Source organism: Pseudoclavibacter chungangensis (genome assembly GCF_013410545.1).
GTDB lineage: Bacteria > Actinomycetota > Actinomycetes > Actinomycetales > Microbacteriaceae > Pseudoclavibacter > Pseudoclavibacter chungangensis.
Map to the genome: position 1 here is coordinate 3,273,964 of NZ_JACCFV010000001.1, position 57,671 is coordinate 3,331,634.

Below are 57,671 nucleotides of genomic sequence, written 5' to 3' on the forward strand. Positions count from 1 at the left end.
TGTCGCGGGGAATGCTGACGACGGAGATGCTCGACTGGTCCTCGGCGATGTGCACGAGCATGTTCACGTCGTTGAGGACGCCCTCCGCGTCGACCTGCCCCTCACCGAACTCGGCCCCCTGCCCCGTCCGGTCGTCGCTGCCGACGACGAGGATGTTCGCGCCACCCTCGATCGAGACGGGGTCCGCGGGCGCCGCGACGGGATCGTCGATCCTCGGGATGCTGCCGATCGTTCGCGCGTAGACGATCGCCCCGATCGTCGTCACCGCGACGAGCGACACGACGACGCAGAACGTCAGCGCGCCGAACACGCTCCGGGCCCGCGTGGTCTCCGGTAGGCGTCCGTGTCGTGCGATCCCGTGCCCGGCGACGTCCTCGAGCTCGGCCGCGTGCGCGGCCGTGTCGTGCTCGTCCGTCGGTGGGACGAGCATCTCGTCTCCCGTCATGCGCGCCCGTGCTGCCGATCGAGCGGCAGGAGCGTCCGATCAGGCGTTCGCGCAGCCCGTCTGGCTCGCCTCCTGGCCGACGAGCGTCGGCTGTGGTGTGGCCACCTCGGTCGCGCCGGTTCCGTCGGTCGTGCCATCCCCACCCGTCTCGTCCGTCGACGTGTCGGTGCCGTCCGTCGTTCCCCCGCTCGGGTCGGTCGCTTCGACCGTCGACGTCGGCCCCACCACGTTCAGCGGCTGGTCGTTCCGCAGCGACGCCCACATCGTGTCGGCGTCGGGCTCGAGCGGCTCGACCTTGCCCTCGTAGGACGAGGATGCAACAGGAAGCTGAGCGAACACGATCTGCTCGAGCGGGATCTTCGAGATCGCGCCGGCCATCGCCATGAGGGTGTCGAGGTTGTTGAGCGAGTTCGAGAGCACCATGTTGTTCGTGACGGCGACCGCGAGGCCGTAGAGCTTCGCCGGGTTCGTCAGCGTGTCGCTACTCTTGACCTGTTGCAGGAGCGCCGAGAGGAACAGCTGCTGGTTCGCGATGCGCGACAGGTCGGAACCGTCGCCGACACCGTGCCTCGTGCGCAAGAACTTGAGCGCGTCCTCGCCCTGGATCGTGTGCTCGCCGGCCGTCAGGTTGAGTCCCACGTAGGGATCGTCGATGTCGTTCGCGACACACACCTTGACGCCGCCGATCGCGTTCGACAGCTCGATGACGCCGCGGAACTTCACGAGGCCCGCGTACTGGATGTCGAGACCCGAGAGCTGCTCGGCGGCCGCCACGATGCAGGACAGGCCGCCCTCGCCGAGGATGCTGTTAAACGGGACGCCGTACTGCTCGTCGATCGCCACACCGTCGTCGCTCGTGCAGGAGGGCGTGTTGACGATCGTGTCGCGCGGGATGCTGACGACCGTCGCCGAGCTGTGGTCCTCGGCGATGTGCACGACCATGTTCACGTCGTTCAGGACGCCGGACGCCTCGTCGGTGCCCTCACCGAACTCCTCGCCCTGGCCCGTGCGGTCGTCGCTGCCGACGATGAGGATGTTGGCGCCGCCCTGGAGGGTCGGGAACGACGGCGCCTCCTCGTCCTGGCCGTTGCCGATGTCGACCGCCTGCACGTTGTTCGTGATCTTGAGATAGGCCGCGGCGCCGATGCCCACGACGCTCACGACCGCGACGACGAGGAGGATCGAGAACAGCTTGCCGAGGCTGCGGGCGGCCGTCATGACGGGGAGCTGCCCGTGCCGTGCGATGCTGCGTCCCGCGAGCCGCCTGCTCGGCGGCAGGGACGCGCTCCCGACGGCCGCGCGCGCCGACGCAGGCTCCACCCCGCCCTGAGGCGGATGGAATCCGCTCCGGGATCGACGGGGTCCGAGTTCGCTCACGCTTGTTCCTCTGCTCGTGCACGTTGGGGGACGTGTTGACGCGGGTGCGTCACGCGGAGGGCGTGGGATTCGAACCCACGAGGCATTGCTGCCCACTGGTTTTCAAGACCAGCTCCATCGGCCGCTCGGACAGCCCTCCTGACGAAATCACAACGATTCGGTATCATTCTGATCTCATCGCACGATTCATCCTAAACGACGATGGCCGAGCAGATGACCATCGCGTCGCACGGTGCGAACCGACGGCCCGTCAGCGCGCGACGCGCGAACCGCCCAGCATCGCGAGCGCGCCGCCCAGACCGTCCTCGTCGAACGGGCCGGCGAGCCGGTTCGCGGCGTCGATGACCTCCTGCGGGGCCTCGTTCATCGCGACGCCGATGCCCTCCTCGGACGCCCAGCGGAGCATCTCGATGTCGTTGCGACCGTCGCCGATCGCGACGACGCGGCTGCGCGGGATGTCGAGCGCGGCGCGAACCCGTTCGAGCGCGCTGCCCTTGTCGACGCCCTCGGGCGCGATGTCGAGCCACGAGGTCCAGCCGACGGAATAGCTCACGTGATGCAGACCGACGGACTCGATCGCGCTCGCGAACTCCTCCGTGGTCCGATCGGGCGCCACGACCACGAGGCGCTGCGCGAGCCGTCCGAGCAACTCGTCGAACTCGACGTGCTCACCGCGCGACTCGAACGCGCCGTCCGGGAACCGACCCGAGAACAGGAACACGCCCTCGGGGCTCTCGACCGCGTACCGCGCACCGGGCAGCCCGTCGTGGAGCCGGACGAGCACATCGCTCGGATCGAAGGTCTGCACCCACTTGCGGATGTACGTTCCCGTGAGGTCCGACCGCTCCTGCACGGTCGCGCCGTTCGCGCTCACGACGAAGCGCGAGTCGAGGCCGAGCCGGTCGTGGATCGGCATCGTGTCGGCGACCGAGCGGCCGGTCGCGAGCATCACCTCGTGTCCCTCCGCGCGCAAGCGGTCGACCTGATCGTGCGTCGCCTGCGGGATCGAGCCGTCGACCTCCAGGATCGTCCCGTCGATGTCGAGCGCGACGAGCAGGCGGTCGTCGATGCTCACGCGACCGGCTCCAGCGTCTCCAACCCGCCGAGGTACGGCCGCAGCGGCTCGGGGACGACGACCGAGCCGTCGGCGCGCTGGTGCGTCTCGAGGATCGCGACGAGCCAGCGCGTCGTCGCGAGCGTGCCGTTGAGCGTCGCGACGGGCGAGGTCTTGCCGTCCTCGCCGCGGAACCGCGTCGAGAGCCGGCGTGCCTGGTAGCTCGTGCAGTTCGAGGTCGAGGTGAGTTCGCGGTACGCGTCCTGCGTCGGGATCCACGCCTCGATGTCGTACTTGCGCGCGGCGCTCGAGCCGAGGTCGCCCGCGGCCGTGTCGATGACGCGGTAGCTCAGGCCGAGCGCGTGCATCATCTCCTCCTGCCAGCCGAGCAGCCGCTCGTGCTCGGCGGCGGCCTCGGCGGGATCGGCGTACACGAACATCTCGAGCTTGTTGAACTGGTGCACGCGGATGATGCCGCGGGTGTCCTTGCCGTGCGAGCCGGCCTCGGAGCGGTAGCACGTCGACCAGCCGGCGTAGCGGACGGGCTCGTGCACGTCGATGATCTCGTCGGCGTGGTAGCCCGCGAGCGCGACCTCGCTCGTGCCCGTGAGGTAGAGCTCCTGCTCGGGCAGGTAGTAGACCTCGTCGGCGTGCTCGCCGAGGAACCCGGTGCCGGCCATGATCTCGGGCTTCACGAGCGTCGGTGTCGTGAGCATCGTGAAGCCGTTCGCGAGCGCCTTGTCGAGCGCGTACGTCATGAGGGCGAGTTCGAGGCGGGCGCCGACGCCGCGCAGGTAGTAGAAGCGCGCGCCCGAGACCTTCGCGCCGCGCTGCATGTCGATGGCCGCGAGCAGTTCACCGAGCTCGAGGTGGTCGCGCGGGGTGAAGTCGAAGGCGGGGCGCTCGCCCACTTCGCGCAGCACCGTGTAGTCGTCCTCGCCACCGGCGGGCACGCCGTCCTCGATGACGTTCTCGATGCGCGTGATCGCGTCCGTGTAGCCCGTCTCGGCCTCGCTCGCTGCGGCCGACGCCGCCTTGACGCGGGCCGCGAGGTCCTTCACCTCGGCGAGCAGTGCGGGCTTGTCCTCCTTCGGTGCCGCAGCGACGCGCTTCGAGAACGCGTTCTGCTGGGCACGCAGCTCCTCGAAGGCGGTGATCGCGGCGCGACGTGCCGCGTCGGCGTCGAGCGCCGCGTCGACGGTCGCCGGGTCGTTGCCGCGGGCGATCTGGGAGCGTCGCAGCCGGTCGGGGTCGTCACGGAGAAGCTGGGCGTCGATCACACCGTTCATGCTAGCCCGCCGCCTGCCCGCGCGCTCCGGACGCGAGGCGCATGGGCGCACGGCGGTTCGGGGGATCAGCAGCCCGGGGCCCTAGTCTTGGCGCGTGACCGACAATTCCGCCGCCACGCCCACCGAGCCGACGACCGGCCGTCGGGCCGCCGTCATCGTGCACCCGGTGAAAGCGGACGTCGCCGCGCTGCGCGTGCAGGTCGAGGCCGCGGAGCACGAGTTCGGCTGGGAGCCGAGCGAGTGGTTCGAGACGACGCCCGAGCGCCTCGGCGACGAGCTCGCCGAGGACGCGATCGCGAACGGCGCCTCGCTCGTCATCGCCTCGGGCGGTGACGGCACCGTCCGCGCCGTCGCCTCGACGCTCGCGGGGACCGACGTCCCGCTCGCGATCGTGCCCGCGGGGACGGGCAACCTCCTCGCGCGCAATCTCGACATCGACGTGCTCGACCTGCGGTCCGCCGTGTGGATCGCGTTCGGCGGTATCACCCGGCACATCGACATCGGCCGCGCCCGGGTCGAGCGTCCGGACGGCTCGCGAGAGAGCTACGTGTTCACGGTGCTCGGCGGCATCGGTGTCGATGCGGGCATGATCGCGAACACGTCGGACGCGCTGAAGAAGCGTGTCGGCTGGGTCGCGTACCTCGACGGGATCCGCAAGACCGTCCTCGGCGGGGCGGCATTCCACGTGCGGCTCAAGTTCGACGAGGGTGCGCCGCGCTCGACGCGCGCGCAGAGCGTCATGATCGGCAATTGCGGCGTCATGCCGGGCGGCATCCTGCTGCTCCCGGACGCGCGCGTCGACGACGGCGCGCTCGACACCGCGGTCATGCGGCCGCGCGGCTTCATCGGGTGGCTGCAGATCCTGCACGCCATGTCGATCCAGTCCGGCCTCCTGCGCCACTCCGAGTTCGGCCGCAAGCTCGTGTCCGAGAACCGCAAGCGCGTGCGCGCGCTCTCCTACGTCCAGTCGCGCACCGTGACGTTCCGGGTGACCTCCGATCCGGAGGAGTTCGAGATCGACGGCGAGGCGGTCGGCGAGGTCGTCGCGGGGCGCGTCGAGGTCGTGCCCGCGGCGCTCCCCGTCAAGGTCCGCGATCCGGAGGCGCCGCAGGAACACGTCTTCAGCCGGGTCACGCGGCTCGTGACGACCGACATCGAGGGTCGCGTCAACCGCGCGATCCAGCAGGCGCAGGGGCTCGTGGCACCCGTGCAGCTCGGCATCCGCGGGGCGGCCGGCGCGGTGACGGGTGCACAGACGACAGACGCGTCGGACACGGGCGTGTCGGCGGCGGACGACGACACGACGGTCGCCGGCGCGACGTCGGCGACCGTCGCCGAGCCGATCGCGCCCGACGCAGCGCCCACCCCGCTAGCTGGCGACGCCGCCGGTCCCGACGAGGTCGCAGTGGGCACGGACGCCGACGAAGCGGGTGACGGCGCCTCAGCGCGGGCCTGAGGCGGGGCACCGCATCCGGCCTCCCGGTCGCTCGCGTCCGAGCGACGGGGTCACTCGTCGTGCGCGGCCTCGGCGTCCTGCCACGCCCAGCGCGTATCGCGCCCGCCGAGCCCCGTCTGGTCGGCGGCACGTTCGATGCGTGGATGCTGCACGAACCAGCGGCGCAGGTTGCTCGGATCGGTCGGCGGGTGCCCGCCGATGTCGGCCGCGAGCCGCGCGGTCTCGCGCGTGCTGAACGTCGGCCCGGTGAGCGCCCGCGTGAGCGGTTCGTCGGCCCACAGCCGGGTCGCGATCGCCTCGAACGCGCCCTCGACGATCGATGCGTGGTCGAACGGCAGCGTCGCCGCGCGCGCCACGAGCGCGCTCGACGGCACCCACTCGGCGGTCGCGGGCGTGCCGGGCGCGACGATCGCGAGGTAGGCGATCGAGATCGTCGGGCCGCGGGGGTCGCGCATCGTCTCGTCGAACACGCCGAACTGCACGATCGCGCGCGTCTCGTCGATGCCCGCCTTGTCGCGGAGGGCTCGGGCGGCGGCGGCGCGCACCTGCTCGCCGCCGTTGAGGAGCACCCCCGGGAGCGCCATCTCGCCGCGGAACGGCTCGTAGGGACGCTCGTGGAGCGCGAACTCGATCGTGCCCTCGTCGGTCACCCGGACGGGGACCACGTCGATGCTCACGAGCGGCTGCTGCCGTTCGATGCCCGCCTCGTCCACGCCGCCGTCCTCCCGATCATCCGCCCGCTCGTCCGTCCGCACACGGTACCGGCTGCGGGCGACGCGAACCCGTCGGCGCGCGACGACGCGACGCGCGACGCGATCATGCTCCACGCGGACACCCTGACGCCGAACGCGGATCGCTGGACCGCTCGGGGTTCAGCGTCGTTCGAGGCGCGACCGGTCCTGTGCCCCGTGCAAGACGGCGACGACCTCGACGAGCTCGACGTCCTCACGTACCCGGTACCACACGTGGTACGGGAACACCGCGGTCTTCACGTTCCGCGATTCCCGGTACGCGACTCGCGGCAGCAGAGGGCGCCGCCGGATCGCCTCACCGTGGCCTCGAATGCCGCGATGAAGCGTTCGACGTCATGCGGCCCCTCGGCGAGGTACCAGTCGATTGCGTGGTCGTATTCCTCGTCAGCGCGGCGAAGGAAAACCAGCCGGAAGCTCACGCAGTTCGTCTCGCGGCGACCTTCGCGCGCGCCCGATCCCGCACGGCGTCCCACGGGACCGCATCCTCGGGGTCGGCGTCAGCCTGAGCGATCCGGGCGCCGAGCAAGGCGGCGAGCTCCGAGGTGACTTCCACCGGCAACGACTCGTCGATCGCGTCACGGAGCTCCCGACGCGAATCAGCGTCGAGGCTCAGCACCCGCTCCAGCAGCTCGTGGTCGACCATGCACCGAGGATACGCGCCACCCCGGACAGCCGGCAGGAACGTCACACACTGATCCGGGGAATGCGGGCCTGCCCGGCTCGCCCACGACCCTCACCGTGTCGCCGTACGCGGCCCGCTCCGCCGCCACTCGCAGAATCCGTGACGCGTCCGGCACCTCGCCCGCGCCTCGGCGGCCGCCGTCCTCCCGATCGTCCGCCCGCTCGTCCGTCCGCACACGGTACCGGCTGCGGGCGACGCGAACCCGTCGGCGCGCGACGACGGACGCCCGCGAGACCGATCGGCCCGCGGGCGTCCGTGTTCGTTCACGCGTGCTCGGCGAGCACGCGCCGCACATCGGCGAACGACTGGAATCGCACGAACGCCCCGTCCTCCCACACCGGCTGCAGCTCGCTCGCGGCCTCCTGCTCGGGCGTCGCGCGCTCCACGAGCGTCAGCTCGCCCGCCGCGTCACGGAGGACGGCGAGGCGGCCGGCCGCGGAGCGCTTCACGCCGGAGTCCGTCACGGGGTCCTTCCGCAGCTCGAACGGTTCGCCGTCGACCTCCGCCCACGTCGCCTTGATCGCCGACATGAACGTGTCCCGCGTGCGGTACTGGTAGGTGAACGAGCCGACCCCGAACACGACGTTCGTGGAGCAGAAGCCCTTCGCCGCGAGGCGGTCGATGATGCGCTCGGCACGCTCGCGCGTGATGGAGTCGCCGTAGATCGCGCCGATGTGCGGGTCGAGCTCGCGGAACCCGGCCGCGTTAACCGTGCCGCCGAACACGTCCCACAGCAGCTCGATCACGCCGCGCGCCTCCGGGGTCTCGCCGCCCGGCTCGCGGTCGGTGCCGCACAGGATGTCGACGGGGTCGCCCGAGTCGGGGCGGATGACGACCTTCCCGTCGCGCGCGAGCACCTCGTCACGCAGCGACGGCAGGAAGTCGGTCAGGACGGTCCACAGGTCGAACGTGTCGGAGACGATCGAGACGATGCCAGCGGGGTAGAGGCCGAGCAGTCGCTTGAACATCGCCCGCTCGCCGATCGTCGCCGTCCCGGCGCACATGACCGAGTGCTCCGTCGCGGGTACCGAGCCGGCGACGTAGGCGCCGCCGTAGTTGCGCTCGATCCAGTCGAGGCTCACGAGGGAGTCGGTGCCCGTGAAGCTCAGCAGGTGGCCGGCGCTCGAGGCCGCGGCGGATTCGGCACTCGACATGCCGCGGAAGGAGAAGTCGTGGCCCTGCCAGTCGACCGCGGCGGCTGCGCCGCCCGTGCGCGTCGCGCCCGCATCGAGCACGCGGCGGAACTCGCGGGCGATCGTCGCGGAGGTCGACGGGGCCCACACCTCGGCCGAGAGGACGGTCTCGAGGTAGTTCGTGAGCCAGAAGAACTCGGGCTCGGTGTTCTCGATCGTGAAGGAGGGCACGCGCAGTGGCACGGGCGTGCCCTCGGGCACGGCGCTGAACCGCAGCGGCAGGGTGCCGCGCCGGTGGAGGGCGCGGATGTGGTCGGAGCCGATCGTGTTCGGGCCGAGGATCTGCGCGAGGCGTTCCTCGTAGAGGGCGCACACCTCGTCCTCGTCGGCGGCGAAGAAGGGGGCGAAGCGGGCTTCGAGGCGCACGAGGAACGCCTGCAGACCGAAGTGCACGACGTGGGTGACGCCGGGTTCGCGCGAGCCGCGGTTCGTCCAGTTCGAGTAGACGGTCTGCACGTCGCCCGCGAGGCGGTACTGCTGGATGTGGCCGAGCTTGTACGCGTCGGTCTCCATGAGTGCCGCGATGGGGGCGAAGCGGTCGCTCGTGTCGCGGCCGACGCCGGCGTTCGGCGCGGTGGTGCTGCCGGTGGTGGGGTTCTGGGTCGTGGTCATCGTTCGTTCCCTCGCTCGTTCCGGGGGTCGCCCGGGCTCGTGTCGTCGTGGATCAGGTAGGGGTGGAGGCGGATCACACGGGCGCCGATCTCCGGGCGGCGGGCGCCGGGGTGGCTGTCGGTCGTGATGATCTCGCCGTAGTGCTCCGTGAGGCGATCGGCGCGGCCCGAGAAGATGCCGTGGCTCACCCAGAGCGTGAGTCGTTCGCGGGCGACGCCGGTCGATTCGGCGAGTGCGACGAACGTGGCGCCGCCGTCGCACACGTCGTCGACGACGAGCAGCCGGCCGTGGGCGGGCAGTGTCGGTGGCGCGTAGGACAGGAGGGCTCCCGTCGCCTGGTCGCGGTGCTTCTCGGCCGTGAACACGGGCAGGCCCACGAGCTCGGCGACGCGCGTCGCGCGGTCGCGCGCCCCGGCGTCGGGCGCGATGATCCCGACGTAGTCGCCGGGGAGTCCGTGTCGCCCGAACACGGCGTCGCGGACGGCGGACGCGCTGTGCACGATGCGGACGTCGTCGACGAGCCCCGGGGCGACGGGAGAGTGCGGGTCGAAGACGACGACCTCGTCGAGGCCGGCCGCGTTGATGAGGTTCGCGTAGACGCGGGCGCCGAACGGCGTTCCGCGGTCGGCGCGTGCGGCGGGGAGGTAGGGGATGTAGGCGACGGAGCGGACGCCGCGCTCGCGGGCGACGTCGGCCCACAGTGCGAGCAGGACGAGGTCGTCGGGCTCGGCGCCGGTGAGGACGGCGCTCACGGGCGTCTCCCGCTCGGGCCAGGCGAAGTGCCACTCGCCGCCCGGGAATCGGAAGGGACGCACCGCGCTGTCGACGGTCCACCCCTCGGGGACCCTGGATCGGAATCGGATGCTCATGGCTCTCACTGTACACGCTAATCGTCATCTTGACGATTAGATCCTTGCTCGGCGTGGCACCGATATCGGCACTGCGCCGGTGTCGGTGCCGATACCGGGGTCGAATCAGGGCCGCGGTGCCGCGCTGAACTCGGCCCTGCCGGGCTCGGGTCAGGGCTGCGGTTCCCGGAGAACTCGGGCCCCGCCGGGCTCGGGTCAGGGCTGCGGTTCCCGGAGAACTCGGGCCCCGCCGTGCTCGGGTCAGGGCTGCGGTTCCCGGAGAACTCGGGCCCCGCCGTGCTCGCGTCAGGCCACGGGGCTCCGCCGAACTCGGCCCTGTCGAGCTCGTGTCAGGGCCGTGGTGCCCGCCGAGCTCGGTCCCCGCCGTGCTCGGGTCGGAGCGGCGGCGCGGTGCCGAACCCGGGCCGCACCGTGCTCGGGTCAGGTCCGCGGCGCCCTGCCGAACGCGGGCCCCACCGGGTTCGTCTCAGGGCCGCGGCCCGAGCCCCCACTCGTAGCCGAGGATGACGGCGTGCACGCGGTCGCGCACGTGGAGCTTCGCGAAGATCGAGTTGATGTGCGACTTCACCGTGGCGTTCGCGAGGTGCAGTTCCGCACCGATCTCGGCGTTGTTGAGCCCGCGCACGACGCCGACGAGCACATCGCGCTCCCGCGGGGTCAGCACGTCCGTCGGTGCCGGTGTGGAGTGCGTCGGCCGCGGTGCGCGCTCGGACCGCCCCGACGAGTCCAGATAGTGCGCGATGAGGCGCGAGGTGAGGCGGGGCGCGACGACCGCCTCGCCCGCGGCGACCGTTCTGACGGCGTCGACGAGCGCCTCGGGGGTGGCGCTCTTGACGAGGAACGCACTCGCGCCCGCCTCGAGGCTCCCGAAGGCGTGCTCGTCGAGATCGAACGTCGTGAGGACGATCACGCGCACGTCCGGGTGGCGGGTGGTGATGATGCGCGTGGCGTCGATGCCGTTCATCCCGGGCATGCGCACGTCCATGAGGACGACGTCCGGCCGGTCGCGGTCGACGAGGGCGATCGCCGCCTCGCCGTCACCGGCCTCCCCGATCACGTCGATGCCGTCGGCGGAGTCGAGGATGAGCGCGTTGCCGGTGCGTTCGAGCGGCTGGTCGTCGACGACCAGGACCCGGATCGTGGTGTCGCCCGCACGGCGCATCATGCGTGCTCGGCCTGACGCTGCGGCAGCGTGGCGCGCACCCGCCACCCCGCGGCCGGTGCACGCTCACCGGACGCGACGGGGCCCGCTTCGAGCGTCCCGTCGAACGCCGCGGCCCGCTCGCGCATGGCACACAGTCCGACGCCCGCCCCGAGCGAGCCCGCCGACGGGTCGGCGACACCGTCGTCGGTGACGGTCACGACGAGCCGATCGCCGTCCGTCGCGACCCGCACGGCGACGCGCGTCGCGCCGCGCGCGTAGCGGAGCGCGTTCGTGAGGGACTCCTGCACGATGCGGTAGACCGTCGTGCGGAGCGCGGGTTCATCGGCGCCGGCCGTGGCGTCCTCGTCGAGGACGACGGGGAGTCCCGCCGTCCGGAACTCTTCGACGAGCGAGGCGAGCGACGGCACGTCGTGGCCGGACGCCGCGATACCCGCGATATCCGGCCCATCCGGCTCGCGAAGCAGGCGGAGGATGCGCTGCATCTCGTCGACCGTGCGGGCACCGACGACGCCGAGCTGTTCGAGGGCGCTGCGCGCGCGCTCGGGATGACGTTCCCACCCGGTGCGGGCCCCGCCCGCGAGCGCGATCATGACCGTGACCGAGTGTGCGACGACATCGTGCATCTCGGCCGTGATGCGTGCCCGCTCGGCCGCCGCGGCGCGTTCCTCGCGCATGACGATCATCGCCTCGACCGCGGCCCGCCGCGCCCTGCTCGCCCGCACGGCGAGGCCGAGCGCGAGCGCCGCGAGCGCGGTCGGCTGCAACAGCACGAACGGGAGCACGTCGCGCAGCCCGAGCAGGACCGCGAGGCCGGCCGTCGCGAGGATCGTCGCCTCGCCGGCGAGGTAGGCGAGGATCGCGGTGCGCAACCTGGTCAGCGACGCGACGGCGTAGACGCCGAACACCGTCTCCAGCATCGCCACCGACGTGCCCTGGCTCGAGATGGGGTTGAGCGCGGCGAGCGCCACGACGATCAGCAGGACCACGACCGGGTGGGATCGCCGCCACCAGAACGCGACGGCCACCCCCGCCGTGCACACGTAGCCGAGCCACGCGTACGCCGGTGGCGCCAGCACGAGCGCGACGAGCGCCGGCACCGTGCAGACGAGGATCACGAGCACGTCGCCGATGCGCGGACGCGCCGCGAACCAGCGCACGATCCGCGGACGCCGCGGAAGCGGATCGAGCAGCGGCGCATCGCCGACCATCGAAACCCGCCTCCCCTCCCGGCGAAGCCGTTCGCCGCCGCGACCCACCGGCCCCTGCGAGCGTACGACCGAGCCGACCGAGCGACCACCACCCACGGGCTGAGGCACACGGGACGGACGGCCTCGACGCTTCCACCCGTGGCCGGTGTCCCCCGCGGAACACGCTCCGTAGCGTGCTGGACATCCCGGCACCACCGAGCACCGCCCCCGACTCCACTCCAGCGCGGCACCACCACCCCCGGCACCGACCGCGGCTCGGCACCGACCGCGCACCGAAAGGCACCGACGCATGCACACGACAAGCGACCCCGAGACCCGCCGACCTGACGCCCCGGGAACCACCTGGCTGCTCCGGGCCGAACGGATCGGCAAGCACTACGGGCACACCACGGCACTGCGTGACGCGTCGCTCACCCTGCAACCGGGCGAAGCGGTCGCGATCACCGGGCCCAGCGGATCGGGGAAGTCCACGCTGCTCCACGCCCTCGCGGGCATCATCGCCGTCGATACCGGCGACATCGTCGTGCGGCGCCCCGACGGCAGCGGCGTCGAGGACCTCGCGACGCTCGCCGACGCCGAACGCTCGGCGTTCCGCCTGCACCGATTCGGCTTCGTGTTCCAGCAGGGCCTGCTCGTCCCCGAGCTCACGGCGGGCGAGAACGTCGCGCTCCCGCTCCTGCTCGCGGGCAGCTCCCGCGCGCAGGCGCTGCAGCGGGCGGACGCGGAACTGGCCCGGCTCGACCTGGCGGGCCTCGGCGAGCGCCGCCCCGGCCAGCTCTCCGGCGGCCAGGCGCAGCGGGTCGCGATCGCCCGCGCGCTCGTCACCGGCCCCACGATCGTGTTCGCCGACGAACCCACGGGCGCGCTCGACTCGCGGACCGCCGAGGATGTGCTCGACGCGCTGCTCGCGACCGTCGACGGCGACGCCCGTGCCCTCGTGATCGTCACCCACGACGAGCGGGTGGCAGCGCGCTGCGACCGCGTCGTGCACCTGCTCGACGGCCGGATCGTGGACGCACGATGAACGCCTCGCCCGCCCTGTTGCTCGCCCTCCCGCGTGGCTCGTGGTCGATCCTCACGTGGTTGCAGGTCCTCGCGTCGGCGGTTTCGACGCTGCTCGCCGTCGCCGTCGCGATGCTCGCCATCGCCTACGGAACGGTCCCGACGGACGAGCCGGGGTACGCGGTCCTGTCCGTCGCGCTCGCCGGCCTGTCGATCGTCCCGCTCGTCACGCTGAGCTCGGCGAGCGCGGGCCTCACCGCCCGCAGCCGGGACGACCGACTCGCGACGCTGCGCCTCCTCGGCGCGAGCGCCGCGCGCGTGCGACGGATCGCGGTGACCGAGGTGACCGTTCTCGCGGCCATCGGCGTCGTCATCGGATCCGCCGTGTCGACGGCGCTCCCCGTCCTGCTCAGCGCGCTCACCGTCCACGGGCAGCCGCTCCGGGCCGCCGAGCTGTGGCTGCCGTGGTGGCTCGCCGCGTCCCTGCCACCGTTCCTCGTGGCGGTCGCGGCGGTGAGCGGCCTCGTCGGTCTGCGTCGCGTCGTGCTCTCGCCACTCGGCGTCCGCACACGGCCGGAGGCGCCGCGCATGAGCCCCCTCCGCGTGGTGGCCGCGCTCGTGGTGCTGGCGGGCGCCGTCGTCGTCACGCGCACCGTCTCGGACAGCTGGGGCGTCGTCGCGGTCGTCGGCGCGCTCGCCCTGACGATGATCGCGGTCATGTCGGTGCTCGGCCTCGTCGGCCCGTTCGTCGTGTCGCGGCTCGCGGCGGCCCGCGCCCGACGCACGTCCGACCCGGCGCGACTGATCGCTGTACGAGGCGTCGCCGACGATCCGCGCGCCGCGTGGCGGCAGGTGTCGGCACTCGCACCGGCGGCGTTCGTCCTCGTTCCCGCAGGCAGCATGCTCGGCTATCTCGAGGTCATCGGCGCGAGCGACAGCCGCGCGATCATGACGACCGATCAGCTCCTGCTGTTCGCCGACGCCCGCACCATGGTGATCGCCCTCGTCGCCGTGACGTTCCTCGTCGTCGCGTGCCAGATCGCGATCACCCAGACGGCCACCGTCATCGAACGCCGCGAGCTGTCCGTCGCGTTGGACCGGATCGGGATGCCCCGCCGCGAGATCGACCGCGCCCGGCGCTCGCGCGTGCTGATGCCCGCGAACGTCGCCGTGATCGGTTCGGCACTCGCGGCAGCGCTCATCGCGACGCCGGTCGTTCTGATGGCGCTCGTCACGGCGCCACTGTTCATCGCGGCGATCGTCGTCGTCCTCGCGCCCGACCGCGGCGAATAGGGCACTCCCCCGTCCGGATACCCCACCCGTCCTGACGGCGCGGCGGTCGCACCGGGGCGGGGCCGCGCGTGCGCGCAGCGGACAGCCGCTGCGCTCAGCCGAGCCCATCCGGGTCGCGCTCGAGCGACGCGAGCCACGCCTCGGCCTCGGCGTAGTGCTCGTCCGTGTCGTTCCCCTCGACCTGCACCGGCGTGCCGTCGGCCTCGGGGTACGAGCCGAGGAAGATCACGTGCGGGCTGTACCGCCGCAGCCCGCGCAGCGCATCGGCCACGCGCGCGTCGTGCAGGTGCCCCTCGAGGTCGATCACGAAGCGGTACCGGCCGATGCGCTCGGGGATCGGGCGCGACGTGATGACCGACATGTTGACGCCGCGCGTCGCGAACTGCTCGAGCATCTGAACAAGCGAGCCCGGACGATCCTCGGGGAGCTCCACGATGAGGCTCGTCTTGTCGGCGCCCGTGCGCGGCGGGAGCGTCGTCGTCATGCTCACGAGCGCGAAGCGGGTGCGCGCCGTCTTGTTGTCCTCGATGCCCTCGGCGAGCACGTCCACCTGGATGCGCTCACGGATGTTCGGCGGCGTGATCGCTGCGTCCACCCGGAGCCCCTCGTCGAACAGCGAGCCCGCGCTCGCGATGTTCGACGTCGCCGGCAGGTGCGTGTGCCCCGGCAGGTGCGTCGTGAGCCACGCCCGGCACTGGCCGTACGCGACGGGGTGCGCCGCGATCGTCTTGACGTCCTCGAGCGCCACGCCCGGCCGCACCGCGAGCGAGAACGAGATCGGCACCGTGTACTCGCCGATGATGCGCAGGCCCGGCGTCGTCGCGAGCGCGTCCTGCGACGCGGTCACGCCGCCCTCGATGCTGTTCTCGATCGCGATCATCGCCGCGACGCTGCGCCCGCTCGTGACGTCCGCGAGCGCCTCGTTCACGTTGTTCACGGGCTTCCACGGCTTGCCCTGCGCCTGCGGCGCGAGCCGCAGCGCGGCCTCGGTGAACGTGCCCGCGGGCCCGAGATACGAGTACGTCTCGACGCCCGTGTAGGCGGAGGGGGCAGCGGCGTCGGGGGCGTCGGTCATCCCCCAAGCCTACGAGTCCCGGCGAGCCGCCCCGCGCACTAGCCCCGGGCGACCCGCGGGTGCCAGACTCGGAGCATGCATGAGCGCGCAGGCACCGCAGCCACACCCGCCGATCTCGTCGACCTCGACGCACTGCTGGCGGCGTACACCGACCTCGTCCCCGACGTGAACGACCCCACGCAGGCCGTCGCGTTCGGCACCTCGGGCCACCGCGGCTCGAGCCTGCGCACCTCGTTCAACGAGACGCACATCCTCGCGATCACGCAGGCGATCTGCGAGTACCGGGCGGCCCAGGGCATCACCGGCCCGCTGTTCATCGGCCGCGACACGCACGCGCTCAGCGAGCCCGCCGAGCGCACCGCCTACGAGGTGCTCGTCGCGAACGGCGTGCGCGTGCTCGCCGATGCCGACGACTCGTGGGTGCCCACCCCCGCGCTGTCGCACGCGATCATCCGCTACAACGAGGACAACGAGGACGACCTCGCCGACGGCATCGTCGTGACCCCGAGCCACAACCCGCCCACCGACGGCGGCTTCAAGTACAACCCGCCGAACGGCGGCCCCGCCGACACGGACGCGACGAGCTGGATCGCCGATCGCGCGAACGAGCTCATCGCGGGCGGCCTCGCCGAGGTGAAGCGCACGAGCGACGTGTCGGACATCGAGCGCCACGACTTCCGCCGCGAGTACGTCGAGGACCTGCGCAACATCCTCGACCTCGACGCGATCAAGCGCGCCGGCGTGCGCATCGGCGCCGACCCACTCGGCGGCGCCTCGGTGCGCTACTGGGAGCTCATCGGCACGGAGTACGGCCTCGACCTCACGGTCGTGAACCCGACGGTCGACCCGCAGTGGGGCTTCATGACGCTCGACTGGGACGGCAAGATCCGCATGGACCCGTCGTCGCCGTCCGCGATGGCCTCGGTGCTCGCGCACCGCGACGACTTCGACGTCCTCACGGGCAACGACGCCGACGCCGACCGGCACGGCATCGTGACGCCCGACGGCGGGCTCATGAACCCGAACCACTACCTCGCGGTCGCGATCGACTACCTCTCGACGCACCGCCCCGGCTGGTCGCCGCTCGCGGGCGTCGGCAAGACGCTCGTGTCGAGCTCGATGATCGACCGCGTCGTCGCGTCGCTGCAGAAGAAGCTCGTCGAGGTTCCCGTCGGGTTCAAGTGGTTCGTGCCCGGCCTGAGCGACGGCAGCGTCGTGTTCGGCGGCGAGGAGTCGGCGGGTGCGTCGTTCGTGCGCCGCGACGGCTCGGTCTGGACGACCGACAAGGACGGCATCCTGCTCGCACTGCTCGCGGCCGAGATCATCGCCGTGACGGGCAAGACGCCGTCGGCGCGCTATCGGGAGCTCGTCGCCGAGTTCGGCGAGCCCGCCTACGAGCGCATCGACGCGCCCGCGACGCCCGCGCAGAAGGCCGTGCTGAAGAAGCTCTCGGGCGACGACATCGCGGCGACCGAGCTCGCGGGCGAGCCGATCACGGCGAAGCTCTCGCACGCGCCCGGCAACGACGCACCGATCGGCGGCGTCAAGGTCGTCACCGAGTCGGCCTGGTTCGCGGCCCGCCCGAGCGGCACGGAGGACGTGTACAAGATCTACGCCGAGTCGTTCCGCGGCCCCGAGCACCTGCGCCAGGTGCAGGCCGAGGCGAAGGCGATCGTCGACGCGGCGCTCGCCGCGGCGTCCTGACCCGGCGCCACTCCACCGCCGCGCAGATCGAATACCGGGTGGTTTTCGGGGTTCCGGTCGACCCGGAACCCCGAAAACCACCCGGTATTCGGCGCTCGGCGCGCGGCGTCAGGCCGGCGGCAGCGGCGACTCCGGCTGCTGCGGCGACGTCGACGCGCGGCCCGCGGTCGTGATGCCCTGCTCGAACTCGAGCGCCATCGAATCGCCCGCCGCGTTCGTACACGTCACACCCGTCGCGAGCGTGATCGTGCACGTGAACTCACCGACCTGCGTCGGCGTGTTCATCGCGAGCGTCGGCTGCCCGTAGGGGATGTCCTGCGTCAGACACGGGAACGTGTAGCCGTTCGAGTCGAGCCCGACGACGGCACCCGACGCGCTCGAGTCGGCACACACCGTGTCGGGGACGGTGAACGCCGGGTTGCTGTGCTGGCACGCGACGCCGTACGTCGGTGACACGACGCAGCGGAGGTTCGCCGACTCGCTCTGGAACGACGTGAACTCGAAGTTCGGATCGGCCACCGCTGCCGGTGGCTGCTCCGGCGGTGCCGCCTCCGTCTGCTCCGGCTCGGCCTGCTGCTCCTCGGGCGAGGCCTGCTCGCTCTGCTCGGGCGATTCGGCGACGTCAGACTGACCACCGCGCATCTGGTTGCCGATGATCACGGCCGAGACGATGAGCAGGATCGACCCGACGACCGCGATCGCGATCGTCCAGAGACGACGCCGCCCCGTCCGGTCGAGTCGACTCCCGCCGGACCCGCCCGCACCGCCGGAGCCGCCGCCCGGGCCACCAGCCCGCGGGCCACGATCCCCCGCGCCGCCGCGGCCTGCCGGCCCGGCACCGGCGGACTGCGCGGCGCGCTGCGCGGGCCGCGCTCCGTGGGCGACGTACTCGGCGCCGGGTTCGACGGTGCCGCCGCCCTGCGGCGCTGCCCACTCCGGCGCGGCGGCCGGTGCGGCGCCCGCGTGCGCGACGCGTGCCGACGGGCTCTCGGTGCCGTCGATCCCCTGCTCGTACCACGGGCGCGCCGAGTCGGCACGGACGTCGTCCCGCTCGTCGTCGGGCTCGTCCTCGCCGCCGAACCACGCGCCGAGGAGGTCCGCGCCGCCGGCGTTCCCGTCGGCTCCCTGCTGCGCTCGCGCGTCCGGGGCCTGCGCGCCGCGGGGGCCGCGGTTCGCTTCCTCGATGCTCGGTGCCGCGTCGAACCTGGTCGTCGCGGGCTCCGCGCCGAACCACGATTCGAGTTCCCGCGCCTCGTTCTCGTCCACGGGCGGACGTCCGGTGGGCGGTGCCGCGTGCTCGGGGGCGCGGTGTTCCGGTGCCCGGTGGGCCGGGGCGCCGTGTGCCGCGTCGTCCGCGGTGCCATAGCCCGCGGTCGGCGGCTCCGGCTCCCACGCGTCGTGTTCGGGCGCCGCGTGCTCGGGGGCGGCGTGGAACGGTGCCCCGTGTGCCGCGGTGTGCCCGGGATCCGCGGGAGGCGCGAACGGATCGTCGACCGCCGCGTGCTCCGGGGCGCGATGCTCCGGCTCGCGGTGTTCGGGGGCACGACGTTCCGGCGCCCCCTGCGCCGGCGAGGTCGGCCACTCGGGGGTCGCCCCGGGACGCGCGAAGGACGCATCGTCCGGCCGCTGGTCGGCCGGCTCCCGGTGCGCGGCCGGGGACTGTCCGAACGTCGGCTGCGAGGTCGGCTCGTTCGCGAACGGCGGCGCATCGATACCCCGCGGTGCCGGCTCGTTCGCGGTCGGCGAGAACGTCGGAGGGGGCGTGAAGGCGGCGGGCGCACCGGCCTCCGGTCGGCTCGGCGGGGGTGTCCCCGCGGCCTGCCGACGATCCGGCGTACCGGCTTCACCGACCCGGCGGTCGTCCGCCGGACGACCGGCGACGCCGGGCGCCTCGAAGATGCTCGGCGCCCCCGACGGACGTGCCTGCGGATGCTGCGGCATCTGCACGATGCCCGTCTGGTCGAAGTCGCGCGAGGAGATGGGCTGCTCGTCGTCGACCACGGGTCCGCCGGGGCCCGCCCCGGTGAGGAGCTCGTCGAAGCTGCGTGGCGCGCTTCCACCACCCTGCCCTGCGGCACCGGCCGCCTCCGGAGCCGGTGGTACGGCGCCGCGTGGCGCCTGCTGTCTCGGCGCCTGCTGTCTCGGCGGCGCGGCCGACTCGGGCCTGGCGGCCTGCGGTGCCGCGTCGTCGGACTCGCCGAACCAGCTCTCGGGCAGCGGGCCGTCGTCCCCGTCGCGCCGCACAACGCCGTGGACCTGCGTGGCCGGGATGTCGTCGTCCTGCCACGACGACGACGCCGGGTGCACCTGCGTCGCCGGGACGTCGTCGTCCTGCCACGACGACGCCACCGGATGCATCTGCGTCGGCGGAATGTCGTCGTCCTGCCACGAGGGCGCCGGGTGCGCCGCCGGGGGGCGCGTCGGCCCGCCGGGCTGCGGAGGCACCGGTCGCGCGTCGGCGTCGCCCGGGGTCGCCTGCGCACGGTGCGTCGAGTGCTCGCCCGCCGGCGCGTCGTCGCGATCCAGTTCACCGGTCACCGACGAGAAGTTGTCCCACGAGCCCCGCTCCGAGGCGGCGGCGAAGGGGTCGGGGGCGGCGTGTGCCGAATCGTCGCGGCCCTCGTCGCCCGGCAGCTCCTCGAACCAGCTCGGCATCGAGGACTCCGTCCCCGTCGGCGCCGAGACCGGCTCGGGCTCGTGCTCGGCCCGGCTCGGCGGGTTCGGCACGTCCGCGGGTGGTCCGCTCGCGGCCGGTTCCTCCGGTGGCGCCCACTCGGAGGCGGCCGCGGGAGGCGTCACGGGGACGCCACCGGTCGGGTGCGCCGGCCGGGGTGCCGCCGGCAGCGGACCGTCACCGTAGCTCAGATCGGGGTTGAACCGTCGCCGACTGCGGCGCATGGGCGCCTCCGTCGGCTGTTCGCCCGCCTCCGGCGAGGGCTGCGGCCCCTTGCGGCGATAGCTCGAGAAGAAGTCGTCGAGTTCGTCGGGGTCGCGCTCGTCCTCGACCGGGTCCGACGCGAGATGGGGCGGCGTCGGTGAGTTCCACTGCACCCCCTGACCCACCCCGACGGGGCGGTGCGGGACGGCGTTCGATGCGTCGGCGGATGCCGCGGCTGCGCTCAGCTTCGTGCCGCACTCGGGACAGAATCGTTGTCCTTCGTGCACTTCGAAACCACACGTGGGGCAATAAGCCATCGTGACCTCCTGGGGAGCGTGAGTGGGATCCCGTCACTCCATTCACTCCAGTATTGCGGACTCGGCGCCGATTCCCACTGAGAACACAGTTCTTGCATCTCCGGTCGGCCATTACATCCCCTCCCGGGAGGAGACCTCCGCGCACCGTTCAGGACGCGTAGTCGGGTGCCGCCGGGGCGCCGAGATACTCCTCGTAGGTGACGAATCCGCCGTCGTGCATCGCCGTCGAGACCTCGACACCGACGTACCGGAAGTGCCAGGGCTCGAACTCGTACCCCGTGACGCCGGTCTGTCCGTCGCCGAAGCGCAGGATGAAGCCGTACTCCCAGGCGTGCGCGGCGAGCCACTGTCCTGCCCGCGTCCCGGAGAAGCAGCCCTCGAGGGCACACGGTTCGTCGGGGGACGAGATGTCGATCGCGAGCCCCGTCTGGTGCTCGGAATAGCCGGGCCGCGCGCTCGTCGCGTCCGCCGCCGCCTGCCCCATGTCGGCGACGTAGCCGTTGTACAGCGATGTCTGCGTCTCGTAGGAGCGGTAGCCGCTCTGCCCGTCGAGGGTGATGCCCTCGGCGGCCGCGGCGGCGAAGAGCACCTTGAGCGCGTCCGCGGCGGGCGCCCGCAGCGAGTGGTCGTTCGAGGAGAGCAGTCCGATGTCCGCGAGCCGCACGAGATCGCTCGGCGCGTAGTCCTGCGGCTGCAGCGGCGTGAGCTTGTTGACGAGCACGGTCACCGAATCCGGATCGGTGATGTCGGTCACGCCGGCCGGCAGTGTGGACGTCGCCGTCGGCGTGGGTGTCTCCGTCGGTGTCGGGGTGCTCGTCGGCGTGGGCGTGCCGGTCGGTGTGCCGGGTGCCGTCGCCGTGGGCGCCTCGCTCGCGGCCGCGAGGCCGCCGGGCAGACCGAACAGCGCGACGTAGCCGCAACCGGCGGCGATGAGGAGGGCCGCGACGGCGCCCACGGCGATCCACACGATGCTCTTCCTGCGTCGGCGCGTGCGGCGGTCGGTCGCGCGTGCGGCCGACCGGCTCGCTGCCGCCGCGGCAGGACCACTCGCGGCGAGCGGGGCGAGCGGACCGTCCTCGTCCCCCGTGTCCTCCTCGTCCCCCGTGTCCTCCTCGTCCAGCAGCGTCCCGTCCGCAGCGCTCCCGGACGACGTCCCGTCCGTCGCGGCCGCCGACGGCGCCTCGTCCCACGCGTCGACGGAATGCGACTCGTCCCACGCGTCCGCGGACGACGACTCGGGCCGTTCGACCGCGGACGAGGGGTCCGGCGCATCACCCGGTGGCGGGCCGATCATCGCCGAGACGTCGCCGAAGCCGTCGAAGCCGCTCGGTGCGCCACTCGCTCGGTCGGCGTGGGTCGGATTCGCTGTCGCCGAGGGATCGGAGTCGTTCTCGGTCGAGTCGTCGCGGGGGCAGGACATTCCCCCAGGGTTTCACACTCACCCGCTCGCGGCCCATCGGCCGTCCGGCGTACGCTACGCGGCATGAGCGAGCAGATCACCAAGGATCCCGCGGCCGACCGCTACATCGTCACCGACGACGGCGAGGAGATCGGGTTCATGAGTTACGTCGAGCGCGACGACGCGATCGTCATCGACCACACGGTCGTGCGTCCGGAGTTCCAGGGCGAGGGCGTCGCCGGCCGGCTCGTGGGCGCCGCACTCGGCGACCTCCGTGACGCGAGCACGAAGCGCGTCGTGCCGCAGTGCCCCTCTGTCGCCGTCTACATCAAGCGCCACCCGGAGTACGCCGACCTGACGACCCGCTGACCACGGGTGCGCGGCGGGGCGGCCCAGCTCAGGCGAGCTCGCCGGCGCGGCGACCGAAGACCATGCCCGCGGTGAGGCCCGATCCGCCCGGATAGTTCTTCGAGAACAGTCCACCGAGCGCCTCGCCGCAGGCGAAGAGCCCGTCGATCGGCGCCCCGTCGTCGCGCACGACGCGGCCGTGGGTGTCCGTGCGCAGGCCACCGAACGTGAACGTGATCCCGCACGTCACGCCGTAGGCGAAGAACGGCGGGGTCTCGATGGGTGACGCCCAATTGCTCTTGACCGGCTCCACGTGCGATGCGCGGCCGTCCTTGACGGTGGGATCGAACGGGACGTCACGGTCGATCGCGTCGTTAAAGGCGCCGATCGTGCGCTCGAACGCCTCGACGGGGATCCCCGCGCGCTCCGCGAGCTCGTCGAGCGTGTCGGCACACTCGACCGAGATGCCCGGCATGTCGTACTCCTCCGTGCGCAGCATGGGGCGCAGCGTCGCATCGAACACCTGCCACGCGACGGAACCGGGCTGGGCGAGGATCTCGCGGCCGTACTTCGCGTAAGTGTAGTTCCGGAAGTCGGCACCCTCGTCGAGAAAGCGCTCGCCGTCCCGGTTCACGAGCACACCGAGGGGATAGGACTGGCGCGTGAGCCGGTTCGTGAGTTCGCGGTTCGACTCGTTCTCGGGCAGGAACGCGTCCCACTGCGCCGAGTGGCACGTCGTCCAGTCGCCGCCCCGGGCGGCGCCCGCGCGGAGGGCCGCCTCGAGCAGTACGCCCGTGTTGTACGGCGTCCCGCGCACCTTCGCGTGCTGCCAGCCCGGTCCGAGTTCGGCCTCCCGCAGCTCGGGGCTGGCCTCGAACCCGCCTGAGGCGATCACGACCGACTCCGCCCGCACCTCCGAGCCGTCGTCGAGTCGCACGCCGACGACGCGCTCACCCTCGCGGAGGAGATCGACGACGAACGCGCCGTAGCGGATCCCGACCCCCTCACGGTGCGCGACGCGCGTGTGGTCGGCGATGAGCCCCTCGCCCCCGCCGACGTTGCCGACGTGCAGTCCACCCCAGAACAGGAAGCTGCCGTCGGGTCGGTCGTAGGCCTGACGCTCGTACATGAGCCGGTAGTCGAGCCCGAGGCCGATGAGCCACTCGAGCGTCGGTCGCGCCTCGGTGACGAGCACCTCGGTCAGCTCCGGGTCGTTTCGCCCCTCGGTCACCTTCACGAGGTCGGCACGGAAGTCGTCGACCGAGTAGGGCGGGACGATCGACCGTTCGTGGCGCTCGTCGGGCACGACGATGCGACGGAGGTCGTCGAGGCCGTCGTGCGGAACGCGCGTCGCGCCGGCCGTGTAGAAGCTGTTGCCACCGGCGCTCGCCTCGTCGCCGCGTTCGAGCAGCACGACGCGTCGTCCGCGTTCCACCGCCGCGTGTGCCGCGCTGAATCCCGCGTTGCCGCCGCCGACCACCACGACATCGATGTCGTTCATCGCTTCCTCCTCGGGAATGTATCTCCACATCGAGACTTCCGGGAACCGAGGCTACGAGCGATCCACGCCGACGGGGGATTCCGGTCGTATTGGACGTAGTGTGCGCGGGCGCGACCAGAACGGACGTCCGCCGGCACCGGGGGCGACGGCCGCGTCAGAGTTCGTCCCCGCCGACCCACCGGTACAGGTGCTGCGGGCGCCCCGCATCGCCGTACTTCGGCCGCACCTCGACGCGATCCCGCCCCGCGAAGTACTCGAGGTAGCGCCGCGCGCTGACCCGCGACATCCCCATGAGCTCGCCGAGCTCGGCCGCGGTGACCGGCCCGTCGAGCCGCCGCAGCTCGTCGCGAACGAGCGCCGCGGTCGTCCGCGAGAGCCCCTTCGGGAGCGACGCCGTCTGCGTGGGCGCCGGATGCCGTCCCTGCAGTGCGTCGATCTGGGCCTGGCTCAGAGCCGCGGCGGCGAGCGCGTCCGCGCGCGATCGACGCTGTGCGTACCGGCGCAGGCGGAGCTCGAACTCCTCGGGCCGGAACGGCTTCAGGAGGTAGTCGACGACGCCGAGTTCGAGGGCCTGCCGCACGAGCTCCGGCTCCGGCGCGGCGGTCACCATGATGACGTCGAGCGGGGTCGACGCCGCCGAACGCACCCGCCGCAGCAGATCGATACCGGTCGCGTCGGGCAGGAACATGTCGAGCAGCACGAGATCGACGGCCGTGTGTGCGAGCGCACGCTCGGCGTCGGCGATCGTGAGTACCGAGTCGACGATCTCGAAGCCACCGATCGCATCGAGATAGCGGCGGTGCAGGCGGGCGACCGCGAAATCGTCCTCCACGACGAGCACCCGGAAGTCCGCGCTCACGACGACACCGCCGACGTCGGTGCGCTCGGCAGGACCACCGAGAACCTCGCGCCACCGAGCTCCGCGGTCGTGACCGAGAGCTCCCCACCCCGCTCGAGCACGAACCCGCGCACGACGTCGAGCCCGATCCCGTGTCGCCACGGGTCGGCACGCTTCGAGGTCGTGCCCCGCTCGAAGATGCGCTGCGCGTCGGCGGCCGGGACGCCGTCCCCGTCGTCGTCGACGACGAGCTCGAGCCCGTGCGCGTCACCCGAGACGTACACCTCGACCCGTGCGGACGCGGCCTCGATCGCGTTCGACACGAGGTTGCCGAGCACCGTCACCGCGGCCGCATCGCACACGAACGCCCCGTCGACCACGCTGTCCTCGGCGAGCGCGAGCACGACCCCGGCGGCCTCGGCCTGCGCGCGACGCGACGCGAGGAGTGCGGCGACGAGCGGCGAGCCGATGCGCGACCACTCGGCCGCGGCGCCCGGCCGCTCGGCCCGCGGCAGGCCGGCGAGGTACGCCCTCGCGTCGTCGAGCTCCCCGAGCCCGAGGAGGCCCGCCACGACGTGCATGCGATTGTCGAAATCGTGCGCCTCCGCACGGAGCGACCGCGAGCGACGCCGTTCGTCCTCCAGGGTGCGAAGCATCGACTCGAGTTCGCTGCGATCCTGCAGCACGAGCATCGCGCCGACCTCCCGCCCGTCGGCGACCGCCGTCGACCTCGTCGCGACGAGCGTACGGCCACGCGAACGCAATTGCCGCGTCGCCCGCCCCGATCCGTCGGCGAGGAACGCCGCGATCTCGGCGGGCAACACGCTCGCCGCCTCGTCACCCGTGAGCGAACCCGTAACCCCCAGGAGCCGCTGCGCACCCGGGTTCACGAACGCGATCCGGCCGTTCGCGTCGACGCCGACGAAACCGTCCTGGACGCCGTCGGTCATCGCCTGGCGGGACTGGACGAGTGCGAGCATCTCGTCGGGCTCGACCCCGAACAACCGACGCCGCAGCCCGGCCGTGACCCGCCAGGCCACGAACGTGCCGAGCAGCACCGCCGCGAGCGCCGGCACCGCGATCTGCGCGGCACTCACGGCGACCTCGCGCTGCACGGCGCTCAGCAGGATGCCCACCGAGACCGTCCCGACGATCTCCCCGTCAACCGCCCGGACGGGAACCTTCGCTCGCAGGGTCACCCCCATCGGCCCCTGCTCGGCCCCGGAGAACTCCTCGCCCGCCCGGATCGCCGAGTGATCGCTCGAGACCGGCTGGCCGACGAGCTCGGGTTGCGGGTGCGCGACCCGGATCCCGTCCATGTCGACGACCGCGATGTACTCGGCACCCGAAGCCTGCTCCATCGCCGACGTCACGGGCTGGATGACGGCCGACGGGTCGTCGGACCGCAGCGCCTCGGCGACGACCGGGAGCGACGCGACGGTGCGCGCGAGCACGACGACACGCTCCTCCGCGGCCTCCCGCACCTGCGCGGCCTGCACCGCGACCGCGATGCCCGCCGCGACGAGTGCCACGAGCGTGATGACGCCGACCTGCACGGCGAACAGGCCGAACCCACGGCGCCTCGCCCACCGTCGGTAGGCGTTGCGGACGACGTGCGGCACGCGACGACCGGGGGCACGTGCGCCGTCGGGGACGTCGCGCCGTCCGCGCGGCTCGACGCGGGACGAACCCGCCGCCGACCCGCCGACACGATCTGCCCCGGGCCCCGCACGGCGCGCTCGAGCGACCGATCCGGCGCTCGCCCGCGCGGGGTCGGGATCGGCGCCGATCGGCGCCGTCACGTTCGAAATGTCCAATATGCCGAGCTATGTGCAGAACAACGCCGACGCGATCGGCGGGACGTACCGTGGTGCCCCACTCGATCTCCTACAACGTCGTAAGGGTCTGATTCCGTGAGTCAAATAGTACGCACCGTCCTGTTCACCGTGGTGGTCGCGCTCGTCACCGGTCTCGCGTTCGCGAATGCGGCCGCGACGGGCGGCACCTCAACCGTCCGCAACAAACTCACCCTCATGGCGCCCGCGTCGCCGGGCGGCGGGTGGGACGGATTCGCCCGCGAGGCGCAGACCGCGCTCCGCTCCGAGGGCGTCGTCAACAACGTGCAGGTCGTGAACGTCCCCGGCGCGGGCGGCACGATCGGCCTCTCGCAGCTCGTCGGTATGACGGGGCGGGACGACATCCTCATGGTCACCGGTGGCGTCATGATCGGTGCGATCGCCCAGGGCGACACCCCCGAGTCGCTCGCCGACGTGACGCCCATCGCCCGCATGGCCGACGACTTCGCCGCGATCGTCGTCCCGGCCGACTCGCCCATCGAGACCCTCGACGACTTCATCGAGGCGTGGCGCGCGAACCCGACCGGTACCTCGCTGGCGGGCGGCTCGCTCGGCTCGATCGACCACCTGCTCACGCTCGTGCTCGCCGAGAAGATCGGGCTCGACCCCGCGGACGCCAACTACATCCCGTACTCGGGCGGCGGCGAGGCGCTCTCCGCGATGCTGTCGCACACGACGACCGGCGGGGTCTCCGGCTACAACGAGATCGCCGGGCAGGTCGAGGCGGGCCAGCTCCGCGTCCTCGCGGTCTCCTCCGCCGAACGCGTTCCCGGCGTCGACGTGCCCACGTTCGTCGAGCAGGGGGTCGACCTCACGATGTCGAACTGGCGCGGGCTCGTCGCGCCACCCGGCCTCACGCCCGAGCAGACCGCCGAACTCGTCGCCATCGCGACGGAGCTCGAGGGCTCCGCCGCGTGGCAGGACGTCATCCGTCGCAACAAGTGGACCGACTCGTTCCTCACCGGGCCCGGCTTCGCGGACTACCTCACGGAGCAGCAGGCCGAGGCGGACGAGATCTTCGAAGGGCTGGAAAAGTGAACGACACGACCGACGCCGGGACCGGCGCCACCGGGCAGGACGAACCGCCGCGCGGTGCGCCCGCCGCGACGACCGAGACCGCGACGCCGGAGACCGCGACGCCTGAGACCGCGACGCCCGAGACCGCGAAGCCCGTGGAATCCGCGACGCCCGCCGACACCGCCACGACGACGCGAGCCGCGACGGGTTCCTGGTGGCGAGGCCGGGGCGAACTCTCCATCGGCCTGCTCGCGCTCGTCGGTGCCACGCTCCTCACGATCGGCACCGTCACGATGCACGTCCGCGGCGACCAGCAACCGGGACCGCAGTTCTTCCCCGTCATCGTGATCCTGCTCCTCGCCGGGACGGGCGGCTGGATCACGGTCGTCAACCTGCTCCCCCGCCGCGACGAGCCCGAGGTGTGGCACCGCCCCGACGTGTCCGAGGACCTCCTCGCCGACGTCTCCGGCACCAACACCGAGGTCATCGCGCTCGAAGCGCACCACCGGCCGCGTGGCCGGCGCGGCGTCCGCGGCGCACGCGGGACGACCGCGAACGCCGATCCGAACTCCTTCGACTGGCGCACGTTCGGGCTCGTGCTCGCCGCCGTCGTCGCGTTCGCCGTGCTGCTCGATCCCGTCGGGTGGGTGCTCAGCGCCGCCCTGCTGTTCTGGGTCATCTCGTACGCGCTCGGCAGCACGAGGCCGGTGTTCGACATCGGCGTCGCCCTCCTCATGAGCTCCCTCGTGCAGCTCGCCTTCAGTGCCGGACTCGGGCTCACACTGCCCGCCGGCTTCATCGGACGGATCTTCTGACATGGACCAGCTCACCCTGCTCCTCGAGGGCTTCGCGGGCGCGCTCACGCCCATCAACCTGCTCTGGGTGCTCATCGGCGCCGTACTCGGTACCGCGGTCGGCGTCCTCCCCGGCCTCGGCTCCTCCATGGCCGTCGCGCTCCTGCTCCCGATCACGTTCAGCCTCGACCCGACGGCCGCGTTCATCATGTTCGCGGGCATCTACTTCGGCGGCCTGTTCGGCGACTCGACCGCGGGTATCCTCCTCAATACCCCCGGCAATTCGACGGCGATCGCCTCCTCCTTCGAGGGCAACCGCATGGCCCGCAGCGGGCGCGCCGGGAAGGCGCTCGCGACGGCCGCGCTCGGCGCGTTCTTCGGTGGTCTGCTCGCGACGACCGTGACCGTGTTCGCGATGCCGCTGCTCGTGCGGATGGCGACGATGTTCGGGCCCGCCGAGTACTTCGCCCTCGCCGTGTTCGCGTTCCTCGCCGTGAGCTCCGTCGTGTCCGAGTCGATCGTGCGTGGACTCCTGTCGCTCGCCGTCGGGCTCGCGCTCATGCTCATCGGCATCGACGGCCCGTCGGGCACCGAGCGGTTCACGTTCGGGCTGCCACAACTGTTCGACGGCCTGTCGATCGTCGTCATCACGGTCGGATTGCTCGCGCTCGGCGAGGTCTTCTCGGTCGCGTCCCGCATCCATCGTGAGGACGGCTCGATGGAGGTCATCACGCAGGGCCGCGCCCGACTCTCGCGCGACGACTTCCGGCGCGCGGCGCCCGCGTGGCTCCGCGGGACGGCGTTCGGTCTGCCGTTCGGCATCATCCCCGCGGGCGGCGCCGAGGTGCCGACGTTCCTCGCCTACGGCACGGAGAAGCGCCTCGCGAAGCGCCGGGGCGACGCGAACTTCGGGACGACCGGCAGCATCCGTGGCCTCGCCGCGCCCGAGGCCGCGGGGAACGCGACGGCGGGAACGGCGATGGGCGCGCTCCTCGCGCTGGGGCTGCCGACATCGGCGACGGCGGCGATCATGCTCGCGGCGTTCCAGCAGTACGGGCTGCAACCCGGGCCGCTGCTCTTCACGAAGACCCCCGATCTCGTGTGGACGCTCATCGCGTCGCTGTTCCTCGGCCTCGTCGCGCTGCTCGTGCTGAACCTCGGGTTCGCGTCGCTCTGGGCGAAGCTGCTGCTGATCCCGAAGCACTACCTCTATGCGGGGATCGCGCTGCTCTCGGTGCTCGGCGTCTACGCGATGGGATCGTCGGTCGTCGACGTGTGGGCGCTCGTCGCGATCGGCCTCGTCGGTCTGCTCATGCGGCGCTTCCGGGTGCCGCTCGCGCCGGTCATGATCGCGGTCGTTCTCGGGCCGCTCGCCGAGACGGAGTTGCGCCGCGCGCTCGCCGTGTCGGAGGGCGATCCGGCGGCCCTCGTGTCGAGTCCGTTCACGATCACGCTCTACCTGGTGCTCGTGGTCGTCGCGATCGTGTCGGTCGTGCAGCACGTGCGCAACCGTCGCCGCTCGGCGACAGCCGCGGCGAACGCCCCGGCCGGCGAGGACACGACCGACGTGCCGGTCACGCCGTCGGCGACCGCACCCGCCGCCGAACGGGTGCCCCCACGCGACACGACCCCCTGACCGCACAACGACCGCGACCGCGAGGCGACGACGACGGAACCCGAGTCACGCGCGACGAAAAAAGCCGGGTTGTTGCTACCGGGCCCGGGGCCCGGTAGCAACAACCCGGCTTTCTTCCTGCGTCGTCCGCGCCGGGTGGGTCGCGCGGCTGGGGCAGGGGCAGGGTCAGGGGACGCGGAACGTCCACTCCTTCGATGCGAACTTCGAGTCCGCGAGTTCGCGTGCCCGCGCGAGCTCCTCGTCCGTCGCGTGCACGCGGGTCCCGCCGTGCTCCGAGACGAACGTCGCCTCGAGCCGGTCGATGATCTCCTCACGCGGTAGGCCCGTCTGTGTCTTCAGCGGGCTCACGCGCTTCTTCGCCGACGTCGTGCCCTTGTCGCTCAGCTTCTCGCGGCCGATGCGCAACACCTCGACCATGCGATCCGCGTCGATGTCGTAGCTGAGCGTCGCGTGGTGCAGCACGGCACCGGAGCCGAGCCGCTTCTGGGCCGCGCCGCCGATCTTGCCGGACGGTGAGGCGATGTCGTTGAGTGGCTGGTACACCGCATCGACCCCGATCGAGTGGAGCCCGTCGAGCACCCACTCGTCGAGGAACGCGTACGACTCGGCGAACGACATGCCCTGCACGAGCTCGGCGGGGACGTAGAGCGAGTACGTCACGATCGATCCCGCCTCCATGAACATCGCCCCGCCACCGGTGATGCGCCGGATGACGTCGACGTCGTACTTCTCGGCGTTCTCGAGGTCGACCTCGTTGCGCACCGACTGGAACGAACCGATGATGACCGCCGTCCGGTCCCAATCGCGCCAGAACCGCAGCGTCGGCTTGCGCCGACCCGCGCCGACCTCCTCCGTGAGCACCTGGTCGAGTGCGACGTGCACGCGTGGCTCGAGCGGGCCCGTCTCGAGGATCTGCCAGTCGAGCTCGCGCCAATCGCGCGCCCGCGTCGTCGCGCGCCGCACGACGACGCCGATCGCCTCGGGTGAGAAGCCGAGCAGGTGCGCGTCGGGCCGCAGCCCCGCGGTGACGGCGGCCGCGATCTCCTCCGCGGTCGACTCGAGCGGAAGGCCGTCGACGGCAGCGTTGATGTCGTCGAGCGCCTCGTCGGGCTCGAGGAAGAAGTCGCCCGCCACGCGCGTGTTCGTGAGGATGCCGTCGACCGCGTCGACGTCGACCACCACGAGCTTGCCGCCCGGGACCTTGAACTCTCCGTGCACAGGAAAACCGCCTTCCCGGGATGGCTCCCGGCTCGTCACCGAGGCGGGCGGGACGCACCGCCGCGCCGACGGTACCACCGACCGTTCCGGCACCGGGCCCGAGTTCCGGGTGGTTTTCGGGGTTCCGGGTGCCCCGGAACCCCGAAAACCACCCGGAACTCCGATCGTCAGGTGAGGGCGATCGTCAGGGTCAGTGCGGGGCGAGGGCAGGGCAGGGCAGGGGTCAGCGTCGGGGGAAGCGGGTGTCGAGCCAGTGGACGAGGTCGGCGACGACCTCGTCACGGTTCGTCTCGTTCACGATCTCGTGCCGCGCGCCCTCGTAGACGATGTGCGTCACATCGCTCAGGCCGGTGCGGCGCCGATAGACGCGCGCGAGCGCCCGCGGGCCGCGCGCTCCGAAGCCGATCGAGTCCTCCGAACCACCCATCACGAGCACGGGCACGTCATCGACCCGCGCCGACCACGACGACGGCGGCAGATGCAGGAGCTGCAGCTTGCCGAGCGTGTTCCACACCGGATCCGCGCCGATGTCGAACGTGAGCGGATCGGTGATGAACGCCGCCTGCACCTCCGGGTCGCGCGAGAGCCACTGCACACCCGAGGAGTCCGGCTGGAACGCGCCGTCGAGGTCGCCGCCGTTCAGGTAGCCGGGCACCGCGAGGGTCGTGCCCGAGAGCACGAGCGCGTCGAGCAGCCGGCTCCGACGAGCGAGCAGTTGCTGTGCGAGCAGCGAGCCCCAGCTGTGTCCGAAGAGGACGAGCGGCAGGCCCTGGTCGCGGTGCCGGACCTCCTCGACGACCTGTACGAGCGCGTCGAGCGCCGTCCGGTTCTGCCCCTCGCCGAGACGCCCGTAGCTGTCACCGGCGCGACCGGTGCGGCCGTGGCCGAGGTGGTCGTCGGCGGTCACGGCGTACCCCGCCGCATTGAGATCGGCGGCGAGCGCCGCGTAGCGGCCGGCGTGCTCGCCCGCGCCGTGCGCGATGTGCACGACCGCGCGGGGCGACTCGACGGGCCACGAGTGCAGGACGACGGGGATCGACCGGCCGCGCGGACCGAGGACCGAGATCTCCTCGATCGCGTGCCCGTCCTCGGGCTCCGGGATCACGGTGCCGGTCACGACCGCACCACCGGGTCCTGCGGCCGCGCCGGGCGACGGTTCCCGACGGGAACCGGAGCGCGAGCCGCGCCTCGCCGCCCCGCGCCCGACGCATCGCACGGCACGCGAACGCCGGCGTTCACGCTCACGCCTCCCGCGTGATCTCGACCTTGACGAACATCTCGGACGAGAACAGTCCCGCGTACACGCCGCGCAGCGGCGGCACATCGTTGTAGTCGCGGCCGTGACCGACGAGCACGTGACGCTCGCCGATCTCGACGTCGTTCGTGGGGTCCCAGCCACGCCATGCGCCGTCCCAGTACTCGACCCACGCGTGCGACTCGCCGTCGACCGTTTGCCCGAGGGGAGCGTCGGGCTGCGGGTGCAGGTACCCCGAGACGTACCTCGACGGGATGCCCACGGCACGCAGTGCTCCGAGCGCGATGTGTGAGATGTCCTGACACACGCCGCGCCGCTCGACCCATGCCTCCTCGGCGGTCGTGCGCACGCCCGTGACCCCGGCCTCGAACTCGACGGAGTGGTGCACGGTCGAGAGGATCTCGGCGGCAGCGGCGTCGGGGCTCGAGGTGCGGGCGCGCGCATCGAGCGCGATCGCGACGACCTCGGCGGGCGGCGTCGTGAGCAAGGTCTGTTCGGTCTGTTCGACGAGGTCGACGGAACGCTCCCGCGCTGCGTCGATGCCGTGCCAGTCGAGCGCGGCGTCCAGCCGTGGCCCGCGCGGCGTGACCTCGACGAGGCTCGCCGCGGTGAGCGAGAGCTCGTGGTGACCACTCAGCACGTCGAAGGCCGTGACCTTCGTTCCCCAGTAGTCGATGTAGCTGTGGGTCGACGTCGACGGGAGCACGTCGAGGTGCGAGTACAGGACGTACTGCCCGTTCGCCGCGGCGGGCAGCATGCGCGCCTCGTTGTAGGACGTGTGCACGTCACCCTCGTAGCGGAAGCCCGTCGAGTGACGGATGCGGATGCGGCTCATGTCAGTTCTCCCACCCAGCTCGAAGCGGTGATCGAGGGGAAGTAGCGTTCGCGGATCGACTCGGACGCCTCGGACACGGCGCGCTGAACCCCCTCCATGAACAGCGGCAGATCGGTGAGCGTGTCGCTGATCGGCCGGTACTCGAAGTCGCTGCGGATGTGCCCGAGCAGTCGCTGGGCCTGGTCGGTGTTGCCGATCCGGTCCTGTCGCTCGTGCCTCGGCTGCAGGTCGTAGAGGCACCGGAGCGCCGTCGAGACCGAGAACATGATCGAGCGCGGGAAGAGCCGGTCGAGCAGGAGGAACTCGGCCGCGTTCGCCGCCGAGGGCATGCCGCGGTACGTGCGCAGGTAGGCCTCGTACGCGCCGCAGGAGCGGAGGATCGTCGTCCACGACGCGCCGGACGCCTCGGTGAGCGAGCGCGTCGCGAGCAGGCGCGCGGTCATGTCGGCGCGTTCGAGGGAGCGACCGAGAAGCATGAACTGGTAGGCGTCGTCGCGGCTCGATCCCGAGTCGACGATGCCCATCGCGAGGGCGCTGCGCTCGCGCACCCACGCGAACAATTCGTGCACCTTCTCCTGGCGGACGCCGAACGGCATGCGCGAGTACGTCGCGTTGAGGCACTCCCAGAGCTCGCTCGACACGATCTCGCGGGCGCGCCGCGCGTTCTCGCGTGCGGCGTTGACGGAGTGTGCGATGGAGGAGGACTGCGAGCGGTCGACGGCCATGAGGTTGAACACGTCGGTGCGGTTGAGCTCGCGCTCGGGCTGTACGTCGGCGGCGCCCATGACGCTCAGGAGGGAGCGGCAGGCGGTCGCCTCGTCGACCCAGGGGTCCTCGAGGAGGAGTTGGAGGTGCACGTCGAGGATGCGCGCCGTCCCGTCCGCACGCTCGATGTAGCGGCCGATCCAGAACAGCGATTCGGCGATGCGGCTCAGCATGGCGTCTCCTCCGATCCGGCGGCGGCGCACGTCGTGGCCTGTTGCTGCTGTTCCTGCTGGTCGACGACGCCGGGTGGTGGCCCGTCGGGCGGCGACTGGTCCTGGCGCGCGACGCCCGCGGCGTCGCCCGGGGCGCGTTCGCCCGGAGCGCGTTCGCCGGGCGGATGCGCGTGCCGCGGCGCGGGACGCGTGACGGCGGGATCGCTCACGTAGGCCTGCTCGGCGCGCAGGGGTGCGGGCCGCTCGGGCTCGGACCGGTGCCGGTCGCCCGTCGCCTCGCCGCGCGCGTCGTCGCGCCGTCGCGAGGACTCGTCGACGGGGTCCGACTTCGGCGGGATGATGCGCAGGACACCCGTCGCGGGGTGGGCCGTGTCGCTCGCGTCGGTCTGGTCGTCGAGGAGCTCCTCGACGCCGTGCGATTGCGATTGCGATTGGGTCTGCACGAAGCTGCGCTCCGAGCCGACGACCCACGTGTCCTTCGAGCCGCCGCCCTGCGAGGAGTTGACGACGAGCTGCCCCTCGGGGAGCGCGACGCGCGTGAGACCGCCGGGCAGCACCCACACGTCGTTGCCGTCGTTCACGGCGAACGGCCGCAGGTCGGCGTGCCGGGGGCGCATGCCCTCGTCGACGAGGGTCGGGATCGTCGAGAGCTGCACGACGGGCTGCGCGATCCAGCCGCGCGGGTCCTTGAGGAGGCGTTCGCGCATGAGTTCGAGTTCGAGCTTCGACGCCTTCGGGCCGATCATGAGGCCCTTGCCGCCGGAGCCGTCGACGGGCTTGACGACGAGCTCGTCGAGCCGGTCGAGCACCTCCTCGAGCGCGTCGGGCTCCTCGAGCCGCCACGTGTCGACGTTCGGGATGATCGCGTCCTCGGAGAGGTAGTAGCGGATGAGCGCGGGCATGTACGTGTAGACGAGCTTGTCGTCGGCGACGCCGTTGCCGACCGCGTTCGCGAGGGTGACGCGGCCCTGGAGCGCGGCGGTCATGAGGCCCGGCGAGCCGAGCATCGAGTCGCGGCGGAAGTGCAGCGGGTCGAGGAAGTCGTCGTCGACGCGACGGTAGATGACGTCGACGCGGCGCGGGCCGGCGGTCGTGCGCATCCAGACGCGGCCACCCGAGGTGAACAGGTCGCGGCCCTCGACGAGCTCGACGCCCATGAGGCGGGCGAGGAGCGTGTGCTCGAAGTAGGCGGAGTTGTAGACGCCCGGCGTGAGCACGACGACGGTCGGGTCGTCGACGCCCTCGGGAGCGGAGGCGCGCAGGGCCGCGAGGAGGCGGTGCGGGTAGTCCCCGACGGGCAGGACGCGCATGCGCGTGAACAGCTCGGGGAGTGTCTGGGCCATCGCGCGACGGTTCGAGATGACGTAGCTGACGCCCGAGGGGACGCGCACGTTGTCCTCGAGCACGCGCATCTCGCCGTGCTCGTCGCGGATGAGGTCGATGCCGGACACCTGGATGCGCACGCCGTTGGACGGCCGGATGCCCTTCGCGACACGGTGGTAGTGGATCGACGAGGAGATGAGCTTGGCGGGGATTAGCCCGTCCGCGATGGCGCGCTGCTCGCCGTAGACGTCGTCGAGGAAGTGCTCGAGCGCGCGGACGCGCTGCTTGAGGCCGGCCTCGATCTTCTGCCATTCGGTGCGCTCGATGACGCGCGGGACGACGTCGAGCGGGAACGGCCGCTCCTCCCCCGCGAAGTCGAACGTGACGCCCTGCGCGAGGTAGGAGTCCGCGAGCGCGTCGGAGCGATGGCGGATCTGCTCCTGGTTCATGCCCGCGAGGACGTCGTAGAGATCTCGGTACGCGCGCCGCGGATCGAGATCTCCGTCGGGGTCGGTGCCCCGGAACATCTCGTCGAACGCGGGCACGATCGCTTCCGCGTGCTGACGCGCCAGCGCGTCGCCGTAGCCGTCGAAGAGGTCACCCATGGTGGAAGCCTAGTGGGGCGATTGTTTCCGACACTCGACGGATCCCGACCGGGGTCCGGGCCGGGCGTGTCGGTCGTCGCGCGGCCGTGCGGCGGGTCGCGCGTCCGGGCTACGCGTCGATCGAGGTGGGCCCGACGATCCACTCGGCGCGCAGGGGCGAACCGTCGTGGTCGTCGCTCAGGAGCACGACGTCGGCGTTCCCGAACCGGTGGAAGTGCGGGTTGTCGGTGAGGGTCCCGAGCGCGAGCCGCAGGAGGGTGCCGTGGGTGACGACCACGGCGTCCCGCTCGTCGGCGAGCAGCGTCCGCAGGGCCTTCGCGCCGCGTTCCGCGACCGCTTCCTCGGGCTCGGCGCCGGGGTAGTAGTGGTCGGGGTGCGTGGCGAGCGTCTCGAAGACGCTCGCGCCCTCGAACGGCCCGTAGCCGCGCTCGATCACCTCGGGCACGATCTCGGGCTCGGGGAGTTCGAGTCGCGCACCGATGATGCGCGCCGTCTCCTGCGCACGCCCGAGCGGCGATGCGACGAGGCGGGTGGCGGGGAACGAGGCGAGTGCCTCGGCGGTTCGCGCGGCCTGCGCGCGTCCCTCGTCGTCGAGTGGGATGTCGACCTGCCCCTGGAAGCGGTTGAGGGCGTTCCATTCGGTCCTGCCGTGGCGCACGAGGGCGAGGGTCGTCATGCTGCCACCGTATCGGAGCGCGACGCGGTGACCGCACGGAAGCGTCACACCAGCAACGTGTTACGATCAGTAACGATATTGCCGGAGGGTTGGGGGCTCGATGTATCACGCGATCGTCCGTCGGCGGGTGCGCCGCATCTTCGACCACATCAACGCGGGGGACGCCGAGCTCATGCTCGACGGGCTCGGCGACCCGTTCGAGTACCGCTTCCACGGTCGGCACGCGATCGGCGGGGTCCGCACGAGTCGGGCAGCGGTGCGCGCGTGGTGGGAGCGCGTGTTCCGCCTGCTGCCGGGCCTCCGGTTCACGATCCGCGACATCGTCGTGAACGGGCCGCCGTGGCACACGACGATCGCGATGCGCGCGAGCGTCGCGGGACCGCTGCCCGACGGCAGCCGCTACGAGAACACGATCTTCCAGTTCTTCGTGCTGCGCTGGGGCAAGGTCGTCTCGGTCGAGACGCTCGAGCAGTTGCAGCCCCTCGAGAGGGCCCTGCGCATCGTCGCAGACTCGGGCGTGCCGGAGGCGCTCGCCGAACCGATCGAGGGCTGAGGCCGGCGCGTGGCGTGGCCGTCGCCATCGCCGTGGCCCGTCGCCCGAGGCGCGTGGCCGTGACCCGTTGCCCGTTGCCCGTTGCCCGTTGCCCGTGACACGTCCGGACGAGCGCGACGGGAGCCGCACATCGCCCGGGTGCAGAATCATGGCATGACGAACGCGCCGAGCACATCGGAACCGATCCGCATCGTCGCGCTCGTGTTCCCCGACGTGACGCAGCTCGACCTGACGGGGCCAGTCCAGGTGCTGAGCCGGCTCCCCGGCGCCGAGATCCACCTCGCGTGGCGCGACGCCGAACCCGTTGCCACCGACGCCGGATTCCGCATCCTCCCGACGACGACGTTCGCGGACACCCCACCGGCCGACGTGCTGTTCGTGCCCGGCGGCGACGGCGTCGATCCGCTCCTGACCGACGCCGAGACGCTCGCGTTCGTGCGCGATCGGGCGGCGGGTGCGCGCGCCGTCACGAGTGTGTGCACGGGTTCGCTCCTGCTCGGGGCCGCGGGGCTCCTGACGGGTCGCCGCGCGACGACGCACTGGGCGTCGCTGCCCCTCCTCGAACGCTTCGGGGCAATCCCGACGGCATCGCGCGTCGTGCACGACGGGCCCGTCGTGACGGGCGCGGGCGTGTCGAGCGGCATCGACTTCGCGCTCACGCTCGCCGCCGATCTGCGCGGGGAGGACGTCGCGAAACGCATCCAGCTCGCGATCGAGTACGACCCGCAGCCGCCCTTCGACGCGGGTTCCCCCGCCGCACCCGATGTGGACCACGCGTTCGTGACGGCGAGCCGCGAGGCGATGCTCGCCCGCCGCGGGCCGCTCGTCGACCGCGCGGCCGCGGCGCTCGACGCCTGAACGGGGCGCGGCCACCGACCCGATGTCGGCGCCGCTCGGCCCGGCTCGACCTCGGTACAGCCCCGCGCCCGCGCGACGTCGTGACCGTCCGGTCCGGCTGCGGCACCTGGTCCGCCCCGCCACCGCTCGGCCGGATGCACGGCATACCCCCTCGTCCTCCCCACGTCGAGCAACATGACGGTCCGCGACGCGTTCCACGACGCCGTGTGACGGCGCGTGTACGCGCATGACCGGCATCGCGCCTCCATGACACGAGCGCGCGACAGGCGGGAATGCAGACCGTAGCGTCCCTCGTAGTCTCATCGGCTGCGACGCGAAAGGACGCCACGATGTCACTCCGAACCACCGATCCCGCACCCGCGGTCGGTGTCGCCGACCCCCGGGACACGACGCGTGACGCACTCGACTCGCTCCTCGCCCACCTCGCGACGACGACGCCCGGCCTCGAGCTGAGTGCCCCCTCGCCCGCGACGGCCGCGTACGGGCACGACCGCTCCTCGATCGGCCGGAACGCCGTGGACGGCGCGACGGGCCCCGCGGTCGCGTTCCCCGCGAGCGCCGTGGAGGTGCAGGCGATCGTCCGGGCGGCGGCCGCGCACGGCGTCGCCGTCGTCGCGCGCGGTGCCGGGAGCGGGCTGTCGGGCGGCGCGGTCGCGACGGCCGAGCAGCTCGTCGTGTCGACCGATCGGTTGAACCGCATCGTCGAGGTGTCACCGCTCGACGAGCTCGCCGTCGTCGAGCCCGGCGTCGTCAACGCCGATCTGAACGTCGCGCTCGAGCCCGCCGGCCTGTTCTACGCACCCGATCCCGCGAGCTGGGACATCTCGACGATCGGCGGCAACATCGCCACGAACGCGGGGGGCCTGCGCTGCGCGAAGTACGGCGTGACGCGCGAGTCGGTGCTCGCCCTCGACGTCGTGCTCGCCGACGGTTCGCTCGTCACCCTCGGCCGCCACTCGCTCAAGGGCGTCGCGGGCTACGACCTGCGCTCGCTGTTCGTGGGCTCGCAGGGCACGCTCGGCATCGTCGTCCGCGCGACGGTCCGGCTGCGGCCGATCCCCGTCGCACGCCGCACGTTGACCGCGTTCTTCGACGACACAGCGACGGGCGCCGCGGCGCTCGCGGCGATCACGCGCAGCCCCGTGCGACCGAGCGTCGTCGAGTTCTTCGACACCGGCTCGCTCGAGAACATCGACCGGCACAGCGGCACCGAGCTGCGCTCCCGCGGCGGATCACTCGTGCTCGTCGAGCTCGACGGCTACGGCATCGACGAGCAGATCGCCGACCTCGACCGCGCGCTCACCGACGCGGGCGGCCGGGTGCGCGTCGAGAGCGACGCCGATGCCGCGCGCCTGTGGGAGCTGCGCCGCTCGGGCCGTGGCTTCGACGGGGCCCGCTGGTTCACGGGCGGCGACATCGCCGTGCCGAAGTCGCGCATCCCCGAGGTGTACGCGTTCCTCGACGAGCTCGCGACGCGCCACGGCATCGAGGCGAGCGCCGTGTCGCACGCGGGCGACGGCAACCTGCACCCCGTGCTGTCGCTCGAGATCCCCGAGGGCGCCGACCCGGCCGTGCCCGATCCGGCGCTCGCGGCAGCGAACGACGAACTCGTGCGCTTCGCGATCGGCCTCGGCGGCACGATCACGGGCGAGCACGGGCTCGGCAGTCTCAAGCGGCACCTCGCGCCGCTCGAGTTCTCCGAGCGCGCCATCGACGCACAGCGGGCCATCAAGCACGCTCTCGACCCCGACGGCGTTCTCAATCCCGGCTCGGCGCTCTAGCCGCCCTGCCACTTCCACCGGCGACCGACCGGAGCGCTCGCGCACCGGTTGCCCGTCGGCTCACTCCGCCCGCGCACGACCGCGACGCGATCCGTCCCCATCGCATCCATCGAGGAGCACACACCACATGACCACACCCGATCGATCCGCCCGCCGACTGCGGCGGCTGTTCGGTACCGCGTTGAGCGCGGCCGCCGTGATCGCCCTCGTCGCGGGCTGCAGCTCCGGGGCATCCGCGGCCGGCGCCGGCGACGGCACGCCGAAGGAGGGCGGCGACCTCGTCTTCCAGATCGACTCGCTCGGCACCTCGTGGGTGCCGAACTCGAGCTCCATCTCGAGCTTCCAGGGCAACATCTGGGGCGAGCTCACCGACAAGCTCGTCTATGTCGACGACCAGGGCAACGTGACCCCCTGGATCGCCGAGAGCTGGGAGGCGTCGGACGACGCGACGTCGTTCACGCTCCACCTCAAGGAGGGTGTGACGTTCTCGGACGGTTCACCGCTCGACGCGGACGCGGTCGTGAAGAACCTCGACGTCTGGGCCAAGGGGCTCCCGGACCAGGGCATCCCACGCGTCGGCCTCTTCCCGTCCGCGAACTACACGGGCGCGACCGCGGTCGACGCGACCACCGTCCAGGTGACGTTCTCGGCGCCGACGCTCGGCTTCATCCCGACGCTCGGGTACCACGGCTCGATCCTCATCGCCCCGTCGTCGCTCGAGGGCACGGCCGAGCAGCAGGCGGACCTCGCCAACAACTTCGGCAGCGGCCCGTTCGTCGTGGAGTCGTGGAAGGACGGCGACAGCGTCGTCATCACGAAGCGCGAGGACTACAACTGGGGCCCCGAGGCGCGCGGCCACACGGGCCCCGCCTACCTCGACTCGATCACCTACAAGGTCGTGCCGGAGCCGTCGCTCCGCACGGCGAGCGTGCAGTCGAACCAGGCCGACGTCGCGTACAACGCGGCACCGCAGGAGCTCGCGGGCCTCAAGGAGGCCGGCTTCGCGGTCGCGGCACCCCGCTACCTCGGGTTCGTGAACGGCTACGCGCTCAACACGCAGGTCGCGCCGTTCGACGACAAGAACGTGCGGCTCGCGTTCCAGCACGGCTTCGACCGCCAGCAGATCCTCGACACGGTCTACACCGACGACTGGCTGGCCGCGGAGTCGTTCATCCAGAGCAATGTGCCCGGCGCGACGGACCACAGCGACTCGTTCGCCTACGACCCCGAGACCTCGAAGCGACTGCTCGACGAGGCGGGGTGGACGCCCGGCGCCGACGGCGTGCGGACGAAGGACGGGCAGACGCTCGCGCTCACCCTCTACCCGAACCCGTACCTCGCGGCCTCGAAGACGGTCGACGAGCTCGTCGCGCAGCAGCTCGGCGACCTCGGCTTCGCGGTCGACATCCAGGTGTACGACGTCACGACGTACGGCGAGAAGGTGATCGGCAACGACTCGGTCGCGGCCTACGAGATCACGCGCAGTTTCGTCGACGCGGGCACCGTCGCGGGCGTGCTGACGGGTGCGAAGGAAGGGGACGAGGACTGGTTCCACCTCGGCACGAGCGACCAGCACCTCGTCGACCTCTCCCAGCAGGTCGCGGGCGCCTCGAACACCGAGGACCGCGACCCGGTGCTCGACGAGCTCCAGGGCTACGTGCTCGACGAGGGCTACTTCGTGCCGATCACGCAGATCGCGCAGCGCATCTACGTGCTGACGCCCGATCTGCACGACGTCACCTACAACGGGCTCGCGTACGCGAGCTTCGCGACCGCCTGGCTCGACCGCTGACCCGGTGCGGGGCGCGACCATCGCGGTCGCGCCCCGCACGCGGGCGGCCCGCGCCGCCCGACACGCACGACCGACCACGTCGTCACCCACGCACCACCCCACCCACGCCCCGCCTCCACGACACCACCCACCCGCAATCGACCGACCGACCGGAGCAGACATGAACCGGAGCTACCTCGCCTTCGCCGCCAGGCGGGCCCTGCAGGCGATCGTCGTCGTGCTGCTCGCCTACGTCTTCACCTTCGTCGTCATCAGCGTGCTGCCGGGCGACCCCGTCACCTCGACGCTCCGCAACCCCGACAACGGGTTCAGCGAGGACGAGATCCAGCGCATCATCGCCTACTACGGACTCGACCAACCGCTCGTGGTGCAGCTGTGGACGTCGCTCTCCCGCTTCCTCGTCGGTGACTTCGGCATCTCGCTGCGCTCGAACCTGCCCGTCGCGCAGATCATCGGCGAAGCACTGCCGTCGACGCTCGTGCTCGCGACGAGCGCGCTCGCGGTCGCGATCGTGCTCGCCTCGCTCATCGCCTACGGCACGCAGGTGCTGCCCCCGAAGTACGGGCAGGGCGTGCTGCGCGCGTTCCCGTCGCTGTTCCTCTCGGTGCCGAACTTCGTCATCGGCCTCCTGCTCATCCACGTCTTCGCGTTCGGTCTCGGGCTGTTCCGCATCATCGACCCGGAGAGCCCGTGGGGTACGTTCTTCGCGGCGGTCGCGCTCGGCATCCCCGTCTCGGCGCAGATCGCCGAGGTGCTCATCGCGGGACTCGACCACGAGTCGTCGCAGGACTACGCGGCGGTCGCCCGTTCGCGCGGACTCGGCCGCACGCGGCTGTTCGCGGCGCACCTCGTGAAGCCGGCGTCGCTGCCGGTCGTCACGGTCATCGCGCTCACGATCGGCGAGTTGCTCGGCGGCTCGCTCATCACCGAGACCGTCTTCGGCCGTACCGGCGTCGGCAGCGTCGTTCAGCGGGCCGTGAGCTCGCAGGACCTCCCGGTGCTGCAGGCCGTCGTGTCGCTCGCGGCCGTCGTGTTCGTCGTCGCGAACCTGCTCGCCGACCTCAGCTACCCGCTGCTCGACCCGCGGGTGCGCATCGAGGGCGCGCGCGTGAAGCGCGTGCCCGCGGTGGCGGACCCCGCGGCCGCGACCACCGCCCCGGACGTCGCGAAGACGCCCCTCACCGCCATCACGACCACCGCGAGGCCAGAATGACCGCCACCACACCCCGTCCCACGACGGACGCCGCGAAGACCGCGCCGATCCGGTCGACCTCCACCGGCACGACCGGTGGGTCCCGCACGAGCACCGGCCCCACCCCGGGCGGCCGCGTCCTCGACGCGCTGCGCCGCGTCGTCGTCGACGTGCCACCGACCGTGCTCCTCTCGTTCGCGGTGCTGCTCGTCGTGCTCGCGTGGTCGCTCGTCCCCGGCTGGTTCACGGCGTACAGCCCCATCGAGGGCGTCCCGGCCGACAAGTTGCAGGCGCCGAGCGCCGCGCACTTGTTCGGCACCGACCACATCGGCCGCGACGTGCTGTCGCGCGTGATCCACGGCACAGGCTCGTCGGTCACGAGCGCCCTCATCGCGGTCGGGATCGGGGTCGTCGTCGGTGGCGCGATCGGGCTGCTCGCCGGGTTCCTCGGCCGCTGGAGCGACACGGTGCTCTCGCGCGTCGTCGACGTGCTGCTCGCGATCCCGAGCTTCCTGCTCGCCGTCATCGTCGTGAGCTCACTCGGGTTCCAGACCGTGAACGCGGCGATCGCGACCGGCATCTCCGCCGTCGCCGTGTTCGCGCGCGTGATGCGCTCCGAGGTGATGAAGACGCGCCGTTCGGTGTTCGTCGAGGCCTCGCACCTCGTCGGCGGCTCGCGCTGGCACATTCTCGTGCTCCACGTGCTGCCGAACGCGTCGCGCTCGGTGCTGACGCTCGCCGTGCTGCAGTTCGGACTCTCGATCCTCGTGATCGCCGGGCTCGCGTTCCTCGGCTACGGCGACCCGCCGCCCGCATCCGATTGGGGCCTGCTCATCTCGAACGGCAAGGACTACCTCACGGCCCCGTGGCTCGTGTTCTGGCCCGCCGTCGTGACGATCGTCACCGTGCTGTCCGTCAACCGCATCAGCCGCTGGCTGCGCAAGACCTCCTGACCACCGACCGAACGAATCCGCCGAACCACGATCGGAAGGCGACCATGAGCACCACGACCACCACCCCCGCCGCCCCGCTGCTGCGCGTCGACTCATTGCGCGTCGCCTACGGCCGCACGCAGGTCGTGCACGACGTGGGCTTCTCGCTGCGCGCGGGCGAGAGCCTCGCGCTCATCGGCGAATCCGGCTCCGGCAAGTCGACGATCGCGCGCGCCGTGCTGCGGCTGCTGCCGCGTGCCGGGGCCAGTGCGCAGGGCACCGTCGAGCTCGAGGGCGCCGACGTGCTCGGCGTGCCCGAGTCGCGGTTCCGGCCACTGCGCGGACGCCGCATCGGCTTCGTGCCGCAGGACCCGGCGAACTCGTTCAACCCCGTGCGCACGATCGGCGCGCAGGCGCTCGAGGCGGCGGCGCTGCTCGACGAACCGGATCACGAGGCGCGCCGCGAGCGCATCCTCGACGTGTTCGAACGGGTCGGGCTGCCCGATCCGGATCGCGTGTACCGCGCCTACCCGCACGAGCTGTCGGGCGGCATGCTGCAGCGGGCACTCATCGGGCTCGCCGTGCTGCCCTCGCCCGCGCTGCTCGTCGCGGACGAGCCGACGAGCGCGCTCGACGTGACGATCCAGCGCCGCATCCTCGACCTGCTCTCGGAGCTCCGCGACACGCTCGGCCTCGGTCTGCTGCTCATCACGCACGATCTCGCGATCGCTGCGGAGCGGACGGACGAGGTCGTCGTCCTGAAGGACGGGCGCGTACAGGAGGCGGGCCGGACTGCGGAGGTGTTCGCGAATCCGCGCTCGGACTACACGCGACGTCTGCAGGCCGACGCGCCCGCGCTCAATCCGGAGCAGTACGCGAGCCGACGTGCCGTCGTGCGCGAGCGGGTCGCGGCCGACGCCGCGGCGGCGGGAGACGAGACGGCCGAGCGCGAGACCGCCCGGCCCGACGTGCCCCGGATCGAGGTGTCCGGCGTGACGAAGCGATTCTCCGACGACCCGGACGTACCGCCGGCCCTCGAGGACGTGTCGTTCCGGGTCGCGGCGGGAACGACGCACGCGCTCGTGGGCGAGTCGGGCTCGGGCAAGACGACGGCGATCCGCGTGCTGCTCGGGCTCGAGTCGGCCGACGAGGGCGAGATCCGCATCGACGGCGAGCGGGTCGACGGCCGCGGCGACGCGGATCTCCGCGACGTGCGCCGGCAATTGCAGCTCGTGTACCAGAACCCGTTCACGTCGCTCGATCCCACCTGGCGGGTGGAGCGCATCGTGCGCGAACCGCTCGACCGCTACCGCGTCGGGAGCCGGGCCGAGCGTCGGGCCCGCGTCGCCGAGGCGCTCGACGCGGTCGGGCTCGCCGAGGCGCTGCGATCCCGCCGACCCGCGGCACTCAGCGGCGGGCGGCGACAGCGCGTCGCGATCGCTCGCGCGCTCGTGCTGCACCCGCGCATCGCGGTGCTCGACGAGCCGACCTCGGCACTCGACGTGAGCGTGCAGGCCGACATCTTCGACGTGCTCGCGAACCTGCAGACCGAGCTCGGGCTCACGTACCTGTTCGTGTCGCACGACCTCGCGCTCGTGCGACAGATCGCCGACACGGTCTCGGTGCTGCGCGCCGGACGCGTCATCGAGGAGGGGCCGGTCGAGCGCGTGCTCTCGCACCCCGAGCAGGACTACACGCGCGCACTCATCGCGGCGATCCCGTCGCCGGAGGCGTCGCTCGTGCGTGCCGCGGCGACCGAGGCCCGCGCCGTCCCCGTCGGCGAGCCCGAACTCGCACACACGAGCTCCACCGACCACACGACACCCACGGGCCACACGACCTCCTCAGACCGCACGCACGGAAAGGCACGCGCATGACCTCGACACTGCACACCGCGGCACCGAGCACGACACCGACGACCGACCCGACCGCGTCCGACGGCGGCGACACCGACGCGCGTCCCGCGCTCATCCGCGGCCTGTCGGCCCCGAAGGGGTTCGGCGATGCGACACTGCGGGAACGCCGCGCGGACGCGATCGAACTGCTCGGCGGCATCCCCGACCCGGCGGTGCTGCCCACGCGGGAGCTCGCGGAGGCGACCGCACGCGTACTCGCGGTGCCGGGGGTTCCCGCGTTGCAGTACGGCCGCACCGAGGGACTGCCGCTCCTGCGGGAGTGGATCGCGGCGCGCGAGGGGGTCGACGTCGGACGCATCGTCATCACGAACGGCGGCTTCCACGGCCTGTCGCTCGCGATCCAGGCGGTCGTCGAGCGCGGCGGCACGGTCGCGGTCGACGACCCGATCTTCCCGCTGTTCCTGCGCGGCCTGGAGCTCTCGGCGGGCGTCCCGCTGCCCGTCCCGGTCGGTGCCGAGGGCCTCGACATCGACGCACTCGAGGCGCGGCTCGCCGACGGCGCGCGACCGAGCGGGCTCTACACGGTGCCCGACTTCCACAACCCGTCGCAGGGCACGCTGCCGACGGCGGCGAGGCGACGGCTCGTGGAACTCGCCGAGCAGCACGACTTCGTCGTGTTCGCCGACAATCCGTATCGCGAGCTGCGGTTCGCGGGCGAGCCGCAGGACGATGCGGTGTTCAACGAGTCCGATCACGTCATCCACATCAACACGTTCACGAAGACGCTCGGGCCAGGCCTGCGGCTCGGGTGGCTCGTGCTGCCGGAGCGGTTCACGAGGGACGTCGTCGCGCTGCGGAGTCGGCAGGACTCGCACACGTCGCTGTTCGTGCAATCGGCGATCGCGGAACTGCTGACGAGCGACGAGGGCCTCTTCGATCGCACGCTCGGGGTCGCGCGCGAGCTGTACCGCTCGCGCGCGGAGGGGCTCGCGACGGCGCTCGAACGCGAGGCGCCGGGCGCATTCGAGGTGCGCGTGCCCGATGGCGGCTTCTTCCTGTGGCCGCGGCTCGTCGACGACGCCGTGGATGCGGATCGACTCGCGGCGGACGCGAGTGCGGAGGGCGTCGAGTACCAGCGCGGGTCGTTCTTCGCCTCGGGCACCGGGAACGGTGCCGAGCGGCACCTGCGGCTCTCGTGCGGCGACACCTCGGTCGAGCGGCTGGACGAGGCGGCGGTGCGGCTCGCACGGGCGCTCGCGCGCCAGGCCTGAGCTCGCACGAGCCGATCAGGCGCGATCCGAACAGGGGGACCGTTCGAAACGGTCCCCCTGATCGCGTTCACGCCGCGAGTGGCAGCTCGAAGCAGTGCGAGTTCGGGAGGTCGAGGTACGGCGGGTAGAGGGGGATGCGCGTATAGCCGAGCTTCTCGTAGAGCGCGACGGCGTCGGGCTGGCGGTTGCCGGTCTGCAGGACGATGCGTCGCGCCCCCTCGCCGCGGGCGATGTGCTCGGCCTCGCGCATGAGGCGGACGGAGAGGCCCGTGCCGCGCGAGGTGCGGCGGATGAAGAGGCGCTTGATCTCGATCGAGTCGGCGAGGGCGCCCGTGAGGCGGCGCAGTGCGAGGTGGGCGACGGGCTCATCCGCCTCGTCGACCGCGAGGAGCGTCGTGACGAGCGTGGCCGGATCGACGACGAGCAGGCCCGAGGTCCGCGCGATACGTTCGGCCTCGGACATCGTGCGCTCGCGCCCGGCGTAGCGGATGCGGAGCTCGTCGTCCATCTCGCTGCGGAGTCGGACGGCGCGTTCGTCGTCCCACGCGACGCGCACGAGACGCCCGCTCGGGGCCGCACGGGTTCCGGATCGCTGCTCCGTCGTCGCCATCGCCGCACCTCTCCGTCTCGCACCGGCATCTCCCGGATCGTCCAACGATCACAGGCGAACCGGGGTTGGGGCCATCGGGTCCGTCACGGCGGGCAACGCTCCGTCAGACGACGCAATAGTGACGGTTGCGTTGGACGGGCCCACTCGTCGGCGTTCGACGCTGGACGTCGACGCTTCCCGAAGTGAAGATGGTCTCCCCCATGGACCGGTCGCGGCCGTGTCCACCGGACACGTGTCGTCATGCGCGCTTGGAGCGCATGGCAGTGAGTTGGGTGAGGGTGGGGTCGTCGGCAAGCACGCGGTACTCGTCGGTTCCGAGCGGGACGAGCGCGATGTGGCCGTCGGCGTCGTGGTGGATGCCCCAGCCGTAGCGTTTGGCGAGCGGTGACGCGCGCAGGCAGGCCTGTGACTTCGCGAAGAACGCGTCCCGTTCGGCGGCGCGCGCGTCGGCGGGGATTGCGCGACGGATCGCGTGGACCTCGAAGAGGAGGTCGTCGCTCGTGAGGACGTACGGCCGTCGACTCGCGAGCTCGTACTGGAGTGCGGCGACGCTCGGAGCCGCACCGCGCGTCGGTGGCTCCTCCCCCGACTCGACTGGACAGTCGGTGGCGACACGGATGAAGGTCGAGGAGTAGTTCGTGCTTCCCATCGGCCCACTTTGCGCGAGTCGGCGGACGAAACGCTAGGAGGAACTCGACAGTCGGACCGCCGACGGGGCTCAGCGTGGCCGACTGCGCCCGGGACGCCTGTCGGCCGCGGCGAGCGCCCCGTCGTTCAGCTCCCGAAGACCTTGCCCGGGTTCAGGAGTCCCTTCGGGTCGAACACGGCCTTGATGCGCTTCTGGATCTCGTACTGCGCGTCACCGAGCTCGTCGCCGAGGAACGCGCGCTTGAGCACGCCGACCCCGTGCTCGCCCGTGAGCGTGCCGCCGAGCTCGAGCCCCGCCCGGAACAGTTCGCGGGCCGCGTCCCAGATGCGATCGGGCACGTCGCTCGTCGAGCCCTCGAACACGAACGTCGGGTGCAGGTTCCCGTCTCCCGCGTGTGCCGGGGTCGGGATGAGCACGTCGTAGCGCTCCGCGATCTCCTCGATGCGCGCGTACATCTCGGCCATCCGGTCGCGCGGTACCGCGACGTCCTCGATGAGCAGCGCCCCCAACGCCTCCATCGCCGGCAGCCCCTGCCGGCGCACGTCCACCATGGACGCAGCCGCGTCGGGGTCGGTCGTGATCTCGGCCCGGCCGCCCGCCGCCTGCACCTCGACGAGCACCGCCTGTGCCTCCGCGAGCGCGTTCGGGCCGTCCGTCTGCACGAGCAGGTACGCGGTCCCGGCCGATGCGAGGTCGAGGCCCGTGTGCGCGGCAACGGCCTCGAGCATGCTGCGGTCCATGAGCTCCATGATCGCCGGCTGCAGTCCCGCCGCCGTCACGGCAGCCACGGCGGCGACCGCATCGGCGATCGAATCGAAGTACGCGCCGATCGTCGGCACGACGCCCATCACGGCGGGGCGCAGTTTGAGCGTCGCCTCGACGACGATCCCGAGCGTGCCCTCCGAGCCGATCATGAGCGCGCACAGGTCGTACCCCGTCACGCCCTTCACGGTGCGATGGCCGACCTCGAGCAGCGTGCCGTCGACGAGCACGACCTTGAGGGCGAGCACCGCCTCGCGCGTCACGCCGTACTTCGCGCACAACAGGCCGCCCGCGTTCGAGGCGATGTTCCCGCCCACGGTCGAGATGTCCTTCGACGCCGGGTCGGGCGGCCACCACAGGCCGCGCTCCGCGAGCTGCCGATTGAGGTCCCCGTTGAGGATGCCCGGTTCAACGACGCAGAGCTGGTTCTCGGCCGAGATCTCGAGCACGCGGCACATCCGCTCGGTCGACAGCGCGATCTCGCCGTCGCCCGCGATCGCGCCGCCCGCGAGCCCAGTGCCCGCCCCGCGCGTCACGAGGGGCGTGTCGGTCTCGTCCGCGATGCGGCACACGGCCTGCACGTCCTCGATCGACTCGGCGTACACGACCGCGATCGGACGCCCCGACGCGAACGTGCCGGAGCGGTCGGTTCGCGCCGATTCCAGCACGTCCGCGTCGGTCACCACCCGCCCCGGAACCGCCAGTCGGAGTCGTTCGATCACGTCGTCGTGCGCTGCCCTCATGCTGTGAGGGTAACGCCGCCCACACCCCCTGCTCGGGGGTGCCGGTCAGCCGACGTCCTCGACGCCGTAGAAGTCGACCTCCCCGAGATCGGCATCCGGCCCGAGCGTGACGGCGACGGGCGCCCCCTCGAGATCGAGCACTCGAACCGTGTTCGCCCCGGGCCGCAGCACGGGCGCGGGAACGTAGAGGGTGACCTGCGGCCCCTCGGCCCACAGCCTGCCGAGCGCGAACCCGTTGACCCACACGAACGCCTCCACGGCGCCCTCGACGCCGAGCCACGCATCGGCGCGCTCGTCGAGCTCGACCGTCGCCTCGAACGCACCGGGGGTCCCGTCCGCTCCCGGCGCTCCGTCCGAGGGCGGAACCTCCGCCTCGTCGTGCTCGAGCGTGTCGAGCCGCACCACCTCGTGTCGCCACCCGAGCACACGGCGCCGCTCGACGCACACGATCCCCACCCCCTTCGACTCCCCGAGCCGGCCACCGTAGTTGATGCGTCCGAGGTGGCGGACGAGCAGTTCCAGCGTCACCGCACGCCCCTCGCCGTGCACCGTGAGCTCGACGGGTGCGCCGTCGCCGCGCTCGACCGTCTCGATCATCGCGCCGTCGATCCGCACGGTCGCACGGTCCCGGAGCCCCTCGATCACGAGGGGCGTCGCGCCCTCGGGAAGGACGGTCGTCGCGGTGTAGCGCACGAGACCGGCGTCGAGTCCGAGCGACTCGAACGAGCGGGGCCGCACGTCGTCGACGACCGCCGAGCGGTGCAAGCGGTCGAGCCCGCCGAGCCGCCGGAGCGCGACGCGCTGCGGCGCGACGAAGCGCGGCGCGGGCGGCAACGGTGGCGCCTCGATGCCGCGGTGGCGCAGGATGACCTCGCGCATCGCAGCGAACTTCTCGCCTGTCGTGCCGTCCTCGCCGATCGGTGCGTCGTAGTCGTAGCTCGTGACGGTCGGCTGCACGACGACGTCGAAGTTCGCCCCCGCGTCGAGCCCGAAGTTCGTGCCGCCGTGCGCCATGTACATGCTCACGGAGCCGCGCTCGAGGATCGCGTCGAGCTCGGCCGCCGCCGAATCCGGCGTGCGCCGGTGGTGGCGTTCCCCGCGGTGATCGAACCAGCCGCACCAGAACTCGGCCACGAAGAACGGCTCTCCCGCTCGCCTCGCCCGCAGCAGGCGCTCCGCCTCCGCCGCGCGTGAGCCGAGCGTCGCGGCCGCCATGACGCCGTCGATCGTGCCGCCGTCGAGCATGAGATCGGTCGGACCGTCGGCCGTGAACAGGAGCGTGTCGATCCCCCGCGAGCGCAGCGCGTCGACGTTCCAGCGCAGGAACGCCGCCTCGTCGCCGTAGCTGCCGTACTCGTTCTCGACCTGTACCGCGACGACGCGACCGCCGCGCGTCGCCTGCCGTTCCGCGACGATCGGCAACAGCCGGTCGAACCACCGCTCGGTCGCCTCGAGATACGCCGCCTCGGTGCTGCGGGGCTGCTGCACGCGGTGCGTGAGCCACGCGGGCAGCCCCCCGTTGTTCCACTCGGCGCAGATGTACGGCCCCGGCCGAACGACGATGTCGAGCCCCGCGTCGGCCGCGAGGTCGAGGAAGCGGCCGAGGTCGCTGCGGCCCGTGAAGTCGACGTCGCCCTCCGTGCGCTCGTGCGCGTTCCACGCGACGTACGTGTCGAGCGTGTTCACGCCGAGCGCGACGAGCCGCGCGATGCGATCCGCCCACTGCTCCTCGTGCACGCGGAAGTAGTGCAGCGCACCGGACACGATGCGGTGCGGCCGACCGTCGCGCAGGAACTCGCCGTCACCGATCGTGAGCACGCCCGGCCCCGTGTCGTCGCTCACTTCACGGCTCCCGCGGTGAGGCCCGCGCGCCAGAAGCGCTGCAGGCAGAGGAACGCGACGACGAGCGGGATCGTCGAGATGAACGCGGCCGTGATGACCGTCCCGGCCGGCACCTGTCCGTTCGAGTCCGACCACGTGACGAGCCCGACGGAGACCGTCTGGAACCAGCGGTTCGTGATGAGCTGGCTCGGGAGCAGGAAGTTGTTCCACACCTCGACGAACTGGAACAGGAAGATCGTCACGAGAGCCGGACTCATCATGGGCATGCTCATACGGAAGAAGATCTTGAACTCGCCCGCCCCATCGAGCCGCGCGGCCTCGATGACCTCGTCCGGCACCGATTGCGCCGCGAACACGCGTGCGAGGTACACACCGAACGGGCTCACGATGCTCGGCAGCAGGAACGTGAGCGGGTTGAGGGGCCCGTCGAGCATGCCGAGCGCGTTGAACATGAGGAACAGCGGCAGCGTGAACAGCACCTTCGGGATGAGCACGGCCGTGAGGATCACACCGAACACGACCTCGCGGCCCGAGAACCGGTACTTCGCGAGCGCGAACCCGGCGAGCGCCGACAGGAGCGTGCCGACCGCGCCCGCGACGAGCGCATAGAGCACCGAGTTGAGCAGCCAGACGCCGAAGATGCCGTCCTTCTCGGCGAACACGAGCGCGATGTTCTCGAACAGCCCGAAGCCGTCGAACCAGAGCCCGTTGCCCGAGAACGTGCGGCCCGGTTCGCGCGTGACGGTGACGACGAGCCACCAGATCGGGACGAGGAAGTACAGGGCCGAGATGCCCAGCAGGAGGTTCGTGACGAGCAGGTTGTGGGTGCGGTACGGCCGCGAGGTGTCGCTCACGATCGGTCTCCTCGCTGCGAGATCCGGAGGAAGACGAACGACAGCACGCCGACCAGGAGGGCGAGCGCGACCGATTGCGCGGCCGCGAGCGGGTAGTTCCCGGCGGCGAGGCTCGATTGCGCCGCCATGATGGGGGTGAACTCGGACCCGATCGCGCCCTGCGACACGCGCTGCAGCACGCGCGGTTCGTTGTAGAGCTGGGCGGACCCGATGATCGAGAACAGGCACGTCATGATGAGCGCCGGGCGCACCATCGGCACTTTGATGCGGAGGGCGATCTTCCACGGCCCGGCGCCGTCGAGTTCGGCGGCCTCGATGAGCTCCTCCGGGATCGTCTGCAGCGCCGAGTAGATGATGATCATGTTGTACCCGGCCCACGACCAGGTCACGACGTTCGCGACCGCGGCGAGCGACGTCGTCGTGTCGGCGAAGATCGGCACCTGCCAGCCCGTCGCCTCCTGGATCCCCTGCAGGATCGGACTCGACAGGGGCGTGTAGAGGAAAGCCCACATGATGGCGGCGACGACGCCCGGCACCGCATAGGGCATGAACGCCGCGAGCCGGAAGAAGCTCTTGAGGCGTGCCGACTTCGCGTCGATGAGCAGGGCGAGGAACAGCGCGAGGAGCAGCATGAACGGCACCTGCACGACGCCGAACGCGAGCACGCGCAGGAGGCTGCCGACGAAGTCGCCCTCGCTGAATGCGCGGACGTAGTTGCCGAGCGGATCGAATGTCGACGTCGCGGGGCCGAGGCCGAGGCCGCTGCGCCGCTCGACGAAGAGGCTCTGCCACAGCGCGAACAGCATGGGAGCGGCGTACATCGTGAGGAAGAGCAGGCCGAAGGGGGCGAGGAACAGCCAGGCGGTGCGCGCGTGGCCCGCCTCGCGGCCCCGTCGCCGGTGCGACCCGTCGTCGGCGCCGCCCGTATCGGCGCGTTGCCGGGACACGGTGTCGGTCATCGTCTCTCCTCGTCGTTCAGGTCGTTCACGTCGTTCACGTCGTTCAACTCGTGCGCGGGCACATCGTCCGGACGCTCGAGCGTGCACACCGGTTCGGTACGGGGGCGCGGCACCACGGCCGCACATGGCGCGAGCCGAGTCCACCGGGCACCCGCGGGGCGCCATTGCCGTCCGTCCCGCGAGCCGCCTCCGCCGGGCGCGGAGCCGTCGAGTCGGCGGGCGACGGCGCGGGGCGACGGCGGCTCGTCGCCGCCCCGCGCGGCCCCAGGGGACTACTTGACGCTCAGTCCGTCACCCGTGAGGGTCGACACGGTCGCATCCTGGGCCTTCGTGAGCGCCTCGCTGAGCGTCCCGGTGCCGTGCCATGCGCCGCTCAGGCCGTCGTTCAGCGCCGTGACGGTCGCGGGCATGTTCGGGCCCCACACCCACGTGTCGGGCACCGTCTTGGCCTCGGCCGCGAAGACCTCCCCCGTCACCTGGCCGCCGAAGTAGTCGTCGGGCTCGGTGAGCGCAGGCAGATCCGCGAGCGCCACGGCGGCCGGGTAGAGGCCCGCCGCCTCGACGAGCCCACCGAACGCCGACTCGTCGGTCGACATCCACTCGGCGAACGTCCACGCCGCCTCGGGGTTCGCGCACGTCTTCAGCACGGCCGTCGCGGAACCGCCGACGTTCGCACCGACCGCGTCGCCCGCCTTCCACTGCGGCACGGGCGCCACGGCCCACTTGCCGGCACCGTCCGCTGCATCACCCTTGAGGATGCCCGTCATCCACGCCGGGCCGATGTAGCTCGCGATCGAGCCGTCCGCGAGGCCCTGGTTCCAGGCCGGGTCCCACGTGGTCGCGGGGAAGATGAGGTCCTTGTCGACGAGGCCCTGCCAGTAGTCGGCGACCTTCGTGTTCGCGTCGGAGTCGATCGACACGGTCCACGAGTCGCCGTCGATGCCGAACCACGGGGCACCGGCCTGCTGCGCGAGTCCCGCGTAGTTGTAGTCGAGGTAGTCGCTCGTGAGGTAGGTATTCGGGTTCGCCTCGCGCAACTTCACACCGAGCGCCGCGTATTCGTCCCACGTGGTGGGCACCTGGGCACCGGCGGCCTCGAAGACGTCGGTCCGGTAGAACAGGGCGACCGGGCCGATGTCGACGGGTGCGCCGTAGACGGCGCCGTCGAGCGATACCGCCGCCCACGAGCCGGGCGTGAACTTCTCGGACGAGGCGTCCGCGTACTCGCTCACGTCGAGCAGCGCGTCCTTCGCGACGAAGCTCGTGAGCGACTCGTACCCGATCTGTGCGAGGCACGTTGAGGTGCCCGCCGTCACGCCGTTGAGCAGCGTCTCGTAGCCGCCCTTCGTACCGGGCGAGATCTCGGTGTACGTGACCTGGATGTCGGGGTGCGCGGCGTTGAACGCCGTGACGGCCTCGGCGTACCCGGGCGCCCAGCCCGAGAACTCGATCGTGACCGGACCGTCGCCGCTCGTGCCGCTCGTGCAGCCCGCGAACGCGAGCGTCGAGGCGGCGGCGATGCATGTTGCCTGCAGAATGCGCGTGGCTCTCACCTGGAGTCTCCCTTGACCATCGAGCCGCCACCAGAATGGTAGCGATATCAATGATGATGACACGCCCCTTCCGACACCGCAAGACGAATCCGAGACGGCTTCGTGCGGATATCATTTCGATATGCGTGGACCCGAGAAGCACAAGGCCGCAGCGAACATGAGCGATGTCGCTCGGCTCGCCGGCGTCTCGCCGCAAACCGTGAGCCGCACGCTCGCCGGACATCCGAATGTTCGCGCTGCCACCGCCGCGAAGGTGCTCGACGCGGTCGAGAAGCTCGACTACCGCGTGCACGCCGCCGCGGCGTCGCTCTCCTCCGGCCGCACGCGCCAGCTCGGCGTCATCACCGTGTCGAGCGCGCGCTACTCCACGAGTGCCCTCGGGCTCGGGGTCGAGGCCGCCGCGGTCGCCGCGGGCTATTCGGTCACGACCGCCGCGGCCCCCGACCTCACGCCCGAGAGCGTCATCGCGACGCTCGACCGCGTCGCCTCGCAGGGCGCCGAGGGGATCCTCCTCGCGGTGCCGGTCGGGGCCGAGCACCGCGACTTCGCGGCCCGGGCCGCGCGCATCCCGATGGTCGCGATCGACGCGTCGGCGCCCGCGATCCCGACCGTGAGCGTCGACCAGGTCGCGATCGGCAGACTCGCCACGGAGCACCTGCTCGGGCTCGGGCACCGCACCGTCGTGCACCTCCAGGGCCCCGACGAGTGGCTCGAGTCACGCGACCGGCGCCTCGGCTGGGAGGTCGCGCTGCGCGCCCGCGACATCACGCCGCCCCGGCCGCTCGTCGGCGATTGGAGCCCCGAGTCGGGCTACCGCATCGGGACCGCGCTCGCGACCGAGCGCGACGTGACGGCGCTGTTCGTCGCGAGCGACGAGATGGCGTTCGGCGTGCTGCGCGCCATGCACGAGCACGGCCGGCGCGTTCCCGAGGACCTCTCGATCGTGAGCGTCGACGACATCGACCTCGCCGCCTACGCGGCCCCCTCGCTCACGACCGTCCGGCAACCGTTCGGCGAGATCGGACGACTCGCCGCCGAGCGCCTCATCGACGTCCTCGAGGACCGTCCGGTCCACGAACGCGAGCACCCCGTGCCCGAACTCGTCGTGCGCTCCTCGACCGCACCGGCCCGCCGGCCGGCCTGAGCCGCAGGCACGGCCCGCGCGACCGGGCACCCCCTATGCGTCGTCGGCGAACCGCTCCGCGCGCCACGCGCTCGCGATCGTGTCCTCGAGACTCCACCGCATGGCCCAGCCGAGGTCGGCCGCGGCGCGCGAGCCGTCGGCGACGATCGAGGCCGGGTCGCCCGCCCGGCGGGGACCGATCTCGGGGTCGTCCGGAACACCGGCGACCGCGGCGATCGCCGTCAGCAGCTCCCGGACGGACGTGCCCGTTCCACTCCCGAGGTTGTAGACGTCGTCGAGCGGCGCGTCCGCCTCGAGTGCCGCCGCCGCGGCGACGTGTGCGAGCGCGAGGTCGGCGACGTGCACGTAGTCGCGCACGCACGTGCCGTCCGGCGTCGGGAAGTCGTCGCCGTTGATGCGCGGCCGCCGACCCTCGCGGATCGCGCGGAACACCGCCGGCACGAGGTTGTGCGGACTCAGATCGCGGATCGTCGGCTCGCCCGAGCCGATGACGTTGAAGTACCGCAGCGACACCGCCGAGAACGGCTCGTCCGCGAGCGCCGCGGCGCGCCGCGCATCCGCGATGAGCCACTCCCCCACGAGCTTGCTCTCGCCGTACGGCGACTCGGGCGCGGGCGGCGTCTGCTCGGTGACCCGAGCGACGTCCGGCGTGCCGTAGACCCCCGCGCTCGACGAGAACACGAGCCGGTGCACGCCCGCGGCGTGCATCGCGTCGAGCAGCTCGATCGTTCCCGAGACGTTCTGCCGGTACGTGTGCATCGGCCGCGCGACCGAGACGCCCGCGAACTTGAACCCGGCGAGGTGCACGACACCGTCGACGGGATCCGCGAACGCGCGATGCAGCACCTCGGCGTCGCCGATGCTCCCCTCCACCAATCGTGCACCCTCGGGCACGAACGACGTCGCTCCCGTCGAGAGGTCGTCGACGACGGTCACCTCGCGGCCCGTGCCGAGCAGGGCGTTCGCGACGTGGGCACCGATGTATCCGGCGCCTCCCGTGACGAGCCAGCGGGTCATCGTTCCCTCCTCGCCCCACCGCTCGCCCGAGCGGTGAAGATCTCCGGCCGGGGGTGGCCGGCCTGCGTGACGGCGCGCGTGACGGCGTCACGAACGCGTTCGGCGTCGGCGCGCCGCACGAGCGCGATCGACGCGCCGCCGAATCCGCCACCCGTGAGCCGGGCACCGAGCGCGCCCGCCTCGACCGCGGCCTCGACCGCGACGTCGATCGCGGGGACGGACGTGCCGAAATCGTCCCGCTGTGAGACGTGGGACGCCGTGAGGAGCGGACCGATCTCGTCGGCTCGACCGGCGCGCAGCATCCGCGCGACCTCGAAGGTGCGCGCCGTGTCGGTCACGATGTGGCGCGCGCGACGCGCGAGCAGCGGGTCGAGCTCGCCGATCCGTCGATCGAGCTCCGCCGGCGTGAGCCGACCGAGCGGCGAGCCGAGCGCGGCCGCGGCGGCCTCGCACTCGCGCCGCCGCTCGCCGTACTCGCCGACGGCGTGGTCGTGGCCGATGGTCGAGTCGACGACGAGCACGTCGAGCTCGGCCGCCTCGAACCCGAGCGGCACGATCTCACTCGCGCCGGTCCCGAAATCGAGGAGGACCGCGGCATCGGGCTCCGCGAACAGCACGGCCGATTGGTCGAGCGTGCCCGTCGGCGCACCGACGACCTCGTTCTCGGCACGACGGCACAGCCGCACCATCTCG

General features: G+C 71.9%; 49 protein-coding genes and 1 tRNA gene (2 of these 50 only partly in view). 17 read left to right on the forward strand and 33 right to left on the reverse strand.

Annotated elements, in window-relative coordinates:
* The 5 genes from HNR16_RS14485 to serS all read right to left on the reverse strand — a co-directional run.
* Window positions 1-445, reverse strand: the beginning of a protein-coding gene (locus HNR16_RS14485; RefSeq protein ID WP_158041694.1) for an LCP family protein. 842 nt of this gene lie to the left of the window's left edge; only the first 445 of its 1,287 coding nucleotides appear in the window; its start codon is at window positions 443-445; the stop codon falls past the left edge of the window.
* Between the two features lie 39 nt (window positions 446-484).
* Window positions 485-1,822: an LCP family protein gene (locus tag HNR16_RS14490; RefSeq protein ID WP_158041693.1), complete on the reverse strand. Its 1,338-nt coding sequence runs from the start codon at window positions 1,820-1,822 to the stop codon at window positions 485-487.
* Between the two features lie 54 nt (window positions 1,823-1,876).
* Window positions 1,877-1,961: transfer RNA gene (locus tag HNR16_RS14495), tRNA-Ser, on the reverse strand.
* A 111-nt stretch (window positions 1,962-2,072) separates the two neighbouring features.
* Complete coding sequence (locus tag HNR16_RS14500) at window positions 2,073-2,897, reverse strand: HAD family hydrolase (protein ID WP_225737961.1); 825 nt, start codon at window positions 2,895-2,897, stop codon at window positions 2,073-2,075.
* Window positions 2,894-4,156 carry a serine--tRNA ligase gene (gene serS, locus HNR16_RS14505; RefSeq protein ID WP_158041692.1) on the reverse strand — a complete coding sequence of 421 codons (1,263 nt, stop codon included), beginning with the start codon at window positions 4,154-4,156 and terminating at the stop codon, window positions 2,894-2,896. Before serS ends, HNR16_RS14500 begins: the two co-directional genes overlap by 4 nt.
* Window positions 4,157-4,259: 103 nt before the next feature.
* Between serS and HNR16_RS14510 the strand changes: the two genes are divergently transcribed.
* Window positions 4,260-5,621 carry a diacylglycerol/lipid kinase family protein gene (locus HNR16_RS14510; protein WP_158041691.1) on the forward strand — a complete coding sequence of 454 codons (1,362 nt, stop codon included), beginning with the start codon at window positions 4,260-4,262 and terminating at the stop codon, window positions 5,619-5,621.
* 50 nt (window positions 5,622-5,671) lie between these two features.
* Here the strand turns inward: HNR16_RS14510 and HNR16_RS14515 are convergent, their stop codons facing one another.
* From HNR16_RS14515 to HNR16_RS14545, 7 genes are all read right to left on the reverse strand, one after another.
* Window positions 5,672-6,448: an NUDIX hydrolase gene (locus HNR16_RS14515; protein ID WP_158041690.1), complete on the reverse strand. Its 777-nt coding sequence runs from the start codon at window positions 6,446-6,448 to the stop codon at window positions 5,672-5,674.
* 161 nt (window positions 6,449-6,609) lie between these two features.
* Window positions 6,610-6,792 (reverse strand): hypothetical protein, encoded by a 183-nt coding sequence (locus HNR16_RS14520; protein WP_158041689.1) that lies wholly within the window; start codon window positions 6,790-6,792, stop codon window positions 6,610-6,612.
* Window positions 6,789-7,016 carry a hypothetical protein gene (locus HNR16_RS14525; RefSeq protein WP_158041688.1) on the reverse strand — a complete coding sequence of 76 codons (228 nt, stop codon included), beginning with the start codon at window positions 7,014-7,016 and terminating at the stop codon, window positions 6,789-6,791. Before HNR16_RS14525 ends, HNR16_RS14520 begins: the two co-directional genes overlap by 4 nt.
* Before the next feature lie 302 nt (window positions 7,017-7,318).
* Entirely contained in the window at window positions 7,319-8,860 is a 1,542-nt protein-coding gene (locus HNR16_RS14530; RefSeq protein WP_158041687.1) for a nicotinate phosphoribosyltransferase, read from the reverse strand.
* A complete protein-coding gene (locus HNR16_RS14535; protein WP_158041686.1) occupies window positions 8,857-9,729 on the reverse strand; it encodes a ribose-phosphate diphosphokinase in 873 nt (290 codons plus the stop codon). Before HNR16_RS14535 ends, HNR16_RS14530 begins: the two co-directional genes overlap by 4 nt.
* A 466-nt stretch (window positions 9,730-10,195) precedes the next feature.
* Window positions 10,196-10,894, reverse strand: a complete 699-nt coding sequence (locus HNR16_RS14540; protein WP_158041685.1) for a response regulator transcription factor — start codon at window positions 10,892-10,894, stop codon at window positions 10,196-10,198.
* Window positions 10,891-12,102, reverse strand: a complete 1,212-nt coding sequence (locus tag HNR16_RS14545; RefSeq protein ID WP_158041684.1) for a sensor histidine kinase — start codon at window positions 12,100-12,102, stop codon at window positions 10,891-10,893. The genes HNR16_RS14540 and HNR16_RS14545 overlap by 4 nt, the downstream gene beginning before the upstream one ends.
* Window positions 12,103-12,391: 289 nt before the next feature.
* Here HNR16_RS14545 and HNR16_RS14550 point away from each other — a divergent pair, with 289 nt between their 5' ends.
* Together HNR16_RS14550 and HNR16_RS14555 are read left to right on the forward strand one after the other, a co-directional pair.
* A complete protein-coding gene (locus tag HNR16_RS14550; protein ID WP_158041683.1) occupies window positions 12,392-13,126 on the forward strand; it encodes an ABC transporter ATP-binding protein in 735 nt (244 codons plus the stop codon).
* Entirely contained in the window at window positions 13,123-14,397 is a 1,275-nt protein-coding gene (locus HNR16_RS14555; protein WP_158041682.1) for an FtsX-like permease family protein, read from the forward strand. Before HNR16_RS14550 ends, HNR16_RS14555 begins: the two co-directional genes overlap by 4 nt.
* A gap of 94 nt (window positions 14,398-14,491) precedes the next feature.
* On the opposite strand, the gene pheA is transcribed toward HNR16_RS14555, so the two are convergent.
* Window positions 14,492-15,472, reverse strand: coding sequence for a prephenate dehydratase (gene pheA / locus HNR16_RS14560; RefSeq protein ID WP_158041681.1), 981 nt, complete (start codon window positions 15,470-15,472; stop codon window positions 14,492-14,494).
* A gap of 75 nt (window positions 15,473-15,547) precedes the next feature.
* Between pheA and pgm the strand changes: the two genes are divergently transcribed.
* Window positions 15,548-17,176, forward strand: coding sequence for a phosphoglucomutase (alpha-D-glucose-1,6-bisphosphate-dependent) (gene pgm, locus HNR16_RS14565; protein WP_158041680.1), 1,629 nt, complete (start codon window positions 15,548-15,550; stop codon window positions 17,174-17,176).
* 108 nt (window positions 17,177-17,284) lie between these two features.
* Here pgm and HNR16_RS14570 read toward each other — a convergent pair whose 3' ends face one another.
* Complete coding sequence (locus HNR16_RS14570; RefSeq protein ID WP_158041679.1) at window positions 17,285-20,371, reverse strand: zinc ribbon domain-containing protein; 3,087 nt, start codon at window positions 20,369-20,371, stop codon at window positions 17,285-17,287.
* Window positions 20,372-20,519: 148 nt separating this feature from the next.
* Complete coding sequence (locus HNR16_RS14575; RefSeq protein ID WP_179558276.1) at window positions 20,520-21,791, reverse strand: M15 family metallopeptidase; 1,272 nt, start codon at window positions 21,789-21,791, stop codon at window positions 20,520-20,522.
* Between the two features lie 63 nt (window positions 21,792-21,854).
* On the opposite strand from HNR16_RS14575, the gene HNR16_RS14580 reads away from it, so the two are divergent.
* Window positions 21,855-22,139, forward strand: coding sequence for a GNAT family N-acetyltransferase (locus HNR16_RS14580; RefSeq protein WP_179558277.1), 285 nt, complete (start codon window positions 21,855-21,857; stop codon window positions 22,137-22,139).
* 28 nt (window positions 22,140-22,167) lie between these two features.
* Here the strand turns inward: HNR16_RS14580 and tcuA are convergent, their stop codons facing one another.
* From tcuA to HNR16_RS14595, 3 genes are all read right to left on the reverse strand, one after another.
* Window positions 22,168-23,619: an FAD-dependent tricarballylate dehydrogenase TcuA gene (tcuA, locus tag HNR16_RS14585; protein WP_158041676.1), complete on the reverse strand. Its 1,452-nt coding sequence runs from the start codon at window positions 23,617-23,619 to the stop codon at window positions 22,168-22,170.
* 154 nt (window positions 23,620-23,773) lie between these two features.
* The gene (locus tag HNR16_RS14590; protein ID WP_179558278.1) at window positions 23,774-24,478 is read right to left on the reverse strand and encodes a response regulator; all 705 of its coding nucleotides are present in this window, start codon (window positions 24,476-24,478) and stop codon (window positions 23,774-23,776) included.
* Entirely contained in the window at window positions 24,475-26,259 is a 1,785-nt protein-coding gene (locus HNR16_RS14595; RefSeq protein ID WP_158041674.1) for an ATP-binding protein, read from the reverse strand. Before HNR16_RS14595 ends, HNR16_RS14590 begins: the two co-directional genes overlap by 4 nt.
* Window positions 26,260-26,370: 111 nt before the next feature.
* On the opposite strand from HNR16_RS14595, the gene HNR16_RS14600 reads away from it, so the two are divergent.
* Genes HNR16_RS14600 through HNR16_RS14610 form a run of 3 tightly spaced genes read left to right on the forward strand, consistent with a single transcriptional unit; the run spans window position 26,371 to window position 29,760 of the window.
* Window positions 26,371-27,351, forward strand: a complete 981-nt coding sequence (locus tag HNR16_RS14600) for a Bug family tripartite tricarboxylate transporter substrate binding protein (RefSeq protein ID WP_225737960.1) — start codon at window positions 26,371-26,373, stop codon at window positions 27,349-27,351.
* Entirely contained in the window at window positions 27,348-28,145 is a 798-nt protein-coding gene (locus HNR16_RS14605; protein WP_158041673.1) for a tripartite tricarboxylate transporter TctB family protein, read from the forward strand. The genes HNR16_RS14600 and HNR16_RS14605 overlap by 4 nt, the downstream gene beginning before the upstream one ends.
* A gap of 1 nt (window position 28,146) precedes the next feature.
* On the forward strand, window positions 28,147-29,760 hold the full coding sequence (locus HNR16_RS14610; RefSeq protein WP_158041672.1) for a tripartite tricarboxylate transporter permease: 1,614 nt from the start codon (window positions 28,147-28,149) through the stop codon (window positions 29,758-29,760).
* A 165-nt stretch (window positions 29,761-29,925) separates the two neighbouring features.
* On the opposite strand, the gene HNR16_RS14615 is transcribed toward HNR16_RS14610, so the two are convergent.
* The 6 genes from HNR16_RS14615 to HNR16_RS14640 all read right to left on the reverse strand — a co-directional run bounded on the left by HNR16_RS14615 (window position 29,926) and on the right by HNR16_RS14640 (window position 36,610).
* Complete coding sequence (locus tag HNR16_RS14615) at window positions 29,926-30,978, reverse strand: lipoate-protein ligase LplAB (RefSeq protein WP_158041671.1); 1,053 nt, start codon at window positions 30,976-30,978, stop codon at window positions 29,926-29,928.
* A 223-nt stretch (window positions 30,979-31,201) separates the two neighbouring features.
* A complete protein-coding gene (locus tag HNR16_RS14620) occupies window positions 31,202-32,095 on the reverse strand; it encodes an alpha/beta hydrolase (RefSeq protein WP_179558279.1) in 894 nt (297 codons plus the stop codon).
* Window positions 32,096-32,219: 124 nt separating this feature from the next.
* Entirely contained in the window at window positions 32,220-33,068 is an 849-nt protein-coding gene (locus HNR16_RS14625; protein WP_158041669.1) for a transglutaminase family protein, read from the reverse strand.
* Window positions 33,065-34,006, reverse strand: coding sequence for an alpha-E domain-containing protein (locus tag HNR16_RS14630; protein ID WP_158041668.1), 942 nt, complete (start codon window positions 34,004-34,006; stop codon window positions 33,065-33,067). The genes HNR16_RS14625 and HNR16_RS14630 overlap by 4 nt, the downstream gene beginning before the upstream one ends.
* A complete protein-coding gene (locus HNR16_RS14635; protein WP_225737959.1) occupies window positions 34,000-35,934 on the reverse strand; it encodes a circularly permuted type 2 ATP-grasp protein in 1,935 nt (644 codons plus the stop codon). The genes HNR16_RS14630 and HNR16_RS14635 overlap by 7 nt, the downstream gene beginning before the upstream one ends.
* A 109-nt stretch (window positions 35,935-36,043) precedes the next feature.
* Window positions 36,044-36,610, reverse strand: a complete 567-nt coding sequence (locus HNR16_RS14640; protein ID WP_158041667.1) for a histidine phosphatase family protein — start codon at window positions 36,608-36,610, stop codon at window positions 36,044-36,046.
* A 100-nt stretch (window positions 36,611-36,710) separates the two neighbouring features.
* On the opposite strand from HNR16_RS14640, the gene HNR16_RS14645 reads away from it, so the two are divergent.
* The 8 genes from HNR16_RS14645 (at window position 36,711) to HNR16_RS14680 (ending at window position 46,845) form a co-directional block, all read left to right on the forward strand.
* Window positions 36,711-37,163 carry a nuclear transport factor 2 family protein gene (locus HNR16_RS14645; protein ID WP_158041666.1) on the forward strand — a complete coding sequence of 151 codons (453 nt, stop codon included), beginning with the start codon at window positions 36,711-36,713 and terminating at the stop codon, window positions 37,161-37,163.
* 153 nt (window positions 37,164-37,316) lie between these two features.
* A complete protein-coding gene (locus tag HNR16_RS14650; RefSeq protein ID WP_158041665.1) occupies window positions 37,317-38,021 on the forward strand; it encodes a DJ-1/PfpI family protein in 705 nt (234 codons plus the stop codon).
* A 329-nt stretch (window positions 38,022-38,350) separates the two neighbouring features.
* Window positions 38,351-39,802 (forward strand): FAD-binding oxidoreductase, encoded by a 1,452-nt coding sequence (locus HNR16_RS14655; protein WP_158041664.1) that lies wholly within the window; start codon window positions 38,351-38,353, stop codon window positions 39,800-39,802.
* A 127-nt stretch (window positions 39,803-39,929) separates the two neighbouring features.
* Complete coding sequence (locus tag HNR16_RS14660) at window positions 39,930-41,594, forward strand: ABC transporter substrate-binding protein (protein WP_158041663.1); 1,665 nt, start codon at window positions 39,930-39,932, stop codon at window positions 41,592-41,594.
* A 160-nt stretch (window positions 41,595-41,754) separates the two neighbouring features.
* Complete coding sequence (locus tag HNR16_RS14665) at window positions 41,755-42,807, forward strand: ABC transporter permease (protein ID WP_158041662.1); 1,053 nt, start codon at window positions 41,755-41,757, stop codon at window positions 42,805-42,807.
* On the forward strand, window positions 42,804-43,739 hold the full coding sequence (locus HNR16_RS14670; protein ID WP_158041661.1) for an ABC transporter permease: 936 nt from the start codon (window positions 42,804-42,806) through the stop codon (window positions 43,737-43,739). Before HNR16_RS14665 ends, HNR16_RS14670 begins: the two co-directional genes overlap by 4 nt.
* A gap of 44 nt (window positions 43,740-43,783) precedes the next feature.
* Complete coding sequence (locus HNR16_RS14675) at window positions 43,784-45,595, forward strand: dipeptide ABC transporter ATP-binding protein (protein WP_158041660.1); 1,812 nt, start codon at window positions 43,784-43,786, stop codon at window positions 45,593-45,595.
* Complete coding sequence (locus HNR16_RS14680) at window positions 45,592-46,845, forward strand: aminotransferase-like domain-containing protein (protein WP_158041659.1); 1,254 nt, start codon at window positions 45,592-45,594, stop codon at window positions 46,843-46,845. The genes HNR16_RS14675 and HNR16_RS14680 overlap by 4 nt, the downstream gene beginning before the upstream one ends.
* 67 nt (window positions 46,846-46,912) lie before the next feature.
* Here HNR16_RS14680 and HNR16_RS14685 read toward each other — a convergent pair whose 3' ends face one another.
* From HNR16_RS14685 to HNR16_RS14715, 7 genes are all read right to left on the reverse strand, one after another.
* Complete coding sequence (locus HNR16_RS14685; RefSeq protein WP_158041658.1) at window positions 46,913-47,455, reverse strand: GNAT family N-acetyltransferase; 543 nt, start codon at window positions 47,453-47,455, stop codon at window positions 46,913-46,915.
* 238 nt (window positions 47,456-47,693) lie between these two features.
* Window positions 47,694-48,104, reverse strand: a complete 411-nt coding sequence (locus tag HNR16_RS14690) for a DUF6157 family protein (protein WP_158041657.1) — start codon at window positions 48,102-48,104, stop codon at window positions 47,694-47,696.
* Between the two features lie 125 nt (window positions 48,105-48,229).
* Window positions 48,230-49,609, reverse strand: coding sequence for an FAD-binding oxidoreductase (locus tag HNR16_RS14695; protein ID WP_158041656.1), 1,380 nt, complete (start codon window positions 49,607-49,609; stop codon window positions 48,230-48,232).
* A 45-nt stretch (window positions 49,610-49,654) separates the two neighbouring features.
* The gene (locus HNR16_RS14700) at window positions 49,655-51,451 is read right to left on the reverse strand and encodes a glycoside hydrolase family 35 protein (RefSeq protein WP_158041655.1); all 1,797 of its coding nucleotides are present in this window, start codon (window positions 51,449-51,451) and stop codon (window positions 49,655-49,657) included.
* Window positions 51,448-52,305, reverse strand: a complete 858-nt coding sequence (locus HNR16_RS14705) for a carbohydrate ABC transporter permease (protein ID WP_218868455.1) — start codon at window positions 52,303-52,305, stop codon at window positions 51,448-51,450. The genes HNR16_RS14700 and HNR16_RS14705 overlap by 4 nt, the downstream gene beginning before the upstream one ends.
* Complete coding sequence (locus tag HNR16_RS14710; protein ID WP_158041654.1) at window positions 52,302-53,264, reverse strand: carbohydrate ABC transporter permease; 963 nt, start codon at window positions 53,262-53,264, stop codon at window positions 52,302-52,304. Before HNR16_RS14710 ends, HNR16_RS14705 begins: the two co-directional genes overlap by 4 nt.
* 272 nt (window positions 53,265-53,536) lie before the next feature.
* Window positions 53,537-54,817: an ABC transporter substrate-binding protein gene (locus HNR16_RS14715; RefSeq protein ID WP_218868456.1), complete on the reverse strand. Its 1,281-nt coding sequence runs from the start codon at window positions 54,815-54,817 to the stop codon at window positions 53,537-53,539.
* Window positions 54,818-54,938: 121 nt separating this feature from the next.
* Here HNR16_RS14715 and HNR16_RS14720 point away from each other — a divergent pair, with 121 nt between their 5' ends.
* Window positions 54,939-55,961 (forward strand): LacI family DNA-binding transcriptional regulator, encoded by a 1,023-nt coding sequence (locus HNR16_RS14720; RefSeq protein WP_158041653.1) that lies wholly within the window; start codon window positions 54,939-54,941, stop codon window positions 55,959-55,961.
* 33 nt (window positions 55,962-55,994) lie between these two features.
* Here the strand turns inward: HNR16_RS14720 and galE are convergent, their stop codons facing one another.
* Window positions 55,995-56,978, reverse strand: a complete 984-nt coding sequence (galE, locus tag HNR16_RS14725) for a UDP-glucose 4-epimerase GalE (RefSeq protein WP_158041652.1) — start codon at window positions 56,976-56,978, stop codon at window positions 55,995-55,997.
* Window positions 56,975-57,671: the 3' portion of a galactokinase gene (gene galK / locus HNR16_RS14730; RefSeq protein ID WP_225737958.1), read on the reverse strand. It continues 476 nt past the right edge of the window; only the last 697 of its 1,173 coding nucleotides appear in the window; its start codon lies off the right edge, out of view; it ends in the stop codon at window positions 56,975-56,977. Before galK ends, galE begins: the two co-directional genes overlap by 4 nt.

What these genes read in the sequence shown, in the direction of transcription:
- HNR16_RS14525 (WP_158041688.1), bottom strand. Translation starts at nt 7,016, where the DNA reads ATGGTCGACCACGAGCTGCTGGAGCGGGTGCTGAGCCTCGACGCTGAT.
- HNR16_RS14530 (WP_158041687.1), bottom strand. Translation starts at nt 8,860, where the DNA reads ATGACCACGACCCAGAACCCCACCACCGGCAGCACCACCGCGCCGAAC.
- HNR16_RS14535 (WP_158041686.1), bottom strand. Translation starts at nt 9,729, where the DNA reads ATGAGCATCCGATTCCGATCCAGGGTCCCCGAGGGGTGGACCGTCGAC.
- HNR16_RS14540 (WP_158041685.1), bottom strand. Translation starts at nt 10,894, where the DNA reads ATGATGCGCCGTGCGGGCGACACCACGATCCGGGTCCTGGTCGTCGAC.
- HNR16_RS14545 (WP_158041684.1), bottom strand. Translation starts at nt 12,102, where the DNA reads ATGGTCGGCGATGCGCCGCTGCTCGATCCGCTTCCGCGGCGTCCGCGG.
- HNR16_RS14550 (WP_158041683.1), top strand. Translation starts at nt 12,392, where the DNA reads ATGCACACGACAAGCGACCCCGAGACCCGCCGACCTGACGCCCCGGGA.
- HNR16_RS14555 (WP_158041682.1), top strand. Translation starts at nt 13,123, where the DNA reads ATGAACGCCTCGCCCGCCCTGTTGCTCGCCCTCCCGCGTGGCTCGTGG.
- pheA (WP_158041681.1), bottom strand. Translation starts at nt 15,472, where the DNA reads ATGACCGACGCCCCCGACGCCGCTGCCCCCTCCGCCTACACGGGCGTC.
- pgm (WP_158041680.1), top strand. Translation starts at nt 15,548, where the DNA reads ATGCATGAGCGCGCAGGCACCGCAGCCACACCCGCCGATCTCGTCGAC.
- HNR16_RS14570 (WP_158041679.1), bottom strand. Translation starts at nt 20,371, where the DNA reads ATGGCTTATTGCCCCACGTGTGGTTTCGAAGTGCACGAAGGACAACGA.
- HNR16_RS14575 (WP_179558276.1), bottom strand. Translation starts at nt 21,791, where the DNA reads ATGTCCTGCCCCCGCGACGACTCGACCGAGAACGACTCCGATCCCTCG.
- HNR16_RS14580 (WP_179558277.1), top strand. Translation starts at nt 21,855, where the DNA reads ATGAGCGAGCAGATCACCAAGGATCCCGCGGCCGACCGCTACATCGTC.
- tcuA (WP_158041676.1), bottom strand. Translation starts at nt 23,619, where the DNA reads ATGAACGACATCGATGTCGTGGTGGTCGGCGGCGGCAACGCGGGATTC.
- HNR16_RS14610 (WP_158041672.1), top strand. Translation starts at nt 28,147, where the DNA reads ATGGACCAGCTCACCCTGCTCCTCGAGGGCTTCGCGGGCGCGCTCACG.
- HNR16_RS14625 (WP_158041669.1), bottom strand. Translation starts at nt 33,068, where the DNA reads ATGAGCCGCATCCGCATCCGTCACTCGACGGGCTTCCGCTACGAGGGT.
- HNR16_RS14630 (WP_158041668.1), bottom strand. Translation starts at nt 34,006, where the DNA reads ATGCTGAGCCGCATCGCCGAATCGCTGTTCTGGATCGGCCGCTACATC.
- HNR16_RS14635 (WP_225737959.1), bottom strand. Translation starts at nt 35,934, where the DNA reads ATGGGTGACCTCTTCGACGGCTACGGCGACGCGCTGGCGCGTCAGCAC.
- HNR16_RS14640 (WP_158041667.1), bottom strand. Translation starts at nt 36,610, where the DNA reads ATGACGACCCTCGCCCTCGTGCGCCACGGCAGGACCGAATGGAACGCC.
- HNR16_RS14645 (WP_158041666.1), top strand. Translation starts at nt 36,711, where the DNA reads ATGTATCACGCGATCGTCCGTCGGCGGGTGCGCCGCATCTTCGACCAC.
- HNR16_RS14650 (WP_158041665.1), top strand. Translation starts at nt 37,317, where the DNA reads ATGACGAACGCGCCGAGCACATCGGAACCGATCCGCATCGTCGCGCTC.
- HNR16_RS14655 (WP_158041664.1), top strand. Translation starts at nt 38,351, where the DNA reads ATGTCACTCCGAACCACCGATCCCGCACCCGCGGTCGGTGTCGCCGAC.
- HNR16_RS14660 (WP_158041663.1), top strand. Translation starts at nt 39,930, where the DNA reads ATGACCACACCCGATCGATCCGCCCGCCGACTGCGGCGGCTGTTCGGT.
- HNR16_RS14665 (WP_158041662.1), top strand. Translation starts at nt 41,755, where the DNA reads ATGAACCGGAGCTACCTCGCCTTCGCCGCCAGGCGGGCCCTGCAGGCG.
- HNR16_RS14670 (WP_158041661.1), top strand. Translation starts at nt 42,804, where the DNA reads ATGACCGCCACCACACCCCGTCCCACGACGGACGCCGCGAAGACCGCG.
- HNR16_RS14675 (WP_158041660.1), top strand. Translation starts at nt 43,784, where the DNA reads ATGAGCACCACGACCACCACCCCCGCCGCCCCGCTGCTGCGCGTCGAC.
- HNR16_RS14680 (WP_158041659.1), top strand. Translation starts at nt 45,592, where the DNA reads ATGACCTCGACACTGCACACCGCGGCACCGAGCACGACACCGACGACC.
- HNR16_RS14685 (WP_158041658.1), bottom strand. Translation starts at nt 47,455, where the DNA reads ATGGCGACGACGGAGCAGCGATCCGGAACCCGTGCGGCCCCGAGCGGG.
- HNR16_RS14690 (WP_158041657.1), bottom strand. Translation starts at nt 48,104, where the DNA reads ATGGGAAGCACGAACTACTCCTCGACCTTCATCCGTGTCGCCACCGAC.
- HNR16_RS14695 (WP_158041656.1), bottom strand. Translation starts at nt 49,609, where the DNA reads ATGAGGGCAGCGCACGACGACGTGATCGAACGACTCCGACTGGCGGTT.
- HNR16_RS14710 (WP_158041654.1), bottom strand. Translation starts at nt 53,264, where the DNA reads ATGACCGACACCGTGTCCCGGCAACGCGCCGATACGGGCGGCGCCGAC.
- HNR16_RS14720 (WP_158041653.1), top strand. Translation starts at nt 54,939, where the DNA reads ATGCGTGGACCCGAGAAGCACAAGGCCGCAGCGAACATGAGCGATGTC.
- galE (WP_158041652.1), bottom strand. Translation starts at nt 56,978, where the DNA reads ATGACCCGCTGGCTCGTCACGGGAGGCGCCGGATACATCGGTGCCCAC.